The 41,078-nt window shown below is 42.8% G+C and carries 24 protein-coding genes (1 of these 24 only partly in view); 11 read left to right on the forward strand and 13 right to left on the reverse strand.

The genetic code is table 11. The features are described from left to right. The 3 genes from V7K50_RS14175 to V7K50_RS14185 all read right to left on the reverse strand — a co-directional run. Positions 1–4,246 carry the 5' portion of a PfaB family protein gene (locus V7K50_RS14175; RefSeq protein ID WP_334960966.1) on the reverse strand. The gene continues 503 nt to the left of window position 1, outside the view, so 4,246 of the gene's 4,749 nt are visible here — the first part of the coding sequence; it begins with the start codon at positions 4,244–4,246; its stop codon lies beyond the left edge, outside the window. Positions 4,247–4,450: 204 nt separating this feature from the next. After that, positions 4,451–6,178: an SDR family NAD(P)-dependent oxidoreductase gene (locus V7K50_RS14180; protein WP_334960968.1), complete on the reverse strand. Its 1,728-nt coding sequence runs from the start codon at positions 6,176–6,178 to the stop codon at positions 4,451–4,453. 250 nt (positions 6,179–6,428) lie between these two features. Next, complete coding sequence (locus V7K50_RS14185) at positions 6,429–11,849, reverse strand: beta-ketoacyl synthase N-terminal-like domain-containing protein (RefSeq protein ID WP_334960970.1); 5,421 nt, start codon at positions 11,847–11,849, stop codon at positions 6,429–6,431. Positions 11,850–13,768: 1,919 nt separating this feature from the next. On the opposite strand from V7K50_RS14185, the gene V7K50_RS14190 reads away from it, so the two are divergent. From V7K50_RS14190 to V7K50_RS14225, 8 genes are all read left to right on the forward strand, one after another. Then, on the forward strand, positions 13,769–14,977 hold the full coding sequence (locus tag V7K50_RS14190) for an ABC exporter membrane fusion protein (protein WP_334960972.1): 1,209 nt from the start codon (positions 13,769–13,771) through the stop codon (positions 14,975–14,977). A 60-nt stretch (positions 14,978–15,037) separates the two neighbouring features. Further along, entirely contained in the window at positions 15,038–16,216 is a 1,179-nt protein-coding gene (gene devC / locus V7K50_RS14195; protein ID WP_334961011.1) for an ABC transporter permease DevC, read from the forward strand. A gap of 186 nt (positions 16,217–16,402) precedes the next feature. Next, on the forward strand, positions 16,403–17,407 hold the full coding sequence (locus V7K50_RS14200) for an NAD-dependent epimerase/dehydratase family protein (protein WP_334960974.1): 1,005 nt from the start codon (positions 16,403–16,405) through the stop codon (positions 17,405–17,407). 31 nt (positions 17,408–17,438) lie between these two features. Next, the gene (locus V7K50_RS14205; RefSeq protein ID WP_334960976.1) at positions 17,439–17,906 is read left to right on the forward strand and encodes a DUF2141 domain-containing protein; all 468 of its coding nucleotides are present in this window, start codon (positions 17,439–17,441) and stop codon (positions 17,904–17,906) included. A 282-nt stretch (positions 17,907–18,188) separates the two neighbouring features. Next, on the forward strand, positions 18,189–19,448 hold the full coding sequence (locus tag V7K50_RS14210; protein ID WP_334960978.1) for a glycosyltransferase: 1,260 nt from the start codon (positions 18,189–18,191) through the stop codon (positions 19,446–19,448). 76 nt (positions 19,449–19,524) lie between these two features. After that, the gene (locus V7K50_RS14215; RefSeq protein WP_334960980.1) at positions 19,525–20,766 is read left to right on the forward strand and encodes a glycosyltransferase; all 1,242 of its coding nucleotides are present in this window, start codon (positions 19,525–19,527) and stop codon (positions 20,764–20,766) included. Positions 20,767–20,904: 138 nt separating this feature from the next. Next, positions 20,905–21,129, forward strand: coding sequence for a hypothetical protein (locus V7K50_RS14220; RefSeq protein WP_334960982.1), 225 nt, complete (start codon positions 20,905–20,907; stop codon positions 21,127–21,129). Beyond that, complete coding sequence (locus V7K50_RS14225) at positions 21,119–21,496, forward strand: type II toxin-antitoxin system VapC family toxin (protein WP_334960984.1); 378 nt, start codon at positions 21,119–21,121, stop codon at positions 21,494–21,496. The genes V7K50_RS14220 and V7K50_RS14225 overlap by 11 nt, the downstream gene beginning before the upstream one ends. A 122-nt stretch (positions 21,497–21,618) precedes the next feature. On the opposite strand, the gene V7K50_RS14230 is transcribed toward V7K50_RS14225, so the two are convergent. From V7K50_RS14230 to V7K50_RS14265, 8 genes are all read right to left on the reverse strand, one after another. After that, positions 21,619–22,152 carry a DUF2085 domain-containing protein gene (locus tag V7K50_RS14230; RefSeq protein ID WP_334960986.1) on the reverse strand — a complete coding sequence of 178 codons (534 nt, stop codon included), beginning with the start codon at positions 22,150–22,152 and terminating at the stop codon, positions 21,619–21,621. Positions 22,153–22,193: 41 nt separating this feature from the next. Next, positions 22,194–24,305: a bifunctional arginine dihydrolase/ornithine cyclodeaminase gene (gene argZ / locus V7K50_RS14235; RefSeq protein ID WP_334960988.1), complete on the reverse strand. Its 2,112-nt coding sequence runs from the start codon at positions 24,303–24,305 to the stop codon at positions 22,194–22,196. A 445-nt stretch (positions 24,306–24,750) separates the two neighbouring features. Continuing rightward, positions 24,751–26,448: a DUF1565 domain-containing protein gene (locus V7K50_RS14240; protein WP_334960990.1), complete on the reverse strand. Its 1,698-nt coding sequence runs from the start codon at positions 26,446–26,448 to the stop codon at positions 24,751–24,753. Positions 26,449–26,921: 473 nt separating this feature from the next. Beyond that, positions 26,922–27,161 (reverse strand): hypothetical protein, encoded by a 240-nt coding sequence (locus V7K50_RS14245; protein ID WP_334960992.1) that lies wholly within the window; start codon positions 27,159–27,161, stop codon positions 26,922–26,924. Positions 27,162–27,342: 181 nt separating this feature from the next. Continuing rightward, positions 27,343–29,724 carry a phosphoketolase family protein gene (locus V7K50_RS14250; protein WP_334960993.1) on the reverse strand — a complete coding sequence of 794 codons (2,382 nt, stop codon included), beginning with the start codon at positions 29,722–29,724 and terminating at the stop codon, positions 27,343–27,345. Between the two features lie 287 nt (positions 29,725–30,011). Continuing rightward, entirely contained in the window at positions 30,012–30,722 is a 711-nt protein-coding gene (rimM, locus tag V7K50_RS14255; protein WP_334960995.1) for a ribosome maturation factor RimM, read from the reverse strand. Between the two features lie 14 nt (positions 30,723–30,736). Beyond that, positions 30,737–32,020 (reverse strand): valine--pyruvate transaminase, encoded by a 1,284-nt coding sequence (locus tag V7K50_RS14260; RefSeq protein WP_334960997.1) that lies wholly within the window; start codon positions 32,018–32,020, stop codon positions 30,737–30,739. A gap of 191 nt (positions 32,021–32,211) precedes the next feature. Then, entirely contained in the window at positions 32,212–32,430 is a 219-nt protein-coding gene (locus V7K50_RS14265) for a hypothetical protein (protein WP_334960999.1), read from the reverse strand. On the opposite strand from V7K50_RS14265, the gene V7K50_RS14270 reads away from it, so the two are divergent. Together V7K50_RS14270 and V7K50_RS14275 are read left to right on the forward strand one after the other, a co-directional pair. Continuing rightward, a complete protein-coding gene (locus V7K50_RS14270) occupies positions 32,430–33,539 on the forward strand; it encodes an S-(hydroxymethyl)glutathione dehydrogenase/class III alcohol dehydrogenase (protein ID WP_334961001.1) in 1,110 nt (369 codons plus the stop codon). The genes V7K50_RS14265 and V7K50_RS14270 overlap by 1 nt on opposite strands. Positions 33,540–33,700: 161 nt before the next feature. Continuing rightward, complete coding sequence (locus V7K50_RS14275) at positions 33,701–34,159, forward strand: DUF29 domain-containing protein (RefSeq protein WP_334961003.1); 459 nt, start codon at positions 33,701–33,703, stop codon at positions 34,157–34,159. 72 nt (positions 34,160–34,231) lie between these two features. Here the strand turns inward: V7K50_RS14275 and V7K50_RS14280 are convergent, their stop codons facing one another. Beyond that, positions 34,232–35,905, reverse strand: coding sequence for a hybrid sensor histidine kinase/response regulator (locus tag V7K50_RS14280; protein ID WP_334961005.1), 1,674 nt, complete (start codon positions 35,903–35,905; stop codon positions 34,232–34,234). A 343-nt stretch (positions 35,906–36,248) separates the two neighbouring features. After that, on the reverse strand, positions 36,249–38,156 hold the full coding sequence (locus V7K50_RS14285; RefSeq protein ID WP_334961007.1) for a GTPase family protein: 1,908 nt from the start codon (positions 38,154–38,156) through the stop codon (positions 36,249–36,251). Positions 38,157–39,500: 1,344 nt separating this feature from the next. Between V7K50_RS14285 and V7K50_RS14290 the strand changes: the two genes are divergently transcribed. Beyond that, a partial coding sequence (locus V7K50_RS14290) for a DUF4347 domain-containing protein (protein ID WP_334961009.1) occupies positions 39,501–41,078 on the forward strand: 1,578 nt, incomplete at its 3' end.

A 41,078-nucleotide genomic window follows, 5' to 3' on the forward strand; every position in this document is an offset into this window, starting at 1 on the left:
CAGCAATTGCTTTTCCACCCAAGGTAACTGTTCTCAATGTTGCTTTATTTTGATTAGCGGTTCCTTGAGTTTTGTTGTACAGTGGTGATAAATCCACGTTCACCTGATGACTGAGTAGTTTTGCTAATGCTTTGACCATTGCAGCATGGTCATCCATCCCTCTACGATTCAGAGAGACTGTGATATGTTCTTGGTTGCCGAGAATTTTATCAATCCATCGAGAACAGACATTACCGGCACCTGCTTCGAGAAATATTTTGACTCCATCACCATAGACACGATTAACTAATTGCGGAAAATCAAGTTCTTGGCACAATCCTTTGGCGATGTTATGCGCGATCGCATCACTTTCAAGTACAATCGGTTGATAATCGGCGGCTGAGTAAAAAACGATACCGGGAAGATTTTGGGATGGTAAGGTGTTTACCTTCTTGATTTCCTCGTACTGCGATCGCATCGCCTCACAATGTATCACATGGTCGAAGGGAGCGGGGAAGGCATTACAACCTAAAGTTGCAATCACTCGCTTACAGGCTGCATCATCACCAGCGATTAATACTTCTTCTGGTGTGTTGATTTGAGTTAAGTAGACGCGATTCTCTTGTTTCAGGCATTCTCTAACTTGCGATGGAGTAGCCATGAGAACATAGGTATTCCAAAAATTGTTGTTTGGTGAATCGGTTAATCCCCAATATTCACGCACAGCATTTTTCGGGCCAGATAACTTATCGCCAAATAGAGGGGATGAGTTTAAGGTGTTACTTCCACCCTCAAAATCACTCCAAACTCCTTGGGCAACCATCATGCTAGTTTCACCCAAGCTATACCCAAATACGGATTGCGGCTTGACTTTAAAATCATCTCGGAAAATTGCTGTCATGTATCTGGCAAAAGCAATTTCACTTTCAAACATTGCTAGTGAATCATCTAACAATTGCTTTTCGAGAGTTTCTAGTTGCCTAGTTGTCAATTTAGGTAAGCTTCTTGGATAAACTAACTTTTCAACATCGGCAGCCCGGTTGTAGAGATTGTTACTTTTTAAGTCCTCGAAGACTTTCGGAAATAAGCGAAAAACAGTCCGGCCAATGCCAATATAAGAATTGACTGCTGCGGGGTAAACATAAGCAACTGCTCCAGTTTTACCTAATGGTTTCGCGGTGAAATAACTTCCTAGTGGCGTTTGCCAATCTGTGCCGTTTTCAAAGGCATTGTTTATACCTTTACGGGCAGATTCAATTTCTTTGAGTAAATCTTTTGTGTTACGTCCTGTGATTGATAAGACGTATTTCGGATTAGAATGCTGTTCAAAATTAGCAAATGTTTCGCTGGCGGTAGCTGATAAAGAAGAACTCGCTTCTATGTTATGTTGGAGATTGTTGAGAAGATCGGAGATGGTGGTGCGATCGCTAACTGCGATGGGAAACAGATGAAAAGGCATTTGTTGCAAATATCTGTTATCGCGCTCCTCTTGGCTGGGTTCCTCCGACAAGATTAAATGGGCGTAACTGCCATCTATACCCATACTATTAATTGCTGCTATTCTGCGTGTGCCGCCTTTATCGACAAACCAAGGTCTTGATTCCATTGCCACATAGAAAGGGCTACCTTCCCATACTTGCGGTGTTTTGACACCAGACCATTTGGGTGTGGCGGGAATATACCTGTAATAAAGACAAAGAGCGGTTTTGATTAAGCTAGCAATTCCCGATGCTGTGTAGGTGTGGCCGATATTGGATTTAACGCTACCTAATGCACAATGCAAACCATTACCCACTTTTGGATAAGCTTGCAGTAAACCTGTGATTTCCGCTTCATCCTCCTGGGGAATGCCACTACCAAAGACTTCCACATAGTTAACCTCTGTGGGTTGAATCTCAGCCATCTGGAAAGCTTGTTTGCAGACATCACTGATAGCTGAAGCATCAGGTTTTACCGGAGCCTCACTCAAAGTAGAATTACCTTGTGCGAAACTCATGGCATCAATTACTGCATAGATGCGTTCATTATCTTCTTTAGCAGCTTCGTAGCGCTTGAGGACAACTGCGCCGGCACCTTCGCCAACAGTCCAGCCATTAGCTTGTTGGTCGTAACCCAATGTGTTGACACCGGTGTTAATTGGTGCAAATTGGTTGCGGAATAAAACGTTTTCTACACCACCGGCTAAATCTACTGCACCAACAACCACCGCGTCTACTTCACCCGTAGCGAGTAGCATTTGGGCAACTTCCAAGGCTTTGAGGGCAGAATTTTCGCCAGCGCTGACGGTGAATGCAGGGCCAGTGAAATTCCATAAAGCAGAAATTCGACTTGCCATGATATTGGCGATGTGGCTGACATATTCGCCGATTTCTACTGGTTGGTGAATGCTATCTTTGACAATGGTTTCCAGTTGGGAAAGCTGTTCAGCAGGTAGAGAAATTCCTTGGTTGAGTAAGCCATCCTTAACTTGCCAAGATAGATTCCATCTTTGCTGTAGCTGATGCACAGAGAATTCTGTCTCGGCGGCGACTATAACTGCCACATTGCCACCCTCCTGTAGTTTCGCATCTTTCACGGCGCGATCGCTAACCTTGAGGAGCAACAATTGTTGTGGGTTTAACTTCTCGATTTCATTCGGTGGAATTTTGCACGATAAAGTATCGATTTCAAAATCCTTGATATATGCCCCTACTGGTGCTTTCCCGTCTGTTAAACCGTACTCTTTCAGGACACTTTCTTGATTTTCTATCCCATGCCATCTTTGAGGCGGTAGGGAAGTAAAATGTTGTGTCCCATCATAAATACTGCGTTCAAAAGCATCTAAACCATTGCAGTTACCAAAAAAGGCATCCATGCCGACAATAGCAACTTTGGTAGGTGGAACAGGTGGAGTTGATTCAACTGATTCTGTTGTATTTCCTTGTTCTAAAATCAGATGAGAATTAGTACCACCAAATCCAAAAGCGCTAATAGCCGCTCGTTTAATTGATGCATTATTATTAGGCCATGCTGTAGCTGTTCTAACAATTTTATCGGCGGAAATTGTACTTTTTTCTGACGTTAAAGGATCAGAAACATTCATAGTTGGTGGAATTACACCATGAGACATACTCAAAATCACCTTAGTCAAGCCAACCATGCCAGCAGCAGTTAGCAAGTGACCAGTATTTGCCTTGGCAGAACCCACCAGAGGCGCAGCTTGATTTTGACCAAAGAATGTTTCTATGGAGTTAAATTCGGTTGTATCTCCCAGTAATGTGCCGGTAGCATGACATTCTAAATAATCGATGGTTTTGGGACTAAATTTAGCCTCATTATAGGCTCGTTCAAAAGCTAAGACTTGTCCTTTAGGATTTGGACTTAGTAAGTGCTTACCCTTGCCATCATTTGAAAGTCCATTACCGCAGATGGTAGCAAGAATATTATCGCCATCTCTAACGGCATCAGAATATCTTTTCAGCATCACCATCCCAACACCATCGGCGGGGATTAATCCTCTAGATGACTTATCTAAGGGGCGGCTAATGCCGTTTTCTGCATACCCTTGAACACCAGAAAATAACATCCGCACGAATAGCGAATCTGCACAACTGATGGCTCCAGCTAACATGACATCAGCTTTGTGTGACCATAAATAATGAGATGCTAGTTTAATAGCATAAAATGATGATGAACAAGCAGCATCCAGACATAAATTAATCTGGGAGAGGGAGAAGGCTTGAGCTACGATAGATGCTGGTAAACCAGATATCATCGCATTGTATAAAGATGCTTTGGTTGCTGTTGGGACAGCTAAATTAAAGTCTTCATACTGCAAAAGTTCTCTGACAGCAGGAGTAATAGCTTGCTGATAAATTGGAGAGAATAATTGATTAGATAATTTTGTCGGGAATGACAAATTACCTAAAATTACGCCACATTTTGCCAGAACAGTTTGATTACCCCAATAACCACTCTGTACAATTGCTTGTTTGGCGGCATACAATGACCATTTGAAGGTGTTATCTAAGCCAGCAACAAATTCTGATGGTAGATTGTACTCGGAGGGATTAAACTGGAAGTTGCGGATGTATCCGCCTTTGAGGGAATAGGTTTTGTCTGGTGTCCCTTTGACTGGATTATGAAAGATTGTCGGATCTACTCCGATTTCTTCGACGGTTGCAGAGGATGTCGAATCTTTTTGATTAACGATGTTTTGCCAGTATTCTTCAGGATTTTTAGCATCGGGGAATAGGCATGACAAGGCGATGATGGCTATTTTTTCCACGATTTATATGCTCCGAGTTTGGGTATTTAGCAAGAGATAATTAAAAGGCAGGATTTACGCTGTTCCCCAAACTTTGAAGATGGAAACCTCTCTCCAAACCTCTCCCCTAAAAGGGGAGAGGCTTTGAATTCTCCCCCTTCCCTACAAGGGAAGGGGGCTGGGGGGTTAGGTTTCGCGTTAACTGTGAAAAGCCAAAAAAGATTACTAGCTTCTGAGCATTTTCATTGACCAAATAATGGCGTGTGCGCCGAGCATTCGTGAGTATATTTTTCCTTGGCGGTCGTGTATGATAAAGTTTGCGATCGCACTACTTGGTGTCTTAGCTAGTACTTCACAAGAAACGTAGAATGTTTCGTTATGTGGTATCGCTTCAAACTGTTCAAATTTTTCTACTTTTCCTGGCAAACAACCTTCTTCATGAAAGTGTTGTGTCCAAATCCATAAGGCGTGCATACTCAAGTCAGTTGTGTAAGGATTTACCCATTGGACGGGGAATTGTCCTTGTTGCTGTGCGCTGAGTTCTGGCCACAGACATTCTGTTGTGATTTTTTCGGGACTGATGTTTAAAACTCTTTTAACTTCTTGGAAACCAGGGCCGTGAAATAATGTCGCCCCACCATTTTGGTAAAAAGCTTTTCCTGTAGCGGTGATGATATTATCTGGTTCGAGATTGAGAGATTCATAGATGGGTGCATCTGGGATTTCACGCTGGAGATTGAGTTGAGCGCTAAAATGAAAATGGATTTTTCCTTCGGGGTTTCTACTCGAAATTTTGGCTTTAAGTTCGATGCTTTCAAGATTAACTTTAGAAATTTCTTCTATTTCTAAAATATGTTCTTTCGCTAATGTCTCATTGAAAGTAATCCCCTTCAAAACTTTGAAATCTTGGTAATTAAACAACCGATAGCCAGGATATAATTGTTCAGAAGCATTGATGATCCAGGTCATTGCACAAGTTGCTGGTAAAACTGGAGAACCAGCAATAGTATGATCGTGCAAAAATGGATTAGCCTCTAATGTCATTTGGCGACGAATACGATAAGTTCGTAGTTCTGAATCTAGTTCTGTAGCCATTGGAACTAGTGGACTACCAATAACAACTTGTGCGGTTGCATGATTGGTATTATCCATTTCCTTAACGAGCATTTGTGCCCCAACTGCAATGGGAATTATGTCAATTTTTCGCTCTTGAAAAATCTTCTTTAACTCTGCTGTCACCATTCCACTGTCCCAAGCGCCCCAGTTGATAGCGACGACATGACATGAAGGATAACTTTGCTTAAATATATGGGCTGATTTGTTCAGAATTTCATTTGCGATCGCATAATCAGATTGTCCGGGATTTCCGTAAAAGCCTGTTACGGAAGAAAACAAAACTAAATGCTGAAGTTGATTAGGATTGACGCAAGTTAGCAGGTTTTCTAAACCTTGAACTTTGGCGGCGTAAACTTTTTCAAAATCCTCTTCTGTTTTCTTTTCAATTAACTTGTCAGCTAAGTTCCCAGCGCCGTGGATGATTCCGGTAATTGGGCCAAGATGTTGCACAGCAGTGGCAAGTTTTTCTTGTAAAGCTGGCGTATCTGTGACATCGACGCTGATATATTCGGCTTTAGCTCCGGTTTTTTCAATTGCTGCTAGGGTCTTTTTAATCTCGCGGCTGGAGGTAATTTTGTTATATATTTTTTGCACATTCATGGGTGTGGGCTTCTCTCCTTGAGAAAGAAGATTTTCCATGATGCATTTTTTCAATGCGGATTCATCGGAATTTTGGGCATAATCTGGCTCGGTTTCTAATAGTTCGGAGCGACCGAGGAGGATGAATTTACAGGGTTGCTGTTGGGCTAATCTGATAGTACACTCAGCCGTAATCCCTTTTGCACCGCCGCTTACGACAAAGACAGATGATGGACTAAGCTGGGCTGTTTGTGTCATAAATCCTCGTAAATACCTGCATAAACTGGGTTTTTTGATATACGAACCGCAAAGGGCGCAAAGGACGCAAAGTAAGAGAGATAAGCAATATTCTTGTAGTAGTAAGAAAGTAAAAAGATACTAATAGCAGTCTTAAAAATTTGTGAAATTCTCTGTTTATTTCTTTTCTTTGCGCTCTTTGCGTCCTTTGCGGTTCGTTAAAAACAGGAATTTTCACAACTGAAATAAGACTGCTATATCAAAGAACTAATTAATCGGCGATAATGGTGACTCGTCCTTGTGAGCCGTAGCCAATTTCACTGATATAAAGGTTGGGGTCGTGAAGTTCGGCGATGATGTTTTGTACTGACTGTTTGGCGTCAAGTCTGGGACTTAAATCGATCGCACGAGTAAATACCTTTGGCCATTCCCATCTCAGAGTTTTGGTTAATCCAAATAAACCAGCGCCGATCGCACCGAAGTTGACTTTATACTCTAAACCGAAGGCTCCATCAAGGTGAGCAACTGTGCAAAAACAACTACGTCCATGTTTTGCGGCTTCGTTGAGGGAGGGTTTGAGGTGTTTCGCCATCAAAAATACGTGCTTGACGATCGCCTTTTCTGATTCGTTATAAGAAATACTCCCGGTGTGATTTCCTACAAAGATGGGATGTAGATGGATGAAGGCCCCAATCGCTCCACAGTGAGATGCGATCGCTTGTAGTTGTTGTTGAAGATGTTCTTCACTCAAGTTTGCTAAGGTGACGCGGGTTACTCCTGTGGGTAAGGGCGCTTGTTGGGCGATGAGCGATTGGGGGAAGCTGATAACTACTACTTTCCAGCCTTTCTCGATTAGGGATTCAGCTAATTTATAAGTGGTGAGGGAACCATCATCGGTGATTAAACCGATGTGTCCCTCTAGTAACGTGAAATCCAAGTAATCAGGCTGTGGTAAACTTCTGAGTTTGACGAGATGGCGCTGGATATTATGCTCTAATTCATGTTCTAATTGGGGTGGCTGCTGTTGGACAAACTCAGGTTCAGACTTTTTTTTTTCACCTCCAGCCAACTGCTGTAGGTAATCAACTATTTGACCGATGGTGCGGAGATCGCCGAGTTCTTCGATATTCGGTTTGGGTAAGTTGGGGTAAGTTTCTTGCATCGCCCCTAAGATTTCTACCCGTTTAATCGAGTCAATCCCCAAGTCGGCTTCCATGTCCATGTCCAGTTCCAGCATCTCCACTGGATAGCCGGTTTTATCGCTGGTGATGGCTAACAGGGTTTCACCTAAGTTTGCAAATTCATCACTTGTAGCGGGTTCTGGTTCTGGGGTGAAGGAGACAACTACGCTTACTTCCGGTACACTAACTACCTCAACTACTGGTGCAGTCTCGGTTGGTTGTTGTACTTCGTGAACTGCAATTTCTACCGAAACACTGTTGGAAGCGTGGGATTGCAGATACTCTACAACTTGACCGATGGTGCGTTTTTCTGACAGTTCTTCTAAATTGGGCTTGGGCAGGTTGGGGTACATTTCTTGTAGCGCCCCTAAGATTTCTACCCGTTTGATAGAGTCAATCCCTAAATCAGCCTCCATGTCCATGTCCATTTCCAGCATTTCGACTGGGTAGCCGGTCTTGTCGCTGGTGATGGCTAAGAGGTTTTTATCCAAGTCAACAATATCGATGGTTGCGCCAGCTACAGGTGCAGCAGTTGTAGGTGCTGGCTCTGGGGTGAATGCAACAACTTCTGGTGGTGAGCTAATTTTGACTACAACCTCGGCTTGAGGTTCTACAACTGGGACAGGTGGCGCGACTACTGTCTCGACACTGGCGAAGTGGGGAGTGGGCAGTAGAGACGCGATTGATCGCGTCTGTTCCGGGGATACAGGAGTTTCAAATACAGGCTCTACAGCAGCCGCCAGAGGTGCTTGGGTAACATTTAAGCCATTTTTAGCTACAGGCTCAGTTACAGGCAAAGGCTGGCTTTCTACTATCTTTGTAGTAGGAGGTACTGGTGCATCAGTAACAGTTGTTTCTACTGTAAAATGATGGCGTACCTCATTTAGTTTCTCTGTGAGTTGAGTTACTCCCTCACCAGAGATGATTTGAGAATACTCTTGCTGGATAAGTTGGAAAAAGCTCTTAGTATATTCCAACTGCTCTTGAAGATATTGCTCATGGATGCGTAGGGTTTCACCTTGTTGGGAATGAAACTGCATCATGCTACGCTCTAAGCTTTCCATGACAACTAGCTTCATTTTGGCAGTTTCGGCTGTTGATTTGCTTTCACTCAACAAGGAATTCTGCTGCTGCATCAGTTGGAAAAACGCTTTGGCGTATTCCATTTGATGGTTGAGATAGGTACCATGAACTTGTAAATTCTCGGCTTGATTTTCCTGGAACTGTGTCAGGAGGTATTCTAAACTTTCTAAAAGCTGTTGATAATTTGTAAGTTTTTCTGGTTGCATCTTAGATTCCTGGGCTGGTTGTGACAGGGTAACAGGATTCATCTGTTGCTCTGTTTGGGTGATGATATTAGCAGTCACAACGTTAGCGATCGCAGTTGTTTTTTTATGTCCGTTAGTCTCGATCGCGGCGAGAGTCGGAGTTACACCGGGGCTGCTAAATAAAGGAGCCGCATCAGAATATTCGGGGGTGGGTAATGTGACTTTATGACCATCCTGCAAAGCTAGAGCGAAGGCATTTTTCGTTTTTTCGGATCTGTAGTTTATGCCGTTTAAACGGACATTTAATGTCTTCTTCGTCTCAATTGGGGGGATAGTTTGGGGAAGTTGGTAAGGATCGAGGTTATTCAAAGCCAAACCAATTACTCGCAACTGCACAACTGCTTCTCGCAAAGAGCGATCGCTATTCTTTTGAGCGCTGGGGTTCAAAGATACGGTAATATGTGGGCGATCGCCAAGGATATCTTTGACTAAGTTGGTAAGAATTCTTCTCGGCCCAAATTCCACAAAGCAAGTACCACCGGCTGCATAGATATTTTCAATTTCCTGCTTAAACAGCACCGAATTGGAAAGGTGGCTTTCGAGGATTTTTTGAATACCTTGGGCTTCTTTGGGATACTGCTTACTGGTAACGTTGCTGTAAACAGGGATTTTGGGACTTTGGAATTTGACAGACTTGGTAGCGATCGCAAATGATTTCTGAGCAAAGGCAATTAGCGGTGTATGGAACGCTGCTGAAACAGGTAGCAATACAGCTGTATATCCTTTCTCGTGTAAAGCCTCTTTGATTCTCGCTATTTCTGCGGTCGGCCCAGCCAAGACAAATTGAGTGGGAGAATTTTGATTAGCGATCGCAACTTGGGGAAAATGCCTCAGCACTGCTTCCACTTTGCTGATATCTTCTTTGACAGCCAACATACTACCCGCATCATGATCCGGGTCTTCGGGTGCCGCCATTGCTTGACCCCTAGCTTTCACTAGAAACAAGTAATCTTCGGTACTCAAAACCCCCGCAGCCCACAAAGCTGTCAGTTCCCCGAAGCTGTGACCGGCAACAAAATCTGACTTAAATCCAGCTTGTTGCAGAATGCTGTACATCCCTGCACTCAACACCCCGATGGCTGGTTGAGCGTATTCTGTGCGTTGTAAGGCAGCAATTTGGACATTTTTTTCTGCTTCTCCAAACACAGGATGAGGAAAAACAATCTCTGACAACGGCTGCAAATTATCTTTGATTAACAGGCTATCCATATAGCCATGAAGACGGCGCATCAAAGGGAAATTCATTACCAGTTCGCGTCCCATCTCCAGGTATTGCGAACCTTGACCAGAAAATAGAGAGACAACTTTTCCGCCCAACTCCATACCAGAGGCGCGGTAATAAATCCCTTGGGGATGTTCCCAAGATGCTGCTGTTCCTTTGTGTTTCAGCCAGTCAATGCTAGTTTGCAGCAACTTGCAAGCTTCTTCGAGATTTTCAGCGACAAACCCAAATCTGGCAGCAGCAAGGGGAATCTGTTGTGATTTGCATTCCTTGACTAATTCTGCATAATGTGTAGGTGCATCTGGCGATCGCAACTTACCCAAAATCTCTTCCGATTTGCTCAACAATTGCTCTACTGTGGGAGCAAACAACAGCATTTCACTAGCACCACCATGTAAGCGGTAAGCGTGGTTTTGTTCAACTTCATATTCTTCCAAAACGACGTGATAATTGGTGCCACCAAAGCCAAAGGAACTGACACCCGCACGTCTTGGCGCTTCCCCTTCTGGACGAATCCAAGGTCTAGTTTCGGTATTCAAATAAAAGGATGAATTTTTAATGTTGAGTTTGGGATTTGGCTCAGTGATGTTAATTGTGGGCGGTAATACTTTGTGATGTAAAGCCAAAGCAGTTTTAATCAAACTCGCCGCACCCGCAGCCGCTTTTGTGTGTCCAATTTGTGATTTCACACTACCCAAAGCAATGTGCTGCTTTTTCTCATCATGCACATCAAAAAAGTCTTTTAAAGAACCGAATTCTGTCGGATCTCCAGCCATTGTACCGGTGCCATGTGCTTCCATTAAACCAACAGTAGCCGGAGAGAAACCGGCATCTTCATAAGCGCGTTCTAAAGCTTTAACTTGGCCTTCTTTGCGGGGAGCATAAATACTCTTGTAACGCCCATCGCTGGAGGTACCAATACCTTTAATTACGGCATAGATTTTATCGTTGTCCCGTTCAGCATCTTCTAACCGTTTGAGGACAATCATCCCAATACCTTCACCCAGCATCATCCCATCAGATTTAGCATCGAAAGGTTTGACATTTTCACTAGGAGAAACCGCCGGTGTTTTGCTGAACGAGATGTAAGCCATGATGGTATTATCGGTATCAACACCACCAGTCAGCATCATGTCAGAACGATGCTCAACTAGCTCACTAATTGCCATTTTTAAAGCACCGAAAGAACTAGCACAAGCCGCGTCAACTACACAATTCATCCCGCCAAAATTTAGGCGATTGGCAATTCTACCCGCGACTACGTTCGCTAACATTCCAGGGAAAGCATTCTCATCCCACTTCACATAAGCGCTTTTGATTTTATCAACGATTTTTTTGGTATCTTCATCAGATAAACCACTGCTTTTAAGCACTTTTTCCCAAATCGGATATTCCAACCTGGCAGAAAGTGGCATTCCTAACTGCTTGGCCATCGCCACGCCTAAGATTACGCCAACAGTCTCGCGGCTAAACTCACGTTTTTCGCCATAACCGGCATCTTCCATCGCCTCTTTTGCAACTACTAAACTTAATAGTTGCGATACATCTGTGACTTCCAAAATGCTGGGCGGTATGCCGAATTCCATCGGGTTAAAATCAACCTCAGGAAGAAATCCACCTCTTTTACAGTAGGTTTTATCTTCAGTAGTTCTGGGATTGGGATCGTAATAATCCTCCACACTCCAATGTGTGGAAGGAACATCAGTAATACAGTCAATTTTGTTGACGATATTTTGCCAATATTCCCGCAAATTTCTGGCTTGAGGCAATAAAGAAGCCATCCCAACGATAGCGATAGGATTGTGTTGTAATTGTCTATTAATTTTATTGGTTGACACTGATTTATCTGATTTATCTGACTTCATGTTTTTTTCCTCTATAGACCTCATTACAGCCTTTTCACAATTATTGACAAGGCTCTCTAACTCCGCTAAGGCACTATCAATTGAATAAGCAGACATAGGGCATAGTTAGTACTGTGGATTGTGTAGTTACAGTAATTTCTGTTGCCTACTAAATAATCAAAATCTCTCGTCTTGCAAGCTAAATGCTTTTCTCCAAATCGACACCACACGACACATACTGCCTTGAGAAAGCCTTAGATTTATAGGCGATTTTGGCACACTGCGTAGGCGTAGCCCGTCGTAGACATCGCAAAAAAATGTTACACAACGCTAGACTATTGATATTGTGGTGTCAATCAATTTGGGATTTTAGATTTGCATTAGCGAGTCTTAAGCGTCTTTTAGATTTGTTTCACCTACAATGAGTGCAGGACGAACCAAAAAAATCTAAAATCTAAAATGTTTTGAGCAATGGTATTTTACTGGAGCGAGGAAAACTCACGAGTAGCTAATATAGCGGTTCTCGCTTGGGTGCATTACAGTTTTGATCTCTCTCCAAGCGTCTCTCCTAAAAGGAGAGACGCTTTGAATCTTACTCCCCAACGCTAGTAGGGAAGGGGCTGGGGGTTAGGTCTGTATTGTAGTCAACAGAGAAGCACTATAGAGCAGAAACGCTTTTTTCAACCGACACAGTTTGATTATCTGGCTTAATAGCAGCTATGTTGCTGCTATTAATCACAACGTTCTGTATCTTGATAAATGTCATAACTAGTTTCAACGTCCGGGATAACATATTTTATGGGATTTGACCCAGGAAAGTTGACAAGTTCGTTACAGAAAAGACACCACCTTTAATCCGAGTTTATGCAAGTTAGAAAAGTAATTAAACGATCATCAGGTGATGATAAAGCAGTTATCTTTAGTTATTTTTAATTTCAAAATCTCAATTAAATAACTAGTTTGTCTAACCACTTTAAAGCATTGAATTAATAAAAACACTAACACACTTTACAGAAACTAAATCATTCCTTTAAAGTTATTTTATAAATAACCTATACTATTACTGATGTGAATTTTGAATAAAATCCAGTAGAAAAGTATAATTTATAACTATATAAATGTGTGAGAGATTTTCTTATCTACGGGTTAGACATAAATATTCTCTTGATGAAATTAACAGTATAAATCTGTTGTCTACATAGATAAATTGAATAACCATAAGTATTCTTTCTCAGATAAACATCATAATTGAGTCAAAGTTGTTGGTTATTTTTCAATATAAGTTAAGTTAAAAAGCCAGGCGGTTATTTATAAAGCAAATGTTAATTTTTAGTATGTTGCATAATAAACATTTCTGGGTCAGTTCAGTAGGGGCAATTCATGAATTGCCCCTACGGGTGTACCTCACGTGAACGAGAACCGCTATATCTGTTGGGTTTCTACGTCTAATGCACCGGAAACCGCGATCAGAATGTCTTATAATACACAACCTTGCTAATAATAATCTGTTACTAATATCAAATCTGCTTAATAACTAACAATCTATTGGTATTCAATTGGCAGATGAAAGATTAGTGGCGAGTAAAATATTCAGTCTCTAATCTGACTGCAAACAAATATTTTAGTGAGAGAATCAGGATTGATGCGAATTAAAACGATTGACAAAATTCAACTTTTACGCCATAATTAAAACCAAGTTTATCCAAATTATGAGTTTATTTTTATTAGCGCTTCGTTGTTCTTGAGAGTTAAGTTTTCTGGTTAGCGCTATTGTATTTTACGCTACGGGATTAGATGTCAATTTAGGATATAACTTAGGAAGCTTTGAAGTAACACGCCATTATTTTTCACGCCACAATAATAAGTTTGGGCGGTAAAAGCGTACAACAATTCATATAAAACCAATTTAGACCCATCCACTTGATTAAGGTAGAAAAACTTGAGGAAAAGCCTCTTGGTAATTTGCGGATGAGTCTATTCTAATCGACTAAATATAACCAGGCTATCTCCTAAAAAAGCAGAATTGGAATGAAAATATGGCACTAAATAAAGAAAGCCGATTATTCACAAAACCCGTAGGCCGATCGCAATTAATTTTAGCAGCTTCTCTGACTTTAGCGGCTGGATTAATAGCTTTTTATAGTTTGGTACCTTTTTGGTCTAAACCGAAAGTTGTGACAGCGCCAGTAAATCCTCCAAAAGCTGCCACACCTGCAAAAGTTGCTGTAACTGCCTTGGGACGTTTGGAGCCAGAAGGCGAAGTTACTACTTTGACTGCTCCTACTTCCAACAACGGTGTACGTGTAGAAAAACTGTTAGTCAAAGAAGGAGATGCAATTAAAGCAGGGCAATTATTGGCGTATCTAGAAAATTATGATCGTTCTAAAAGCGCATTGCAACAGGCTATAGACCAATTGCAAGTTGCCAAAGCTAAATTAGCGCAGGTGAAATCTGGAGCTAAAACCGGAGATATCGATGCTCAAAAGGCTGCCATCGCCCGGTTAGAGCCACAATATAAAGGAGACGTTGCCACCCAACAGGCGGCAATTGACCGCATCCAGGCGGAAGTAGACAACGCTCAAGCCGAGAACAATCGCTATCAGCAATTATACAAACAAGGTGCGATCGCAGCTTCCGTCGCAGATACCAAAGCTTTGCAACTAAAGACTACACAACAGCAACTAACAGAAGCTCAAGCCACCCTCAAGCGGACTCAAGACACATTCCAAGAACAACGCAAACAAGCACAAGCGCAACTCACCAGTATTAGTGAAGTGCGTAGTGTAGACGTTAAGGTGGCACAAACCGAAGTCAACAGTGCTACAACTTCTGTTCAACAAGCAAAAGCTGATTTAGATTTAAGTTACATCAAATCTCCCATAGATGGCAAAATTTTAAAAATTCATGCCAAAACTGGAGAAGTAATCAGCACTAACAAAGGATTTGCTGATATAGGTAAGACATCTCAAATGTATGTGATTGCAGAGGTGTATCAAACCGATGTTCAAAAAGTGCGTCTAGGACAAAAAGCTATCATTACCAGCACTGCATTTACTGGAACATTACAAGGAACTGTCAAAGAGATTGGTTGGCAAGTTGACAAGCAAAATATCTTCAGCCTTAACCCGGGTTCAGATACAGACCGCAAAATAATTGAGGTAAAAATCTCTATTGATAAGCCCACAGATAGTAAGCGAGTAGCTCGTTTAACTAACCTACAAGTGGATGTCGCCATTCATATTTAATCATTGGTCATTTACAAATGACCAATGACAAATGACAAATGACAAATGACAAATAAATCCATGATTTTCAAAATTCCTTTAGCATGGCTACAGCTAGCCCAGCAAAAAGTTCGTTTACTAGTAGCTGTAGCCGGGATTGGTTTTATTGTGCTGCTAATGTTTGTGCAACTTGGTTTTCAAGATGCCCTCTATTCCAGTGCAACCGCACTGCATCAGAACCTCAAGGGAGATTTATTTTTAGTAAGTTCGCAATATAAATCTTTGACCTCAAATCAAAGCTTTTCGCGGACTCGTTTATATCAATCTATGGGGTTTGATGGCATAGAGTCAGTTAGCCCCATGTATTTGCAATTTGCCAAACTTAAAAATCCGGCAACTGGTGAGAAATATTCAATATACGTTATTGGTTTCGATCCAGGTAGACCTGTAATCAATATCCCAGAGGTTGAGAAGAATTTAGATAAACTGAAAATTCCCGATGTCGTACTTTTTGACCAGAGTTCTCGCCCAGAGTTTGGGCCAATAGCTGAAAAATTTAATGCGGGAAATATTGGACAGACAATTGAAATATTTCCCTTCAATTCATTAATTGGCTATAGAGTGAGAATTGGAGGTTTATTCAGCTTAGGGCCTTCCTTTGGGGTAGACGGTAATTTACTTGTCAGTGACTCAACTTTTTTGAGGATAAATCCTAATAGTCGTCCAGCAGATATGATAGATATCGGCTTGATTTCCCTCAAACCTGGTACTAATGCCGAAACAGTACTGAAAAATTTGCAAGCAAGTTTGCCTAAAGATGTCCAAGTTTTTACACACCAAGGCTTCATTGATTTTGAGAAAAAATATTGGGCTGTCAGAACACCCATTGGTTTTATCCTTAACTTAATGTTGACAATGGCTGCGGTTGTGGGTGTTGTCATTGTCTATCAAATTCTTTACAGCAACATTGCTACACAGTTTGTTGCTTACGCAACTTTAAAAGCCATAGGTTATGCCAATAGATATTTGTTGAATGTGGTATTTCAGCAAGCTTTAATTTTGGCAATTTTAGGTTATATCCCCGGATTTATGACTTCTGTATTGTTATATGCTTTTGCAGAAGACGCAACTAAATTACCAATAGTTATGACCACTAATAATGCATTAATTGTATTAATCTCAACAGTTTTAATGTGTATAACTTCCGGTGCGCTTGCTATTAACAAACTCCGCTCCGCAGATCCGGGAGATATTTTCTAAGCAAGATAACTTCCTCAGAAAAGCTTGTTAAATCTAGGCAAAATTCTGCCACAGTCTCTTATGTAAAGTTTAATCAAGTTTGTAGTAAGGACTTCAGTCCTTGTATTTTAAGCATTAAAGTGCTTACTACAAACCATCACGCTTTTGTTGTAATCCAAAATCCAAAATTGGTATACCCCTTAATATATGAACCTCAACAACAAAACCCTCCTAATTACCGGGATTGATCAACTTGTCGGTTTACGTGCAGCCGAGTTAGCAATAGCGCAGGGAATGAAAGTTCGTGGACTACAAAGTTCTACAGAAAAGAACAAACAATTACATAATTTAGGTGTTGATGTAATTATTGGCAGTATTACCGATTCTACTATTGCTCAAAAGGCTTGTCAGGGAGTAGATATCGTTTTACACACAGAGCAAGTTGCCGAAGAAGCTGGTTCCATTAACCATTTTCGTGATGTCAATGTTGGCGGTACTGTCAATATAGCTAAAGCTGCTAAACAGGCTGGAGTGAAAACATTTGTGCATCTATCCAGTGTGATGGTTTACGGTTTCAACTATCCTAATGGTGTTACAGAATCCGGGCCACTCTCTGGGGAAAATAATCCCTACTGTCAAACGAAAATAGAAGCAGAAACAGCACTCTTACAACTGAATAATCCCTCAGATTTTGGCATCATCATTATTAGAGCCGGAGATGTTTACGGCCCTGGTAGTATTCCCTGGATAGTCAGACCAATTCTGATGATGCGTCAAAAATTATTTGCTTATGCCAACGATGGTAAAGGAGTGATGAATCATGTATATATTGATAACCTGATTGATGGTATTTTTCTAGCGATAGAAAAAGAAGCCTACGGTGAAATATTTAATATCACCGACGGACAAGAAACTTCTTGGAAAGAGTATTTCTTGCATTTAGCAGCAATGGAAGGTTTATCAGCACCTCTTTCATTACCTAAAGATGAAATCAAGTTGTTTCTAAAGCTACGTGTTCAAGGACAAAAACTTTTTCGGCAAAAAGTCGATATTCTGCCAGAGTCTATAGATTTTATGACTCGTCCTTATGCTTGTTCAATTGTCAAAGCACAAAATCTGTTAAATTACAAACCAACAATTGACCTAGAATCTGGAATGCAGCGAACAAATGAATGGCTGCAAAAAACTGATATTCAAAAGTTGGTCAAATAGTCCAAAGTTACCTCTTGATCATTACAAAACTATGCTGAAACTATCTCAATTATCTCATGTTTTGCTTGCTGCTTTAATGAGCATCAGCTTTGCTAAAACAGTGAATGCCCAGCCGACTGAAAAACTTACTGTTGTGGTCAATGGAATACACCACCAAAAAGGTGAAATTTGCTTCCGAGTTTACGCTAGTGAACAAGGATTTCCGATGAGTAATTCTAGTGGATCTCAAAGTGGCTGCGTTAAGATTAGTGGCACTTCTGTAAAAAAAGAATTCTCCGGTTTGAAGCCTGGAACTTATGCTGTCGCCGTGGTTGACGATCAGAATGGCGATCGCAAACTCAATAAAGACTTTTTCGGTATTCCCAAAGAAGGTTTTGGAATTTCCAAAAATCCAATTGTGTCTATACAAACAGGTTCACCAAAGTTTCGTGATGCCAGTTTTGTAGTGAACAAAGATACAACAGTCAATATCATCATTAAATATTCCCTTGATTCCTAAAGGGAGTGGGGACTGGGGACACAACTCTTGGAGAGGCTGCGCCAACGACAAGCTCAGTGCATCGCTGGGGACTGGGTTGAAAGTCTTCTTGTATATAGGTTTTATCATCAGTTAATGTCCTAACCTCCAAGTCCCTTGCTATATTTCTGATTCCCAATCCCTAATCCCCAATACTTCGGCTTCTCTACGAGACGCTACGCGAACGCGGTAGTTGAGCGTAGTCGAAACTCAGTACAAGTCCCCAGTCCCCAATCCATTATTCTGTTGGAGATTAAAAATTTAATGGAAGATTTGGCAATATTTCTGTCTAAGTCTTTGATGGGTTGGTTGGTTATTCAGGTGTGTTTTACGCTTGTCTTTATATGGTATCTGCGGTCATCAAAAAAAAACTTATTACCAGATGACCAATTGCCCAAAACAGCAGTGATTCTTTGCCTACGCGGAGCTGATCCGTTTTTGCCTCGATGTTTGCGATCGCTCCTAAATCAAAACTATCCACAGTATGATTTAAAGTTGATCGTTGATAGTCACGAAGATCCCGCCTGGAAAATTGCCAGTGAAACCATCACAGAGCAAGAAGCTACTAACGTTCAAATCAGCCCTTTGAGAGTAGTACGCAACAATTGTAGTCTCAAATGCAGTTCTCTAGTCCAAGCTATCCGTGAGTTGGATGATTCTTACAAGGTGGTTGCTTTAGTAGATGCTGATACTATAGTCCATGTGAATTGGCTGCGAGAATTAGTCAGTCCTCTTGGAGATGCGAAAGTCGGGGCGACAACGGGTAATCGTTGGTACGTACCTACAGGTAAGTATTGGGGATCTTTAGTGCGCTACGCCGGCAATGTATCTACAGTAGTGCAAATGTTTATCTTCCAGATTCCTTGGGGTGGGACTTTGGCTGTGAAAACAGAAGTGCTTCGCCAAACAGAACTCCTAGATAAGTGGGGACAAGCTTTAGGCGAAGATTTTATGATGCACGACATCCTCAAAAAACATGGGTTGCAGGTCAAGTTTGTGCCTTCGCTACTGATAGTAAATCGTGAAGAGACTGATTTATTCAGCTTAATAGAATATCTCAAACGTCTTATCCTTTGTTCTCGACTTTATCACCCACGTTGGTTAGCTTTAGTTAGTGAAGCTGTTTCTAGCATTTTGTTTCCAACTACAGTGATCATGTTAGTTCTAGAGTGGTTGTTTGAGGCCAAATGGGCTGCTGCGGCTCTCTTGTTAGGCTGCTATACAGTCTATACAGCCGCCTTACTGTTGATCATGCTGGTGTTGGAATTAGAGATCCAGCGAATGGTTCGCTCTAATGACCAAGCGATCGCCAAATTATCAATTGCGACAATCTTCAAAATGTTCATTGCGATTCCGCTAACACAATGGGTTTATGGGTTAGCGATGCTATCGTCACTGTGGGTTTCAAAAGTCACCTGGCGCGGTGTCAGCTATCGAGTTCAAGGGCCTTGGAATGTCCGGTTAGTGGAATATCGCCCTTATCAATGGTTGGATCAGCCTATTGATAGTAAGGTTTCTCTTTGAATAATTCCTAATGAAATATTTTCTGCCTAAATCCTAAATTCAAAACCAGTATTTTAGTAAAATATTCCCTTTTTATATGACTAAGCAAAAACTTCGCATTGCACTGTTTACAGGTTTGTACGCTCCTTTTTTAACTGGAGTTTCTGTTGCAGTACATCAACGGGTTCGTTGGTTGCTAGAGCAAGGACATGAGGTTTTTCTAATCCATCCGCAAATCAACGATCGCTACCCGAAAAATGTTGGCGATCGCCCCATGCCGGGACTCAATGAAATTCAGTCTTTTCCCAATTTCTCTGCTTACGCATTCCCTACACAACCACTCCTATTCTATAAATCTCTTCCTCAACCATTGCACTATCGACATTGGAGCGATACCAAGTTGCTGGAGAAGTTTAAGCCTGATATTATTGTGGTTGAAGAAGCCGCACAAATGAGAGGTTTATACTCATTTTTCTTGCAAGGTTATGGTCGTCCAATTGGCACTAAATACGCCAGACGAACAGGCACACCAATAATATCACTCTTCCATACAGATATCGTTGCCTATATCAAATATTACTTTGGGGATAGATTCTTCAACTTAGTTCGTCCCATTATTCCCGCTTTAGTTAAGCAATTTAGTGAGTCTTATGACTTTAATTACTTCTCTTCTAAAGAACAACTCACTAAATACAAAGAACTGAAATGCCAACGCGCTGAATATGTCCCTTATCAAGGCATTGATTGCGAAAAATTTCACCCGCGAAACATCAATTACAACCCAATTCCTAACGACAACCGACCGACTCTTTTGTTTGTCGGCCGCATCACCCCCGAAAAGAATGTCAACCAGCTGCTTGATATATTTCCGGTGATAGCGGCCAAAATTCCTGATGTCCATCTGGTGATTGTTGGTAGTGGTCCCCTGGATGAAGAGATCCGTCAGCGTGCTAAAAAGTTTGGATCGGGTATTACTATCTGGGGTGAGTCTCACGGTACAGAACTTTTAGGTTGGTTTGCGAGAGCGGATGTTTTTGTCAACCCCTCTGTCACCGAGAACTTCTGCACTACAAATAACGAGGCGTTAGCGTCTGGAACCCCTGTAGTTGCCGTTGTTGCACCTTCAACCTCAGAACAGGTATTTCCTGGTAGTAATGGCTTCCTTGCCCAACCTAACAATCCCAAAGATTTTGCCGAAAAGGTAATTGCAATTCTGGCAAATCCCGAATTGAAAGCAGAGATGACTCGGCAGGCTCGCCCCTCTATACTTGACTTTGATTGGTCGGCATGTATGCAAAAATTTGAACAAAAACTCTACCAAATCCTTGAAGGATCATAGAAGGTAGAGGCTAGATAAGATCGCTAGTAGTGTAGATGCTAGCGATCGCTAATTAGTGACTTTGAGTTTGACCAAGACTGTTAGTTTAAGGGTGCGATCACATTAAAATGAAACCAGAGTTCAACAGCTGGGATCACAATGGAAGTTTTTCAACTTACGACAATTGTTGATGCGTCGGGGCTTTTGCATCTTGATATCCCAACACAGTTAGCGCCTGGGCAGGTAAATATTGTGGTTGTTCTGAATCCGGTTGCATCAGACAGAACACAAAAACCTGATTATGATTTTTCCGATCTTGCAGGGAAATTGGTCTGGGAGGGAGATGCATTAGCGATGCAAAAGGTGCTGCGGGATGAATGGTAGTCGCTACTTGTTGGATACAAATGCGATCGTAGCACTCCTACAAGGTAATTCAAAACTGCTGCAACTTTTACAAAATGCTGATTGGCTCGGGATTTCAATTATTAGTAAAATTGAATTTCTAGCTTTTTCGGGGTTGAGTCAGGGAGATCGCCAACTTTTTGAGCAATTTATCCAACGAGTCGAAGTTGTTAGTCTCATGGCTGGTGATACGGTGTTAATTGAGCAAATCATCCAACTTCGTCAGCAATATCGGCTGAAACTACCCGACACAATCATTGCAGCGATGGCGCTTCAGGCAACTGCAAACCTAGTAACGGCGGATCGGGAATTTGCGAAAGTGTCAATATTAACAGTTATTGGCTGGTAGCGATCGCTGCTGTCAAACCACCAATTTAGGCAATGCTGACTAAGCGATGTCTACGACGGTCACTGAGCGCAGCCGTTCGCGCAGCGTCTCGTAGAGAAGTGCGGGCTACGCCTACGCAAAAGTTATGCTGAAACCTGATTATTAATGCATCGGCTGGCAACCCGCCACCCATGCAAAATCGGCATAGTAAACAATCCCCACGCCAAACCTGTAATTAACCCAAAAGGCGTAACTACATAGTTATTAAAATTCCACAAACCAAAAACTTGTGCTGCTAATTCCAAAGGATAAGCCATCATCAGCACACTAGATAAAGCCACACCACTCCAGCCATACTGACTTAACCAATAAAATCCCTTACCACCAGTTAGCCCATACAGCAGACGAGTAATCAGCAAACCCGTTACAGTACCATAGCAGCGCATACACACAGCCATAATAAACGGTGGTGCTAAATCTAACCCCATATTTGGCTGCGGACACACATGATTACCCATGAAATAAATGATGTCCGCAATCCCAGGAAGCAACCACACCCCAGACGCAGCCAGAAAGGGAGCCAGTGGCGGGCCAAAAACCATCCCCGCCAACAAGAAATCAGCAATCAAACTCACCCAATTAACCTGCAACTCTTCACTCAAAGCTACTCTTGTCATCTCCCCTTCTCTGCGCCCTCTGCGCCTCTGCGGTTCGTCTCTTAACCTACCTTATTCACATAAGGACTTGTCAACTTATCTAACTGCTGAATCAACAGACTGAGAAACAAACCCACATCAGTCACCACACCCACCGATTCTACAGAACCGCGATCGCTTAACTTAGTCACCACAGCTGGATTAATATCCACACACACCATTTTCACACCAGCCGGGGTCATATTGCCCACGCCAATGGAATGCAGCATTGATGACAGCATCAAAATCATCTCTGCGCCTTCTAAGTGTTTGGCATATTCTTCTTGTGCTTGAATCAAATTCATTTGGGTATCAGGCAAAGGTCCGTCATCCCGAATTGAACCAGCAAGCACAAAAGGTATATTATTGTGGACACACTCATACATCACGCCACTTTTTATTGCCCCCGCTTCCACAGCTTTGGGAATGCTACCATAACGGCGGATACTATTAATTACCTTGAGGTGATGGCGGTGTCCACCACGGACGGCGACACCCCGCTTCATATCTACACCCAAGGAAGTGCCCATGATATTTTGCTCGATGTCGTGAACTGCGATCGCATTTCCACCCAGCAACGCCTGTACATATCCTTCTCGAACCAGTTGCGCCAAGTGTTCGCCGCCACCAGTATGAATCACTACTGGGCCAGCCGTGACAACTACTTTACCACCAGCATCGCGGATTTTACGCAATTCCCAAGCCACTTGCTCAACGACTATTTCCACACGCCGCTCGCTGGAAACGCCCGCCGACATAAAGCTGAATTCTTGGGTGCTGCGGAGTTCGCGCGATTCAGTTTTGCGGATGGTGCGGATACCTAAAACGTCTACAATTACCTGTTCGCCAACTTCTAAATCGCGTAATATTTTACACCTAGCAACGAAACCGGTGGCAGTTTGAGTAATCGCGATCGCGCCATCCATCCGTTGATTTTCCACCTTTACCCACTGACCATTAATTCGGACTTCCGTGGGATAAATGGTACTGACGTAGAAATCATCAGGCGCAACGCCATCTTGAATTACCGGCTCCAGTTTGGCATCTCGCTCATCATGGGGTAAATCTACAGCACCCAAATCAATCAACATTGAGATGATTTCTTCCATCACCTCATGAGATGGTGCTGATACCTTCACCTCTGCGGCTGAGGTACTTTGGCGCTGTTCTCCCAAGTTGAAATTTAGGACTTGGAAACTTCCCCCAGCGTCTATAATCAAATCCAAAGCGCGGTTAATTAAACCAGCATCTAGCAAATGTCCTTCCATGCGAATGACGCGGCTTTCTACCGAGACATTGGCATGAATTTCATCCCTAACTGGTTCTGTCACCCGCAAAGTTAAGCATTTAGCTGCACCACCAGCTTTGAGAAATTCCGTCAAAGGTGTTTCCAGCACTTGGAAACCTGCATCTCCAAGGCGGGTTTTCAAAGCATCACTCGCTTTGTTCATAATGACGATGCTATCCACATTCACCGTATTACAAGCGAAGTTGACTGCATCGGCTTCAGCAATGGCGATTCGCTTTTCTGGTGCGACTCGCATTTCAATTAAGCGGTTGGAATAAGAATCAAAAGCACCGGGATAGTACAGCAAATACCCATTTGTTAGGGGACAAAAGCAAGTATCCAGGTGATAGAAACGTTCGTCTATTAATCGTAGGGATAGCACCTCAATATCCAGCCATTTAGCTAGATAAGGGTGAGAATCTAATTCTGAGCGAAAACCGTATCCCGCCCATAACCAGCGCCCTTCCCGATCTAGCAGTGCGTCTCCTGCGCCCTCAAAGGGTAAATCTTTGGGTAGTTCATTGACTGTATAACCATTTGCCTCAAACCATTGTTTGAAGAAAGGCTCTTCTCCCTGACGTTCTTTGTGCAAAAAGCGACTGAGGACGACGTTATCGCCTAGTACTAAGCCAGCATTGGCAGTAAAAACCAAATCAGGCCAGCCTTTTTCAGGTGGTACTAAATCTACAATGGCGTGTTGTTTGAGGATTTGGTGTAGTCCTTGCCACTGTTCCACGGCGCGATCGCGCGATGATTTGTGAATATTCCCTTCCATCCAAGGATTAATCACATAATCTACATCGTAGTGGTCAGGAGGGCACATTAAAAAGCGAATCCGGGAAGTCATAAAAATCTTACAAGGGTTTTATATGCTACAAGCTTACTTTGAATACAGATTTTTGTTTTTTTTACAGGTAAAATCTGCTAGTGGAGCTTCTATCTTTTGATAGACTTTACAAAGTCTTCGTTATTAATTTTATTACTGGAAGATGGCAATAAGTAAAAATATTGATAGCGATCGCTCTCCTAACTTTTCACGGCATCTGGAAAACCTCTCTTCTATTTCTCTCTCCTAGAAGGCTACGGTGTATACACATCTCTGTACAAAACCAAAATTGTTGGAGATCCCCCTAAATCCCCCTTATAAAGGGGGACTTTGATTCTAGTCCCCCCCTTTTTTAAGGGGAGCCAGCGCGGTCTTGGGGTCTCCCCAAGTAGAGCGACTGGCGTGGGTTAGGGGGGATCTAAAGCTGTGGGGCAACTCTAAAAGACTTGTGTATACACCGTAGCTATCAAGCAGTTACTATATAAGGCGAGTTGATCGCCGCTACTCGCCCAGCATCTACCAAAGCTTGATATACAATCGCCGCTACTTCACCGCGTGTAGCATCGCGGGTAGGATTAAGTTGTTTCAGATTTGGGTGATTGACGATAATTTCCTTGTTTATAGCTTTTACTACCTCATCTTTGGCATATTCAGGAATCTTGGCTTGGTCATCGAAAACTTGGATAGTTGCCGTACCATCACTAGATAACCCCAGTCCATTTACCAGGGAGACAATCACCTGCACGCGCTGGATATTTTTGTTTGGGCCAAAGGTATTGTCGGGAAAACCAGAGAGAAATAAACCTTGATATGCCTGCTGAATTACCTTAGATGCCCAAAAATCTGCGGGTACATCTTTGAATTTGCTTGCTGCACGATTTGGCGATGGGTTGAAAGCTTTTACTAGTAATGCCGCATATTGTGCCCGTGTCATCGTTGCATCGGGTTTAAATGTGCGATCGGGAAAACCATTAACTATCCCCAATTTGACTAATTCCCGAATAAACCCACCTGCCCAATGATTACTAATATCGGTTAATTCGATTGTAGGCGTTGGAGTTGTAGGCGTTGGAGTTGTAGGCGTTGGAGTTGTAGGCGTTGGAGTTGTAGGTGTTGGAGTTGTAGGCGTTGGAGTTGTAGGCGTTGGAGTTGTAGGCGTTGGAGTTGTAGGTGTTGGAGTTGTAGGTGTTGGAGTTGTAGGTGTTGGAGTTGTAGGTGTTGGAGTTGTAGGCGTTGGAGTTGTAGGTGTTGGAGTTGTAGGCGTTGGAGTTGTAGGTGTTGGAGTTGTTGCAACCGAACTATCTGCAAACTCTACGTTTCCGGTGACTTTAGACGCATCTATTTTATTTCCTAGAGAAACCAGCTTATTGGAGCTGGCATTTTGCAAATCAAATTTACCGTTATTGCGTAGAGTATTGCCTCCTGGATTATTGGTACTACCGATATCCGGTAGAGCAGTTCCAATAACTGTTATACCATCGTCAGTGTTATTCTCACTGACATTATTACGTAATACGGGACGAGCAGTACCAGAGATGACAATCCCAGAGCGGTTTTCAGAAATTCTGTTATCTCGAAGGGTGGGTGATGCAGTATCACTAATAGCAATGCCAAAACCTGTTTTGGAGCAGGTGTTATTTTCAATTTGACCTTTAGAATTTTTAGCGATCGCAATTCCATTCGCTGCATTCTGACTGAAGACATTACTAAGAATCACTGGATTAGCCTCGCCTGTTGTAAATACTCCTTCCCGTTTACAGTTGGTGAAGGTGCTATTAGCAACAGTAGGGGCAGTTGATTCAATCCAAACACCACTACCACGGCTAGCTAAATTTGTTACAGTCACTCCTCGAAGTTCGGCTTTGTCCAGCAGCACAAATGTGACATTTTGACCAGCAAAAGTACGGCTCAGGTAGTTACCACTTCCTTCAATCAAAATACCATTACCTTTGTTGGTTTCATTCCCCACCACTGTCACACCAGATGGAATCGTTAGGGGAAAGACTTCACCGCTAGCAGCATTGTAATTACCATCAGCTAATTGAATCTTGGTATCAACAGTAGCTACCTTGAGGGCTTGCGTAATAGTTTTAAACGGGGCTTGTTGGCTACCAGTGTTGGTATTACTGCCTGATACTGGATTTACGTAAAAAGTTTGAGCCATATTTATACTTTAATAAAATACATAGCTATCCTAGCGCTAACCGTGGAAATGGGTAGTGTTTGGTGCATTAAGTAACTTAAAGTACTTCTCACTATATTTGATTTATTTCCGCTTACTTAGGTGTTTTGCTTGCTTTTCAAATCACTGTATTTTCTGTAGCTTTGGTAATATATAGGAATATGATTTGATTTCTGAAAAAATCTAAGTAGTATGTAGGGGAGCCAGCCGCATGGGCGGGTTTCCCGACTTGAGCGGACTGGCGTTGTGTTATGGCGTAGCCTAACGCACCCAAAACTTGAAGGTGGTGCGTTACGCCAAAGGCTAACGCACCCTACGTATATTTCAATAATCAAATATGAGTCCTCTAGTCGAGAATAGTCGTTGATTTTATTTAGTTTGTATGCGTTCTTGTACGTCTAGAGGTAGTTTCCTAAACTGCTTTTTTGCACCCTTCTAAAATTTAATTTCGTAACTCACGCAACATTCTTGTTTATGTCATTTCTTATTTCGTTTTGAATTTCATCCCAAGACACAGTACCATTAATGCGTATATCTTCCCTAGCCTCTTTAATGGCTTTTAAATCTTCTTCGTCGTCTACATGATCGATTCTTTTCAAGAGTGCGTGAATTTCATCTAAAGTACTGTCATCAGCTTGAGTTAGCAGTACGTTAATATCTTTAATTAACTGTTCTCTTTCGTGTGCTGATTTCATTTTTAATCATCCGAGCATGGGTTGACTTTTTTTGTCACCATCTCTAGTTTCGCCTAAATACTATCTTCTTATCAATAAGACCCACTTTTTAAGTGAGTTAGAGAATCTCTTCTGCGTAAGTTATAAAAAGGGAGAAGCAGGGAGAAGAGTTTCTCCTCTGCCTCTTTCCCCTCATCTCCTTTTAATAAGGCCACTTCCAATCACGAATTTCCAGCACATCGTCGCCGTATTTCTGAACGTAGTGCTTGTGTTCAATCAGCTTATCTTGCATCTGCTGTTTGACATAAGCAGCCTTAGATCCTAGTTTGGGGACGCGATCGATTACATCAATTACTAAATGGAAGCGATCTAAATCGTTGAGAACAACCATATCAAAGGGGGTGGTGGTAGTTCCCTCTTCCTTGTAGCCACGCACATGGATGTTTTGATGATTAGTGTGGCGGTAGGTTAGGCGATGAATCAGCCAGGGATAGCCATGAAAGGCAAAGAGAACGGGTTTGTCGGTGGTGAAAATTGTATCAAAATCTTTTTCACTCAAACCGTGGGGATGTTCGCTTTTTGGCTGAAGTGTCATCAAATCAACTACGTTCACTACCCGCACTTTTAAATCTGCGAAATGCTGGCGCAGGATGTCTACAGCCGCCAAAGTTTCTAAGGTGGGAACATCCCCAGCACAAGCCAGCACTACATCTGGATCGCCGCCTTCGTCGTTGCTTGCCCATTCCCAAATGCCGATGCCTTTGGTGCAGTGCTTAATGGCTGCATCTATGTTGAGATATTGCAATGCTGGCTGTTTTCCAGCAATGATGACGTTAACATAGTTGCGGCTTTTGAGACAATGGTCTGTTACCGACAGCAGAGTATTGGCATCGGGGGGCAAATAGACGCGAACAATCTCGGCTTTTTTGTTAAGTACATGGTCGATAAAACCGGGATCTTGGTGAGAGAAGCCGTTATGATCTTGTCGCCAAACGTGAGAGGTAAGTAAGTAATTGAGGGAAGCGATCGGTCTACGCCAAGGAATATGTCTGGTGGTTTTCAACCATTTGGCGTGTTGGTTGAACATCGAATCAATGATGTGGATGAATGCCTCGTAACAAGTGAAGAATCCGTGACGACCTGTGAGGAGGTAGCCTTCTAACCATCCTTGGCAAGAAGTTTCGCTGAGAACTTCCATCACCCGACCATCGGGGGAAAGGTGGTCATCTTCGGGGTAAATCTCCGCTTCCCAAACCCGGTCTGTAACTTCTAACACAGGGTCTAAGCGATTCGATGCTAATTCGTCGGGGGCGAAGACGCGGAAATTGCGACTTTCTTGGTTAAGTCGCATGATATCCCGCAGGAATTTGCCAGTAACTTTGGTAGCTTCTGCGATCGCCTTCCCTGGTTCAGCAACATCTACAGCATAGTCTTGAAAATCGGGCATTTTCAGGTCGCACAGCAGAATACCGCCGTTAGCGTGGGGATTGTCACCCATGCGTCGATGCTTTTTGGGGGCTAGTTCTGCTAGTTCGGGAATCAGTGTGCCGTTAGCGTCGAAGAGTTCTTCTGGTTTGTAACTCTTCATCCAATCTTCTAGGAGTCTCAGGTGGTCTGGCTGTTTGGCGATGTTGCCAAAGGGAACTTGATGCGATCGCCAAGAACCCTCGGTTTTTTTACCATCCACTTCTTTAGGCCCTGTCCAACCTTTGGGGGTTCGCATGACAATCATCGGCCACTGAGGACGTTCAGTGAAACCATGTACACGAGCTTCCCTTTGGATACTTTGAATTTCGGCGATCGCTGTTTCTAGAGTCGCCGCCATCTGCTGGTGAACATCTGCGGGATCGTCACCTTCAACAAAGTATGGTTTGTAGCCGTAGCCTACAAATAAACTCTCCAACTCATCATGGCTAATCCGTGCCAATGTCGTTGGGTTAGCAATTTTATACCCATTTAGGTGCAGAATCGGCAGTACAGCACCATCACGAACAGGGTTAAGAAACTTGTTGGAATGCCAGCTAGTTGCTAAAGCACCTGTTTCGGCTTCACCGTCACCGACAACAGCAGCAACGATTAAGTCAGGGTTATCAAAGGCAGCGCCGAAAGCGTGGACGAGGGCATAACCTAATTCCCCGCCTTCGTGGATCGAACCAGGGGTTTCGGGTGCAACGTGGCTGGGAATACCACCGGGAAAAGAGAACTGTTTAAAAAGTTTCTTCATTCCCTCAGCATCCTGAGAGATGTTGTGGTAATATTCGGTGTAAGTGCCTTCTAGATAAGTGTTGGCTACCAGTCCAGGGCCTCCATGACCCGGGCCAGCAATGTAGATTGTGTTTAGGTCATATTTTTTAATGAGCCGATTCAGGTGAACATAGATAAAGTTCAGCCCTGGCGTTGTTCCCCAATGCCCCAAAAGTCTGGGTTTGACGTGTTCCAGCTTTAGGGGTTCTCTTAGTAGCGGATTGTCGAGTAGATATATTTGCCCAACGGAAAGATAGTTAGCTGCACGCCAGTAGGCGTTTATCTTACGTAATTCTTCATCTGTTAAAGGCTTTGTTTGTGGAGTCGTTGCTAATGTCATTTTCGACACTCCATTACAAAAGGATGTTGGCGAACTCATTCAGTAAGCAATTATACTTGGTTTCAAAATTATTGCCATCTATCCATGATAAATTTTTCCAGCCTTCGACTCGGATTCAAATCAGCTAAATAAACATCTCCTCGCATCAAACTGCGTCCTCTTGTTGAAGTTGAGAGAGATAATCAGATAAATAAACTATGTACTCTAATTTTCTCATGCTTCAAGCTTTGCTTTTCCTTCAACTATCCAGTACAGCAAAACTAGCTAGAGGCAGATCAAGAAATAACCTAATTATTAATTTCCAATAACCCAGGCGGTGGCGTGATTTCAATGCGATTAGATTTCAAGTCTACTACTGGGGCGATCGCTTCCACAAATGGAATCAAAACAGTCTTTTGCTTTTTGTCAGTAGTAAATGATTCATGCAACTTGACTTCTAACAAATCATTGCCGGCGGGGATAATGTCTACCACCGTACCCACGAGTTCGCCAGATGCTTGCATGAAGACTTCCAAGCCAATCAAATCGAGGACATGATATTCATCTTCGCCTAATTGGGGGCGATCGCTAGCTGGCACCATTAACGTACAACCGCGCAACGCCTCCGCCTGATCGCAATTTTCCACACCAGCTAATTTAATCACATACAAGTTTTTGTTACTGATATAACGTCCTGTCAATAATTCCATTGGTTGTGGTTCCGTGTCACCAGAACGCAACAACCAACGTTTTCCCGGCACCTCAAATCTTTCGGGAAAGTCTGATACAGGATAAACCCGTAATTCTCCCGACAATCCTTGAGGGGAAACAATTTTACCAATTTCTAGCCAATTATCAAGACTGGGGATTGGGGATTGGGGATTGGGGATTGGGGATTGGGCATTTTTAGTTTTTGAATTTCCTTCTACTCTTTTGCCCCTCTGCTTCTGCGCCCCTCTGCTTCTGTGCCCCTCTGCTTCTGTGCTTCCAATCTCTTTGTTAGCTTCTTCGTGTTTCATTTCCATTTTTCCTACTACGCACTTACAGCCGCACGCTTATAAGCTTCTTCAGCCACTTTTGCTAAACGTTGCATCGCAGTGACAATTTCCTCATTGCTACCGGTGAGGCTGATGCGGAAACATTGGTGTTTATGCGCCCACTCTTCTTCTAAACCAGGGAAGAAGCTACTTCCAGGGACAATAATCACACCTACTTGCTTGAGTTGCTGGTAAAATTCCCAGTCAGTGATGGGTAAATCCTCTAACCACAACCACGCAAAAATTGCTCCTTCACCGCGATGGAGATACCAAGGTAAATTCTTGGGCATCGCTTCTTCTAAGCTGGTTTCTAAAACGGTAAACTTATTTTGGTAAAAGGGACGGATGACAGTGTGAGAAATTTCCACTAAGGCACCAGAATTGATTGCATAAGCTGCGATCGCTTGGCCGTAACGTGAAGAATGGAGACTCATGTTTGCCTGAAAACACTCCAGCACTTCAATCCACCTTTCATCCCCAATGGCTATACCAATTCTTTCTCCCGGTAATCCGGCTTTTGATAAACTCATGCAGTGGAGGATATTATCACCAAACACTGGGGTCATATCGGTAAAATTTAATGCTGGGAAGGGAGGCGCATAAGCGGAGTCAATTAAAACTGGCAGATTATAAGGCGCAGCTAGGGCAGCAATCTTTTTCACCTCATCATCGGTGAGGACGTTACCAGTAGGATTACAGGGGCGAGAGAAGAGAACGCAACCAGTGTTTTCTGTAATTGACAGTTGGCTGAAGTCGGGGCGATATTTAAATCGGTGGGCGGCTGCATCGATATCAAGAGTCGGTTTGTAGGCGATTAGGGCTTTTGGAACTAAGCAGATACCGCCATAACCTGTGTAGTCAGGACTCAGGGGTAAAACGATTTGTTTTAACTCGCCACTGGGGGTGTAGCCACCGAAGCTATTGACAGCGTAGAAGTAGAGGCTTTGACTACCGGGGGTGATGAGAATATTGCGATCGCTTAAGTTTAACCCGTAGCGTTTGTTAAAATCATTAGCGATCGCTTCAATTAATGGTGCATAGCCCTGACTTGAACCGTAGCGACAAACTACTTCACCATATTCGGGACTAGCCAAAAGCTGTGCAGTGCAATCCCGCCATAATTGCTCTACCTCTGGCAAAATCAACGGATTACCAGCACTCAAATTAATAAACTGCTGCCCTGCACCCGCTCGTAATGTTTCGATAATATCCTTCATGATTGCTCTTACGCCAGTCAGGTTGGACATTTGAGCGCCAATTTGTGTTAGGGCAGGGTTCATAAGCTGTGACAAAATATAATATTAGAGGAATGGACAAATTATTTGGGGATTGCTGCTGACATCCAGTTTACATCGTTGTCAAAGCAGCTGTTACCACCTTTAACCAATCTAGCTAGAGAATGGTATTTTAACAAAGGTAATATTTATCGTTACAGGGGAGTAGGCAGTGGGGAGTAGATCAGGGACAAGAATTAATAACCAATGCCCCATACTTCGGCTACGCGGTAGTTGAATCTCGACTTCGCTCGATTACCGCGTAGTCGAAACTCAGTACAAGTGCCCAATGCCCCATACAACTCTTGGAGAGGCTGCGCGGTAGTTGAATCTCGACTTCGCTCGATTACCGCGTAGTCGAAACTCAGTACAAGTGCCCAATGCCCAATGAAAAAACTATACAGGAGCGCTGACATTGCAAGTTAAAGCAGCAGTAGCTTACAGTGCAGGTAAGCCCTTGACGATTGAAACCGTTCACCTGTCGGGGCCACAAGCCGGTGAAGTGTTAGTTGAAATTAAAGCAAGCGGGGTTTGTCATACCGACGCCTTTACCTTATCTGGTGATGATCCCGAAGGTTTGTTTCCAGCTATTTTGGGACATGAAGGTGCTGGTGTGGTAGTGGAAGTAGGCGCTGGTGTCACCAGTCTCAAACCAGGAGATCATGTAATTCCCCTCTACACTCCTGAATGTCGCCAGTGTGAATATTGTCTGAGTTTTAAAACTAATCTCTGTCAAGCCATTCGCCTAACTCAAGGACGCGGTGTTATGCCCGATGGCACCAGCCGCTTTAGTATCGATGGGCAGATGATTCATCATTACATGGGTACATCCACTTTTGCCAACTATACAGTGCTGCCAGAAATCGCCTTGGCAAAAATTCGGGAAGATGCCCCCTTTGATAAGGTTTGTTACATTGGCTGCGGTGTGACTACTGGTATTGGTGCAGTCATCAATACTGCCAAAGTGGAACCTGGGGCAAATGTCGTAGTTTTTGGTTTGGGGGGTATTGGTTTAAATGTCATCCAAGGGGCGCGGATGGTAGGGGCAAATATGATTGTCGGGGTAGATATTAATCCCAACAAACGCGCCTTGGCAGAAAAGTTTGGGATGACGCACTTTGTCAATCCTCAAGAAGTAGAAGGTGATTTAGTTCCCTATCTGGTTGATTTAACAAGAGGCGGTGCTGATTACAGCTTTGAATGTATCGGTAATGTAAAATTGATGCGTCAAGCATTAGAATGCTGCCACAAAGGTTGGGGTGTCAGTGTGATTATTGGTGTTGCGGGTGCTGGACAGGAAATCAGTACTCGTCCTTTTCAACTAGTAACTGGGCGCGTTTGGAAAGGTTCAGCATTTGGTGGTGCTAGAGGACGTACAGATGTGCCAAAAATTGTTGATTGGTATATGGAAGGTAAGATAAATATTGATGATTTGATTACCCATGTAATGCCCATTGAGCAAATTAATGATGCTTTTGAGTTGATGCATAAAGGTGAATCAATTCGCAGTGTGGTGACTTTCTAATTCTTAATTTTTAATTCGTAATTAAAAAGGCTTTGTACCTGATGCTTGTGCAGACAGTCTTGTTTCAAATAAGGTTTAAATATCTATCTGAAAAATAATTATGAATTATGAATTTTAAAATTATGCAAACTCTACAAACCTGAAAAACGACAAAAAACCTGATGCAAAACTTCTATGAAGCAGACTTCTACAGTTGGACTCAAGAACAGGCTAACCTTTTGCGTCATCACCAATGGAACCAACTTGACTTGCCCAATTTAATTGAGGAAATTGAATCTTTGGGAAGAAAGGAACGCCAAGAATTGAGAAATCGTCTTAGTATTTTAATTGGACATTTGCTCAAATGGGAATATCAACCAAAGCAACGCAGTCGTAGCTGGTTAGCGACAATTAGAGTACAACGACGGGAAATTCTCAAGTTGTTGAACGAAAATCCTAGCCTGAAGCCTTATCTTGAAGAAGCACTCCAGGAATCTTATGAAAATGCTAGGGATTTAGCGTCAGGAGAAACAAATCTGCCACTCTCAACTTTTGCCAACCAATGTTTATATGCTTTTGAGGAAATTTTGAGCGATCGCTTTTATCCGGGTGAGTCTGCCACAAATGATTTAATGGAATAAAAGCGATGTCTCCGATGGTCACTGAGCCCTTCGACAAGCTCAGGGTAACACTTGCCGAAGTGCGGGCTACGCTTACGCATTCATGATAAAGTATCGATCAATCTCTGCTGTCAGTATTTCAAAGTCTACAGGCTTGGTCAAGTGGCATTTGAAACCAGCCTGAAGCGCAAGCTGTCGATCCTCCTGGCTACCATAGCCGGTGAGGGCAATCAGAATTGAGCGACTAAATTTAGAATCTTTACTTAGCTCCTGTGCAACGGCAAATCCATCCATTTCGGGAAGTCCGATGTCACAAATAATCACATGAGGTTCAAGCTTCCTGGCAATTTCTACCCCTAAAATTCCATTCTTGGCAATGGAAACCTCATGTCCAAAATACTCAAGTACTGCTTGTAATGATACGGCTGAATCCTCGTTATCTTCGATGACTAAAATCTTCAACGATTTTTTAGCCGCCTCTGTAATCTCCAAATCGTTGTCGAAGGCTGTAACCTCTTCGCATACCGGGAGAGTGACTTTGAATTCTGCTCCCAAATTGATCCCTCTACTTGAGGCTTCAACATTACCACCATGAAGTTCCACAAGACTTTTGACTACTGAGAGTCCCAAACCTAGACCACCTCTTGAACGGTCTAAACTGCGATCGCTCTGGGTAAATGGCTCGAAGAGTTCTGGTAATATTGTCGGATCTATCCCTATACCTGTGTCTCTTACGGATAAGACCGCCACACTACCTGAGCCATTTTCACCTACAATCGCTGAGAGATCCACCCAAATCATCCCACCTGGTTTGGAAAACTTTAAGGCGTTATCAAGAAGGTTCCCCAGAACTTGGAAGAAGCGGGTAGAGTCAACATAAGCCCACACGGGACTGTTTGGCAGGTCTTGGATGACGGTTAGGTTCAATTTCTCTATTGCTTGTGCATGGTTATTAAGACTCTGGCGAACCAAATCTACTACATTAAACTTTTCGAGGTTTAATGAAACCTTCCCGTAGGTGATGGATGATATGTCGAGTAGCTCATCGATCAATTTCGAGAGATGCTTAATCTGGTGTTGCATCATTAAAACTGTTTCCCCGACTGCGCCAGTCTCGCCCAACTTCAACTTGAGAAGTTGAACCCCGTTGGAGATAGGGGCAACGGGATTCCTCAACTCGTGAGCTAACATGGCAATAAATTTGTCTTTCAGGGCGTTTTGGTTTGTCAGTTTTTGGAAAAGTTGCACATTTGCGATCGCAACTGCGGTAGTATCTGTCAAAATCTCCAGCAGTCCGATCTCTTGGGGCGTTGCTTGGTGTACTGTACTCCAGTAGGCTCCAATCGCACCCAGTGGATCAGAAACCCGGATGGGAACCATCACTAAACTCTTGACAAAAGTTACTTTATACGCATCAATAGGAATTCGTGCATCTTGGTAAATGTCCTCAATGACGGCTGCTTGTTTATTGAGCATTGCCCAACCGGAGATGCAAGACTTGAGCGGAAAACGCATACCTTTCCAAAGTGGCCCAATGGCGTTTTCATCGACATAGTGGCAACATTCACCATCCCGTAATACAAAAGTTACTCCATCAGCATTTGTGAGATCACGAGCAGCCAAGCGCACAATCTCAATAATTTCCTCAATAGTCCGCACACAAGCCAAATCTTTCACGACCGAAAGCAGCCTGTTGTAAGACGAAATGCTATAGCTATGATGTGAATTCTGTTCTTGAGAGATAGAGGTTTGTAATATATTTTTCATAAAAGACTCCGAACAAAAGGGATGTCTGGATAAAAACTCTGGTAATGCGGGTAAGTGTCTGCTGAAACTTACTCTTAAATCGTAATCTTAACTTTGATATTGAGAGTACAATCTGTTATCGCATTTTTTGTCATCCCCTTATAGTATAAATATCTTTAAGACTACTGGGTAAATATTCGTAATTAACTCTTATATACTAATGAAACTCCTGATGTTTGATGTACTGGAGTTACGTAGTAGACATCTCCGAAAAAGAATTGTTTTGACGTAGCAGTGCTACGTCTCTACAAGGGTTCTGGGTAACGCATATTTAATTTCTGGAGATGTCTAGTTAGTAAACTCGTTATTTTGCGATCGCCAAATAATACTCAAATCGCTGTCGGAGTTGTTCAACCGTTAAATTCTGAGTCCAGTATTCCACTAGGGCGTGACCAAATGCCCAGGCGTTGCGATCGGGTGAAGCGGAGTTTTCCAGCAATAGCGGCCACAGAGATAACAATTCAAAGTTGAGGGGATTATGGTTAGCTGTATTCAAGAGTGAGAAAAGCTCATATCCCATTTGAAGTTTGCCAATGACAATCGGTAACTGTTCCACGGGAATTTGCTCTGCCAGCATATATGCTAGGGCTGGTGATCCCGTTGAGAGGGTAGAAATAAACTGGAGGACGGGACTTTTGAGCAATGCCGTTAGTCCCTGTGTTGTCGCCATTTGGAAGGTGTAGTGGTCGATGATTTTGGCGGCGGCGACGATGCGGGCTTCTAGATTACGCAAAAACCGGGCGAGACGCAGTTGTTTAGTAGGTGCGATCGCATCTACTAATCCCAAGGATAGTGCCTCCACTCCCCAAGGAACTCGATTTTTTTTGCTATCACCTGTAACCACGGGTATAACTAGATTACAGAAGTTTCCCAAGAATTTGGCGCGATATTCAGTAGCTTCTCGAATGGCAACTTCTTTGGTGCGATCGCCCCATTCCCAATCATAAGGCGGTTGCCATTCGCGGATGGGACGCAGACGATCTACTTGAGTGACGATGGCGATCGCTGGTAAATCTGCAACTTCTGCTTTGATGTCTTGCAAAAAGTCCACATCCATTTGCAGAGCCGGATCTAGAGCCGGGGTAGCTAACAGCAGTAAATCTGCGTTGATGGCATAATCAAGCACCAGATTTCGGAGATCGGCACGGTTGACTTGTTCATAACCAGGTGTATCCAAAAGCGTCAGGGTTTCGCCACCTTGAGCTTGCCATTGATAATTCTGAATGCGATCAGTACTGGGTAAAACATCAACGGCTGCTAAATCTGCCTGAAATAGCGTATTAATCAGGCTACTTTTTCCCGAGCCTGTGCGCCCCACCAGCAGAATATTCACGGGTTTTTGCTCAACTACCTCCACTGGTTGAGCTTGAGTCAAGATTTCTCGGAGTGTTTGGGTTTTTGCTTTAGGTAAAGTTGGTGTAGGTGAGATTGCTGAAACTGGGGTACGTCCGTAGAGTGCGATCGCTTGTCGGCATAAGTTTCTCAGGGCAGCTTCCCGGAATAACTGACTTAAATTCCCCAATAATTGCTGAGTTGCTTGGTTACTAGAACCCTGGCTAGCTTGTTTTGCCACCGCCGCCACCGGATTTAAAACCCACTGTGCCCAGTTCCAAACCCGCCAGAATTTCCGAGCTGATGGTTCCAACTTCCGGTAGACTTCATATCCTTGGTATGCTTGTCCAACCGTTACCTGATTGAGGACTGGGGATAACTTTTGCATCCACTGATCCATATCATCCACTGTTCCGCGAATCAGCTCATAAGCTTGGGGGACGTAAATATTCAGCAGGGGATATTGAATTTGGGGATTGTAAATATGCGCGATCGCTACGACTAAATCTTGGCATCGCGTCCAAAAAGTTTGCCAATCTTCCCAAATGGGGCGATCGCTTTGTGCTACTTGCAGAATTTCTTGGAGTGCTGTTTCTGCAAGCTTTGTGGTGTCACTTCCCACGGGTACTACAGTATCTTCTGTCGTCGATTCCAATTCTTCGCGGACTTGGGCTAATACAGCTTCTACTTGGTTAACAGCAGGTTGAGTCCATTTTACCAATAGCCAACGCCAACCCACGAATAAAAGGGTAAACACACCCCAAATCCAACTAATACCCCACACGTGAATTTGCGAACCGGCGGATACCAGTAAGAAAATGATGATAAACGCGATCGGAATTGCTAAAACTACCCACTGCCAGGGTTTTAATCGCACCATTGCCACATACCTGCTTTGAAATATTAGGAAATTCGAGTTTTTGCGAAAATTACTCTTATAAAAAGTTTATCGTCTCCAATCTAGGCAGGATGTTTAGTATTCTTGGATTAATGCTAGAATCCTAATTATTAGGAATAAATATTTTATTTTGCTGTGGGCAGCTAAATAAAGAACTCAATATTTATTATCATGCTGGCATCATAATATTCTTAGAACTTCACTAAATATCAAAAATTGTAATTGAAGAAGCGCTTAAATAATTCAGTCTATAGATATATCAGTGATTATGTAAGTCGGCGAGAATAAATCAAAGTACATTAAGTAATGTAAAAAATATTGAGATTACTTTGTAGTAAGCGGCTCCAGCCCTTTGTTTGAGACGCTTGGCGTAGCAAGATCCCCGAAGGGGGTACACTACAAACCTTGAATTATTCACGCCGCTCTACTTAGAAAAATTTTTTAGTCTAATACGCTTAGAGGATGTTTGAAAAGTATTTTTGTTAACATCAAAGCCTCTCGACTTTCGGGGAGAGGTTTTTTTAGTATACTTTGCGACTTTTAAAACATCCTTTTAGATAGGTATCGTATATCTGCATAGCGATCGCTATTAGGATTCTGCAAAAAAGGAACCATTAAATACCGAAAAAGCGATTTTTACAATGAATTTGTCATTGTAGCAAATTTGGCTTTTTTGGCTAGCAACTCGCTCTATGTATACTTATGTATGTACCTTTGCCTCGTATACGGCGAGGCGTTGAGGTTGAAGTTTTGATATATACTTCTATATCTACTTTTTAACTAACAGATCCGGTCAAATTCCCGGTTTGAGGTTCAATTGTTGAACATTTTCCGAATAACAGTATTTACACGTATTTCCATAGATATAGTTGTGAATTATGCTTTACATACTAGGGGTGAAAAAAGCTTTTTTGCTTTAATACCTTCGTTAAATTATGAGGATTTACATAAGCTAAACCCAGCTAATACGGGCTTATTCTCGCATCAGTCAAAAACTGAGTGAAAAATACTGTATATTTTTTGTGGAATTAATTTATACTACCTTGCCATACAAGGCTGGTTTTGAGCTTTTGCCTAAGTTTAATCAAGCGTATGCTTGTCTGAGACTGTTTTGGTAAAAGTTAAGACTACCTCTCTTTTTGGCAAAGGTATTAAAAAAAACTGAGCCGATTTTATTCGGCAAAATTTTCCACTTTTCTTACAGATGTAGCTTGTATTAACTATGTTAAGTTCTATTTTCCAACCTCGTCAATTGGCGAATGTCTTGTTGCTTAGAAGTAATTTTATTCATAAGGAAGCAGACCAATTAGTTAAGAGAAATTTATTATGTCTTTGAATCCTATAATCACCACATATAGCCCCACAGTACTAATGAATGTACAAATACTGTTCCTCGATGCTTGTGTCAGCGACGCAGAAATTCTTCTCCAAGGAACATTACCTGGAATTGAAACTATTATTCTGTCAGCACAACGAGACGGAGTAGAGCAAATTACAGAAGTATTGAAACAACGCCAGGAAGTAGAGACAGTTCACATTATCTCTCACGGTGCGCCAGGATGTCTGTATTTAGGTAATGGTCAACTTAGCCTTGATACCTTAAAAAATTATGCGTCACAATTACAGGCTTGTTCGAGAGAAAATCTCAACTTACTTTTATACGGTTGTAATGTGGCTGCTGGTGATGCGGGAGAAGAATTTATTCACAAACTACATTCTTTAACTGGTGCTAACATTGCCGCTTCCGCCACAAAAACCGGTAATGCAGCATTAGGAGGAGATTGGAATTTAGAAGTGACTGTGGGTGAGATCATACCCCAACTCGCTTTTAGTTATCAAGCGATCGCAAATTATGCAGGTATTTTAGCCTCCACAGTAGCATTTAACATCTCATCAGTTTTTGATAGTGATATCATTGTCAACCGTACCGGAGGAGTCACCGACACCACCCAAACGGCGATTGATTTGACCAACAATGCTTTGATAACTCAGTCCTTCGCTACTTTTAGCAATAGCACTTCGGGTAATGGACTGCCAGATGACGGATTTTTTGGGGTTACTAGCTTTCATCCAGATATTCAACTCAGTTATAAAAACACTGACAACGGCAATAATGCCCGTCTAATTAAAACCTCTACTGGGACTTTTACCTTTAATGTTTCTGGTCAGTATGCTTATGTGCATCTGGCCTTAACTTCAACGGAAGGAAGCAGCGATGTCAGTTTGACTTTTAACTACAGTGATGGAACAACAGAAACCACCAGTAGCCAAACAATTCCCGACTGGTATAACGAAATTACCACCCCATCTAATACGCTCTACTATCTGAGTAATGGCTTAGACCGCAGTAAAACTGATGGAACTGGCTTCGAGGATGCGAATAACCCGGCGGTATTTGGGGTAAGGTTCTCAGCGAATGCAGCTAAAACGCTTCAAAGTATCACAGTACAGAAAACTACTTCCACAGGGTATTTAGTCTTTTTTGGTGCGACAGGAGAGTTGAATACCGCACCCGCATTAACAGGAACAGCAGCCACCCTCAGTAATGGTACAGAAGATACCGCCTACACCATCAGTGCCACTAACCTCTTACAAGGGTTCACCGATGTTGACGGTGATACCCTTTCCGTTTCTGGATTAACTGCTACCAATGGCACTCTCATCAACAATGGCAACGGAACTTACACCTTTAACCCCAATGCCAACTACAACGGTACAGTCAGCCTCAGCTACAACGTCACCGATGGCAAAGGTGGCACTACCCCTGCAACTCGCACCTTTAGCCTCGCAGCTGTTAACGACGCACCCACATTAACAGGAACAGCAGCCACCCTCAGTAATGGTACAGAAGATACCGCCTACACCATCAGTGCCACTAACCTCTTACAAGGGTTCACCGATGTT

This window comes from Nostoc sp. (genome assembly GCF_036917135.1).
Taxonomy (GTDB): domain Bacteria; phylum Cyanobacteriota; class Cyanobacteriia; order Cyanobacteriales; family Nostocaceae; genus Nostoc.

Coding starts and splice junctions, on each gene's coding strand:
- V7K50_RS14280 (WP_334961005.1), bottom strand. CDS start 35,905: ATGAAAAATATATTACAAACCTCTATCTCTCAAGAACAGAATTCACAT.
- V7K50_RS14190 (WP_334960972.1), top strand. CDS start 13,769: ATGGCACTAAATAAAGAAAGCCGATTATTCACAAAACCCGTAGGCCGA.
- V7K50_RS14200 (WP_334960974.1), top strand. CDS start 16,403: ATGAACCTCAACAACAAAACCCTCCTAATTACCGGGATTGATCAACTT.
- V7K50_RS14260 (WP_334960997.1), bottom strand. CDS start 32,020: ATGAACCCTGCCCTAACACAAATTGGCGCTCAAATGTCCAACCTGACT.
- V7K50_RS14185 (WP_334960970.1), bottom strand. CDS start 11,849: ATGTCTGCTTATTCAATTGATAGTGCCTTAGCGGAGTTAGAGAGCCTT.
- V7K50_RS14225 (WP_334960984.1), top strand. CDS start 21,119: ATGAATGGTAGTCGCTACTTGTTGGATACAAATGCGATCGTAGCACTC.
- rimM (WP_334960995.1), bottom strand. CDS start 30,722: ATGAAACACGAAGAAGCTAACAAAGAGATTGGAAGCACAGAAGCAGAG.
- devC (WP_334961011.1), top strand. CDS start 15,038: ATGATTTTCAAAATTCCTTTAGCATGGCTACAGCTAGCCCAGCAAAAA.
- V7K50_RS14230 (WP_334960986.1), bottom strand. CDS start 22,152: ATGACAAGAGTAGCTTTGAGTGAAGAGTTGCAGGTTAATTGGGTGAGT.
- V7K50_RS14240 (WP_334960990.1), bottom strand. CDS start 26,448: ATGGCTCAAACTTTTTACGTAAATCCAGTATCAGGCAGTAATACCAAC.
- V7K50_RS14285 (WP_334961007.1), bottom strand. CDS start 38,156: ATGGTGCGATTAAAACCCTGGCAGTGGGTAGTTTTAGCAATTCCGATC.
- V7K50_RS14265 (WP_334960999.1), bottom strand. CDS start 32,430: ATGTCAGCGCTCCTGTATAGTTTTTTCATTGGGCATTGGGCACTTGTA.
- V7K50_RS14205 (WP_334960976.1), top strand. CDS start 17,439: ATGCTGAAACTATCTCAATTATCTCATGTTTTGCTTGCTGCTTTAATG.
- argZ (WP_334960988.1), bottom strand. CDS start 24,305: ATGACTTCCCGGATTCGCTTTTTAATGTGCCCTCCTGACCACTACGAT.
- V7K50_RS14215 (WP_334960980.1), top strand. CDS start 19,525: ATGACTAAGCAAAAACTTCGCATTGCACTGTTTACAGGTTTGTACGCT.
- V7K50_RS14250 (WP_334960993.1), bottom strand. CDS start 29,724: ATGACATTAGCAACGACTCCACAAACAAAGCCTTTAACAGATGAAGAA.
- V7K50_RS14275 (WP_334961003.1), top strand. CDS start 33,701: ATGCAAAACTTCTATGAAGCAGACTTCTACAGTTGGACTCAAGAACAG.
- V7K50_RS14180 (WP_334960968.1), bottom strand. CDS start 6,178: ATGACACAAACAGCCCAGCTTAGTCCATCATCTGTCTTTGTCGTAAGC.
- V7K50_RS14210 (WP_334960978.1), top strand. CDS start 18,189: ATGGAAGATTTGGCAATATTTCTGTCTAAGTCTTTGATGGGTTGGTTG.
- V7K50_RS14220 (WP_334960982.1), top strand. CDS start 20,905: ATGGAAGTTTTTCAACTTACGACAATTGTTGATGCGTCGGGGCTTTTG.
- V7K50_RS14245 (WP_334960992.1), bottom strand. CDS start 27,161: ATGAAATCAGCACACGAAAGAGAACAGTTAATTAAAGATATTAACGTA.